Annotated in this window: 52 protein-coding genes and 3 pseudogenes (2 of these 55 running past the window's edge); 9 read left to right on the forward strand and 46 right to left on the reverse strand. The window is 72.4% G+C overall.

Going from position 1 to position 56,724, the window contains the following annotated elements; all coding sequences use genetic code 11:
* A protein-coding gene (gene tsf / locus NP777_RS14100; protein WP_256650495.1) for a translation elongation factor Ts crosses the window boundary here: on the reverse strand, positions 1-359 show its start. It extends 478 nt beyond the left edge of the window; only the first 359 of its 837 coding nucleotides appear in the window; it begins with the start codon at positions 357-359; the stop codon falls past the left edge of the window.
* Positions 360-469: 110 nt separating this feature from the next.
* Positions 470-1,393, reverse strand: coding sequence for a 30S ribosomal protein S2 (gene rpsB / locus NP777_RS14105; protein ID WP_256650496.1), 924 nt, complete (start codon positions 1,391-1,393; stop codon positions 470-472).
* A 313-nt stretch (positions 1,394-1,706) separates the two neighbouring features.
* On the opposite strand from rpsB, the pseudogene NP777_RS14110 reads away from it, so the two are divergent.
* Positions 1,707-2,264 (forward strand): annotated as a pseudogene (locus NP777_RS14110) (peptidoglycan DD-metalloendopeptidase family protein); the annotation flags it as partial.
* Positions 2,265-2,753: 489 nt separating this feature from the next.
* Here NP777_RS14110 and NP777_RS14115 read toward each other — a convergent pair.
* The 18 genes and pseudogenes from NP777_RS14115 to proS all read right to left on the reverse strand — a co-directional run bounded on the left by NP777_RS14115 (position 2,754) and on the right by proS (position 17,876).
* Positions 2,754-3,293, reverse strand: coding sequence for a TetR/AcrR family transcriptional regulator (locus tag NP777_RS14115; protein WP_256650673.1), 540 nt, complete (start codon positions 3,291-3,293; stop codon positions 2,754-2,756).
* A 93-nt stretch (positions 3,294-3,386) separates the two neighbouring features.
* Positions 3,387-4,220: an RNA polymerase sigma factor WhiG gene (gene whiG, locus NP777_RS14120; protein WP_256650497.1), complete on the reverse strand. Its 834-nt coding sequence runs from the start codon at positions 4,218-4,220 to the stop codon at positions 3,387-3,389.
* A 129-nt stretch (positions 4,221-4,349) separates the two neighbouring features.
* The gene (dprA, locus tag NP777_RS14125) at positions 4,350-5,744 is read right to left on the reverse strand and encodes a DNA-processing protein DprA (protein WP_256650498.1); all 1,395 of its coding nucleotides are present in this window, start codon (positions 5,742-5,744) and stop codon (positions 4,350-4,352) included.
* Positions 5,744-7,366 (reverse strand): YifB family Mg chelatase-like AAA ATPase, encoded by a 1,623-nt coding sequence (locus tag NP777_RS14130; protein ID WP_256650499.1) that lies wholly within the window; start codon positions 7,364-7,366, stop codon positions 5,744-5,746. The genes dprA and NP777_RS14130 overlap by 1 nt, the downstream gene beginning before the upstream one ends.
* Positions 7,366-7,725, reverse strand: a complete 360-nt coding sequence (locus NP777_RS14135) for a YraN family protein (protein WP_256650500.1) — start codon at positions 7,723-7,725, stop codon at positions 7,366-7,368. The genes NP777_RS14130 and NP777_RS14135 overlap by 1 nt, the downstream gene beginning before the upstream one ends.
* 236 nt (positions 7,726-7,961) lie before the next feature.
* The gene (locus tag NP777_RS14140) at positions 7,962-8,270 is read right to left on the reverse strand and encodes a DUF2469 domain-containing protein (RefSeq protein WP_004944840.1); all 309 of its coding nucleotides are present in this window, start codon (positions 8,268-8,270) and stop codon (positions 7,962-7,964) included.
* A gap of 39 nt (positions 8,271-8,309) precedes the next feature.
* Positions 8,310-8,840 carry an NUDIX hydrolase gene (locus NP777_RS14145; protein WP_256650501.1) on the reverse strand — a complete coding sequence of 177 codons (531 nt, stop codon included), beginning with the start codon at positions 8,838-8,840 and terminating at the stop codon, positions 8,310-8,312.
* Positions 8,833-9,603 (reverse strand): signal peptidase I, encoded by a 771-nt coding sequence (gene lepB / locus NP777_RS14150; protein WP_256650502.1) that lies wholly within the window; start codon positions 9,601-9,603, stop codon positions 8,833-8,835. Before lepB (NP777_RS14150) ends, NP777_RS14145 begins: the two co-directional genes overlap by 8 nt.
* A gap of 96 nt (positions 9,604-9,699) precedes the next feature.
* Positions 9,700-10,785, reverse strand: a complete 1,086-nt coding sequence (lepB, locus tag NP777_RS14155; protein WP_391858514.1) for a signal peptidase I — start codon at positions 10,783-10,785, stop codon at positions 9,700-9,702.
* A 286-nt stretch (positions 10,786-11,071) separates the two neighbouring features.
* Positions 11,072-11,836: pseudogene (lepB, locus tag NP777_RS48500) on the reverse strand (signal peptidase I); the annotation flags it as partial.
* Positions 11,766-12,617: a signal peptidase I gene (gene lepB, locus NP777_RS14165; protein ID WP_256650504.1), complete on the reverse strand. Its 852-nt coding sequence runs from the start codon at positions 12,615-12,617 to the stop codon at positions 11,766-11,768. The gene lepB (NP777_RS14165) and the pseudogene lepB (NP777_RS48500), both read right to left, overlap by 71 nt.
* 83 nt (positions 12,618-12,700) lie before the next feature.
* The gene (gene rplS, locus NP777_RS14170) at positions 12,701-13,051 is read right to left on the reverse strand and encodes a 50S ribosomal protein L19 (RefSeq protein WP_030834224.1); all 351 of its coding nucleotides are present in this window, start codon (positions 13,049-13,051) and stop codon (positions 12,701-12,703) included.
* Between the two features lie 132 nt (positions 13,052-13,183).
* On the reverse strand, positions 13,184-14,062 hold the full coding sequence (gene trmD / locus NP777_RS14175) for a tRNA (guanosine(37)-N1)-methyltransferase TrmD (RefSeq protein WP_256650505.1): 879 nt from the start codon (positions 14,060-14,062) through the stop codon (positions 13,184-13,186).
* On the reverse strand, positions 14,059-14,751 hold the full coding sequence (gene rimM, locus NP777_RS14180; RefSeq protein WP_256650506.1) for a ribosome maturation factor RimM: 693 nt from the start codon (positions 14,749-14,751) through the stop codon (positions 14,059-14,061). The genes trmD and rimM overlap by 4 nt, the downstream gene beginning before the upstream one ends.
* Positions 14,752-14,832: 81 nt before the next feature.
* Entirely contained in the window at positions 14,833-15,072 is a 240-nt protein-coding gene (locus NP777_RS14185; RefSeq protein ID WP_020868149.1) for an RNA-binding protein, read from the reverse strand.
* Between the two features lie 2 nt (positions 15,073-15,074).
* Complete coding sequence (gene rpsP, locus NP777_RS14190) at positions 15,075-15,518, reverse strand: 30S ribosomal protein S16 (RefSeq protein ID WP_256650507.1); 444 nt, start codon at positions 15,516-15,518, stop codon at positions 15,075-15,077.
* A gap of 155 nt (positions 15,519-15,673) precedes the next feature.
* Complete coding sequence (locus tag NP777_RS14195) at positions 15,674-16,267, reverse strand: hypothetical protein (protein WP_030834213.1); 594 nt, start codon at positions 16,265-16,267, stop codon at positions 15,674-15,676.
* 193 nt (positions 16,268-16,460) lie between these two features.
* Complete coding sequence (gene proS, locus NP777_RS14200; protein WP_256650508.1) at positions 16,461-17,876, reverse strand: proline--tRNA ligase; 1,416 nt, start codon at positions 17,874-17,876, stop codon at positions 16,461-16,463.
* Between the two features lie 346 nt (positions 17,877-18,222).
* On the opposite strand from proS, the gene NP777_RS14205 reads away from it, so the two are divergent.
* Positions 18,223-19,125 (forward strand): methyltransferase domain-containing protein, encoded by a 903-nt coding sequence (locus tag NP777_RS14205; protein ID WP_256650509.1) that lies wholly within the window; start codon positions 18,223-18,225, stop codon positions 19,123-19,125.
* A 154-nt stretch (positions 19,126-19,279) separates the two neighbouring features.
* Here the strand turns inward: NP777_RS14205 and ffh are convergent, their stop codons facing one another.
* From ffh to nsdA, 5 genes are all read right to left on the reverse strand, one after another.
* Positions 19,280-20,827, reverse strand: a complete 1,548-nt coding sequence (ffh, locus tag NP777_RS14210) for a signal recognition particle protein (protein ID WP_256650510.1) — start codon at positions 20,825-20,827, stop codon at positions 19,280-19,282.
* Between the two features lie 435 nt (positions 20,828-21,262).
* On the reverse strand, positions 21,263-23,836 hold the full coding sequence (locus NP777_RS14215) for a [protein-PII] uridylyltransferase (protein WP_256650511.1): 2,574 nt from the start codon (positions 23,834-23,836) through the stop codon (positions 21,263-21,265).
* Positions 23,837-23,876: 40 nt separating this feature from the next.
* Positions 23,877-24,215: a P-II family nitrogen regulator gene (locus NP777_RS14220; protein WP_014055184.1), complete on the reverse strand. Its 339-nt coding sequence runs from the start codon at positions 24,213-24,215 to the stop codon at positions 23,877-23,879.
* Positions 24,212-25,504 carry an ammonium transporter gene (locus NP777_RS14225; protein WP_256650512.1) on the reverse strand — a complete coding sequence of 431 codons (1,293 nt, stop codon included), beginning with the start codon at positions 25,502-25,504 and terminating at the stop codon, positions 24,212-24,214. The genes NP777_RS14220 and NP777_RS14225 overlap by 4 nt, the downstream gene beginning before the upstream one ends.
* A gap of 206 nt (positions 25,505-25,710) precedes the next feature.
* The gene (gene nsdA, locus NP777_RS14230; RefSeq protein ID WP_256650513.1) at positions 25,711-27,225 is read right to left on the reverse strand and encodes a transcriptional repressor NsdA; all 1,515 of its coding nucleotides are present in this window, start codon (positions 27,223-27,225) and stop codon (positions 25,711-25,713) included.
* A gap of 450 nt (positions 27,226-27,675) precedes the next feature.
* Here nsdA and NP777_RS14235 point away from each other — a divergent pair, with 450 nt between their 5' ends.
* Positions 27,676-28,347, forward strand: a complete 672-nt coding sequence (locus tag NP777_RS14235; RefSeq protein ID WP_256650514.1) for a bifunctional DNA primase/polymerase — start codon at positions 27,676-27,678, stop codon at positions 28,345-28,347.
* A gap of 95 nt (positions 28,348-28,442) precedes the next feature.
* Here the strand turns inward: NP777_RS14235 and ftsY are convergent, their stop codons facing one another.
* The 5 genes from ftsY to NP777_RS14260 all read right to left on the reverse strand — a co-directional run bounded on the left by ftsY (position 28,443) and on the right by NP777_RS14260 (position 33,448).
* On the reverse strand, positions 28,443-29,660 hold the full coding sequence (ftsY, locus tag NP777_RS14240) for a signal recognition particle-docking protein FtsY (protein WP_256650515.1): 1,218 nt from the start codon (positions 29,658-29,660) through the stop codon (positions 28,443-28,445).
* Between the two features lie 35 nt (positions 29,661-29,695).
* Entirely contained in the window at positions 29,696-30,322 is a 627-nt protein-coding gene (locus NP777_RS14245) for a response regulator (RefSeq protein ID WP_256650516.1), read from the reverse strand.
* Between the two features lie 104 nt (positions 30,323-30,426).
* On the reverse strand, positions 30,427-32,559 hold the full coding sequence (locus NP777_RS14250) for a sensor histidine kinase (RefSeq protein ID WP_256650517.1): 2,133 nt from the start codon (positions 32,557-32,559) through the stop codon (positions 30,427-30,429).
* A 1-nt stretch (position 32,560) separates the two neighbouring features.
* Positions 32,561-32,872, reverse strand: a complete 312-nt coding sequence (locus tag NP777_RS14255) for a hypothetical protein (protein WP_256650518.1) — start codon at positions 32,870-32,872, stop codon at positions 32,561-32,563.
* A 129-nt stretch (positions 32,873-33,001) separates the two neighbouring features.
* A complete protein-coding gene (locus NP777_RS14260) occupies positions 33,002-33,448 on the reverse strand; it encodes a hypothetical protein (protein ID WP_256650519.1) in 447 nt (148 codons plus the stop codon).
* Positions 33,449-33,652: 204 nt separating this feature from the next.
* Between NP777_RS14260 and NP777_RS14265 the strand changes: the two genes are divergently transcribed.
* Entirely contained in the window at positions 33,653-34,639 is a 987-nt protein-coding gene (locus NP777_RS14265) for an LLM class flavin-dependent oxidoreductase (protein ID WP_256650520.1), read from the forward strand.
* Between the two features lie 42 nt (positions 34,640-34,681).
* Here NP777_RS14265 and NP777_RS14270 read toward each other — a convergent pair whose 3' ends face one another.
* From NP777_RS14270 to NP777_RS14285, 4 genes are all read right to left on the reverse strand, one after another.
* The gene (locus tag NP777_RS14270) at positions 34,682-36,100 is read right to left on the reverse strand and encodes a sugar porter family MFS transporter (RefSeq protein WP_256650521.1); all 1,419 of its coding nucleotides are present in this window, start codon (positions 36,098-36,100) and stop codon (positions 34,682-34,684) included.
* Between the two features lie 216 nt (positions 36,101-36,316).
* On the reverse strand, positions 36,317-40,711 hold the full coding sequence (locus NP777_RS14275) for an AAA family ATPase (protein WP_256650522.1): 4,395 nt from the start codon (positions 40,709-40,711) through the stop codon (positions 36,317-36,319).
* 239 nt (positions 40,712-40,950) lie between these two features.
* Positions 40,951-41,157, reverse strand: coding sequence for a hypothetical protein (locus NP777_RS14280; RefSeq protein ID WP_055547295.1), 207 nt, complete (start codon positions 41,155-41,157; stop codon positions 40,951-40,953).
* A 371-nt stretch (positions 41,158-41,528) separates the two neighbouring features.
* Positions 41,529-41,810, reverse strand: a complete 282-nt coding sequence (locus NP777_RS14285; protein WP_256650523.1) for an acylphosphatase — start codon at positions 41,808-41,810, stop codon at positions 41,529-41,531.
* A 191-nt stretch (positions 41,811-42,001) separates the two neighbouring features.
* Here NP777_RS14285 and NP777_RS14290 point away from each other — a divergent pair, with 191 nt between their 5' ends.
* Together NP777_RS14290 and NP777_RS14295 are read left to right on the forward strand one after the other, a co-directional pair.
* The gene (locus tag NP777_RS14290; protein ID WP_391858508.1) at positions 42,002-42,934 is read left to right on the forward strand and encodes a CAP domain-containing protein; all 933 of its coding nucleotides are present in this window, start codon (positions 42,002-42,004) and stop codon (positions 42,932-42,934) included.
* Positions 42,935-43,096: 162 nt separating this feature from the next.
* Complete coding sequence (locus tag NP777_RS14295) at positions 43,097-43,564, forward strand: winged helix-turn-helix transcriptional regulator (RefSeq protein ID WP_256650525.1); 468 nt, start codon at positions 43,097-43,099, stop codon at positions 43,562-43,564.
* Here the strand turns inward: NP777_RS14295 and mutM are convergent.
* From mutM to NP777_RS14340, 9 genes are all read right to left on the reverse strand, one after another.
* Positions 43,486-44,412, reverse strand: coding sequence for a bifunctional DNA-formamidopyrimidine glycosylase/DNA-(apurinic or apyrimidinic site) lyase (gene mutM, locus NP777_RS14300; protein ID WP_256650526.1), 927 nt, complete (start codon positions 44,410-44,412; stop codon positions 43,486-43,488). The two genes, NP777_RS14295 and mutM, sit on opposite strands and share 79 nt — an antisense overlap.
* A gap of 121 nt (positions 44,413-44,533) precedes the next feature.
* Complete coding sequence (rnc, locus tag NP777_RS14305) at positions 44,534-45,370, reverse strand: ribonuclease III (protein ID WP_256650527.1); 837 nt, start codon at positions 45,368-45,370, stop codon at positions 44,534-44,536.
* 19 nt (positions 45,371-45,389) lie between these two features.
* Positions 45,390-45,563 (reverse strand): 50S ribosomal protein L32, encoded by a 174-nt coding sequence (gene rpmF, locus NP777_RS14310; protein WP_037948573.1) that lies wholly within the window; start codon positions 45,561-45,563, stop codon positions 45,390-45,392.
* A 2-nt stretch (positions 45,564-45,565) separates the two neighbouring features.
* Positions 45,566-46,156 (reverse strand): YceD family protein, encoded by a 591-nt coding sequence (locus NP777_RS14315; RefSeq protein ID WP_256650528.1) that lies wholly within the window; start codon positions 46,154-46,156, stop codon positions 45,566-45,568.
* Between the two features lie 201 nt (positions 46,157-46,357).
* Positions 46,358-47,434: a cell division initiation protein gene (locus NP777_RS14320; RefSeq protein WP_256650529.1), complete on the reverse strand. Its 1,077-nt coding sequence runs from the start codon at positions 47,432-47,434 to the stop codon at positions 46,358-46,360.
* A gap of 106 nt (positions 47,435-47,540) precedes the next feature.
* Positions 47,541-48,050 carry a pantetheine-phosphate adenylyltransferase gene (gene coaD / locus NP777_RS14325; RefSeq protein WP_198277455.1) on the reverse strand — a complete coding sequence of 170 codons (510 nt, stop codon included), beginning with the start codon at positions 48,048-48,050 and terminating at the stop codon, positions 47,541-47,543.
* Positions 48,047-48,634: a 16S rRNA (guanine(966)-N(2))-methyltransferase RsmD gene (gene rsmD, locus NP777_RS14330; protein WP_256650530.1), complete on the reverse strand. Its 588-nt coding sequence runs from the start codon at positions 48,632-48,634 to the stop codon at positions 48,047-48,049. Before rsmD ends, coaD begins: the two co-directional genes overlap by 4 nt.
* Positions 48,635-48,783: 149 nt before the next feature.
* The gene (gene recG / locus NP777_RS14335; protein ID WP_256650674.1) at positions 48,784-50,931 is read right to left on the reverse strand and encodes an ATP-dependent DNA helicase RecG; all 2,148 of its coding nucleotides are present in this window, start codon (positions 50,929-50,931) and stop codon (positions 48,784-48,786) included.
* Positions 50,932-51,073: 142 nt separating this feature from the next.
* A complete protein-coding gene (locus NP777_RS14340; protein ID WP_256650675.1) occupies positions 51,074-52,945 on the reverse strand; it encodes a DAK2 domain-containing protein in 1,872 nt (623 codons plus the stop codon).
* A gap of 215 nt (positions 52,946-53,160) precedes the next feature.
* On the opposite strand from NP777_RS14340, the pseudogene rpmB reads away from it, so the two are divergent.
* Positions 53,161-53,271: pseudogene (rpmB, locus tag NP777_RS48805) on the forward strand (50S ribosomal protein L28); the annotation flags it as partial.
* Between the two features lie 164 nt (positions 53,272-53,435).
* Here rpmB and thiD read toward each other — a convergent pair.
* Together thiD and NP777_RS14355 are read right to left on the reverse strand one after the other, a co-directional pair.
* A complete protein-coding gene (gene thiD, locus NP777_RS14350) occupies positions 53,436-54,275 on the reverse strand; it encodes a bifunctional hydroxymethylpyrimidine kinase/phosphomethylpyrimidine kinase (RefSeq protein ID WP_256650531.1) in 840 nt (279 codons plus the stop codon).
* Positions 54,276-54,366: 91 nt separating this feature from the next.
* Entirely contained in the window at positions 54,367-55,335 is a 969-nt protein-coding gene (locus NP777_RS14355) for a thiamine-phosphate kinase (RefSeq protein ID WP_256650532.1), read from the reverse strand.
* Positions 55,336-55,471: 136 nt separating this feature from the next.
* On the opposite strand from NP777_RS14355, the gene NP777_RS14360 reads away from it, so the two are divergent.
* Positions 55,472-55,705 (forward strand): Lrp/AsnC family transcriptional regulator, encoded by a 234-nt coding sequence (locus tag NP777_RS14360; protein WP_037948554.1) that lies wholly within the window; start codon positions 55,472-55,474, stop codon positions 55,703-55,705.
* Between the two features lie 20 nt (positions 55,706-55,725).
* Positions 55,726-56,223 (forward strand): DUF3515 domain-containing protein, encoded by a 498-nt coding sequence (locus NP777_RS14365; protein ID WP_256650533.1) that lies wholly within the window; start codon positions 55,726-55,728, stop codon positions 56,221-56,223.
* Between the two features lie 62 nt (positions 56,224-56,285).
* Here the strand turns inward: NP777_RS14365 and NP777_RS14370 are convergent, their stop codons facing one another.
* Positions 56,286-56,724, reverse strand: the end of a protein-coding gene (locus NP777_RS14370; protein ID WP_256650534.1) for a D-alanine--D-alanine ligase family protein. 734 nt of this gene lie beyond the right edge of the window; 439 of the gene's 1,173 nt are visible here — the last part of the coding sequence; its start codon lies beyond the right edge, outside the window; its stop codon occupies positions 56,286-56,288.

Below are 56,724 nucleotides of genomic sequence, written 5' to 3' on the forward strand. Positions count from 1 at the left end.
GCCTCGATCTCGGAGGCCAGCAGGGCCTCCAGGTCGGCCGGGGAGGTCTTGGCGACGTGGGCGGCGATGGCGTCGGCGAGGGCCACGAACTTGTCGCCCTTGGCCACGAAGTCGGTCTCGCACTTCAGCTCGACCAGCACGCCGGAGGACTTGTCGTCCGCGATGAGGGAGACGACGGCACCGTTCTCGGCGCTGCGGCCCTCACGCTTGGCCACGCCCTTCTGGCCCTTGACGCGCAGGATCTCGACGGCCTTGTCGACGAGGCCCTCGGCCTCGTCCAGCGCCTTCTTGCAGTCCATCATGCCGGCGCCGGTCAGCTCACGGAGCTTCTTGACGTCAGCGGCGGTGAAGTTCGCCATGATCTGTGAATCTCTTCTCGAAAGTCGAAAGCTCTACGGGTGAACGGCGGGGGCGGCGCCACTGGCACCGTCCCCCGCCGTCATACACCGTCTGAGTGACGTCTGAGTGGTCAGCCCTGCTCGGCGTCCGCGGCGGGGGCCTCGGCGGGCTTGGCGTCCTCAGCGGGCTTGGCAGCGTCCTCGGCGGGCTTGTCCGCGTCCTCGGCGGGCTTGTCCGCGGCGGCCTCGGCCGGCTTGGCCTCGGCCTCGTCGGCCTTCTTCTCGCCCTCGAGCAGGTCGCGCTCCCACTCGGCGAGCGGCTCACCCGCGGCCTTGTCGGCCTTCTCGTCACCGGTGGCGACACCGGAACGGGCGATGAGGCCCTCGGCGACGGCGTCGGCGATCACCCGGGTGAGCAGGGTGACGGAGCGGATCGCGTCGTCGTTGCCCGGGATCTTGTAGTCGACCTCGTCCGGGTCGCAGTTGGTGTCGAGGATCGCGACGACCGGGATCCGGAGCTTGCGCGCCTCACCGACGGCGATGTGCTCCTTCTTGGTGTCCACGATCCAGACGGCGCTCGGCACCTTCTGCATCTCGCGGATACCGCCGAGGGTCTTCTCCAGCTTGGCCTTCTCGCGGGAGAGGACCAGGAGCTCCTTCTTGGTGAGGCCGGAGGCGGCCACATCCTCGAAGTCGATCTGCTCGAGCTCCTTCAGGCGCTGCAGGCGCTTGTAGACGGTCGAGAAGTTGGTGAGCATGCCGCCCAGCCAGCGCTGGTTGACGTACGGCATGCCGACGCGGGTCGCCTGCTCGGCGATGGCCTCCTGCGCCTGCTTCTTGGTGCCGACGAACATGATGGAGCCGCCGTGGGCGACGGTCTCCTTGACGAACTCGTAGGCGCGGTCGATGTACGACAGCGACTGGAGCAGGTCGATGATGTAGATGCCGTTGCGCTCGGTGAAGATGAAGCGCTTCATCTTCGGGTTCCAGCGGCGGGTCTGGTGCCCGAAGTGGACGCCGCTCTCCAGCAGCTCCCGCATCGTGACGACGGCCATGGCCGTACTCCTTGAGGTACTCGGTTCCACGGCGGCCGGGCGGCCACCGCTCCTGACGTCCCGGCGCGCCTGCCACGGACGGGGCCCTTGCGGGGGTCGTCCGAGGACCGAGGGGCGCGGCCACCGAGCTGACCGATGCGCGATCGGAGCACCAGTGGCGGGGCGTGCGAAGTCGATCCGGTGACCCGGATCGCCATAAGAAGTGTACGGGACCGGTACGGTGCCGGGTGACGGCGTTATCCACAACCCGTGAGTAGTCCCCCGATTCCGTCCATGATCCACCCGTTTCGGGCCGCCCGGCCATCGTGGGGGCATGCGAAGGCTTGTGGTGGGGTGGGTTCTTGCCCTGGTGACTCTTGCGCTGTCGGTGCTGCCGGTGCCGACGGCCTCCCTTCTGGCGCCACCTCTTTCGGCGGCACGGGCCGCGGCGGCGGATCCGCGCGCGGCGTCTGCTCCGCCCCCGCGCGCGGCGCCGGATCCCGGGCCGGGGACGCGGCCGGGCGGGGGACGGTCGGGACCGGGCGAGGGACGATCGAGGTCGGGCCGGGAGCGGTCATGGCCGGTCGACGGTGCGCCGGGCACGGTGCGGCCTGCCGTGCTGAGGGGCTGGCGGCCGCCTCCGACGCCCTGGGCTGCGGGGCATCGCGGGGTCGACCTGGCGGCGGTCCCGGGCACGCGGGTCCGGGCGGCGGGCCCGGGGCGGGTCAGCTTCGTGGGGCCGGTCGCGGGCCGTGGTGTGCTGGTGATCGCGGTGTCCGGGACCGGCTCCCCTCCCCTGCGCACCACCTACGAACCGGTGCGCGCCACGGTGACCAAGGGGGAGCGGGTGGCCGCCGGGCAAGTGGTCGGCGTGGTGGCGCCGGGCCCCTTCCACTGTCGGCCGGGCTGTCTGCACTGGGGGCTGCGGCGCGCGGACCGCTATCTCGATCCGCTGTCGCTGCTGCCGCCGTCGATGCTGCGGGGCGGCCCGTCCCGGCTGCTCCCGGTGTTCGGCGTGCGCGACGCGCCCACGGTCTCCGCGCTCGCGTCCCCCGCCGGGGACACCCGGCTGCCGACGGCCGCGGCACTGGTGGCGGCATCCCTCTGGGCCCGGATCCGGCTGGGCCGCCCCGGGTCGGTCCGGGCCACCCCGGGTCGGTCCGGGCCACCCCGGGTAGGTCCGGGCCACCCCGGGTCGGTCCGGGCCACCCCGGGTCGGTCCCAGCCACCCAGGTCGGTCCGGGTCGCCCGGGTGGGTCCGGGTCGCCCGGGTCGGTCCCAGCCACCCGGGTCGGTCCGGGTCGCGTCGGGTCGCATCGGGTCGCCCAGTCGTCCGGGCCGCGCTCGCGCACGCCTGCGGGGCAGTGGAGGGGCCGGGCGGTCAGCCCCGGACGCCGCGCAGGGCCATGGCGACGGCCGCCTCGGTGATCCGCTCGGGATCCTCGGCCGCGCCGAGTTCGATGCGCCGGACCGCGGCGTCCACGACGCCCTGGAGCAGCACGGCCGAGAGCCGGGGCTGCTCATGCCCGAGGGCCGCGAGGGCCTCGACCACCATCGCGATCAGCCCGCCGTGGGCGGCCCGGATCTTCTCCCGCGCGCCCGCGTCCAGCTCACCGGCGGAGATCGCCACCACCGCGCGGTGCCGGCGGTCGCCGACGAGCGCGAGCTGCCGGCGGACATACGCCTCGATCTTCGCCTCGGGCCCGTCGGCCCGGTCCATGGCGGCCTCGACCTCGGCGGCCCAGACCGGGAAGTCCACGGCGCACAGCTCCTCGACCACGGCGGCACGGGAGCGGAAGTACTCATAGACGGAGGACCGTGCGAGTCCCGTGCGCTCGGCGAGGGCGGGGAAGGTCAGCGCCTCCGTGCCGCCCTCGGACAGCAGGGTGCGGGCGGCCTCCAGCAGGGCCGCGCGCTGCATCGTCCGGTGCTCGGCCACTGAGGCCGCTCGAATCCTGGGCACCCGACCACTCTACGGAAGAGGCCGCCCGGAGGGCGATGCCGGAGGGACGATTCAGCGCCCGACATCGGCGAGTTTCGCCCGCAGCTGGAGGACCGACTTGGTGTGGATCTGGCTGACCCGGCTCTCGGTGACGCCGAGCACCTGGCCGATCTCGGCGAGCGTGAGCCCCTCGTAGTAGTAGAGCGTGACCACGGTCTTCTCCCGCTCCGGCAGGGTGTTGATCGCCCGGGCGAGCAGCCGCCGCAGCTCCCGGTCCTCGGCCACCTCGACGGGGTTGTCAGCGGCGGTGTCCTCGAGGGTGTCCATGAGGCTGAGCCGGTCGCCGCCCTCGCCGCCGACGTGCAGCAGCTCCTCCAGGGCGACCACATTGGCGAGCGACAACTGGCTGAAGACGCCGTGCAGTTCCTCGAGGCTGATGCTCATCTCGCTGGCCACCTCGGCCTCCGAGGGGGTACGGCGCAGCTGGGCCTCCAGCGTGGCGTACGCCCGCTCCACGGCACGGGCCTTCTGGCGGACCGACCGCGGGATCCAGTCCAGCGCCCGCAACTCGTCGATCATCGCGCCACGGATCCGGGTGATGGCGTAGGTCTCGAACTTGATGGCGCGCTCGGGGTCGAACTTCTCGATGGCGTCGATGAGTCCGAAGACCCCGGACGAGACGAAGTCCGCCTGCTCGACATTGGAGGGCAGGCCGACGCTGACCCGGCCGGCCACGTATTTCACCAGCGGTGAGTAGTGCAGGATCAGCTGCTCCCGCAGCCGGCCGTCGCCCGTGGTCTTGTACGACCGCCACAGCTCGTCGAGCGATGAGGGCGCGGCAGGGCGCACCGCGCCGCGGGCCGCGGGCGGCGCCGCGCTGTCAGACCCGGAGATGTGCTGGGGCATTCGTCGCCTTGAGCCGTTCTGCCATGACATGGGTGAGGACGTACGCTTCCGCCGGAAACCTTGTGAGCGTAGCGTGACTAAGGCGTCGCGGTATGCGAAGGACGTCGGCTCGGCGGTGTGCGGATACGGTCATCGCCTCAACCCTTTCACCCGATTGCCCCGATTCGGGGGATCGCCTCGCCGTGCGCCGTCGCTCCTGCGCGCGGGCGGGACCAACTCCCATCGATCGCCATGACGTTCGACAAAGCCCAGGGCGAGCAGTTCATGGAGCCGGCCCAGGGCCTCGTCACAGCCGGTCCCGGATTCCCGGGCCACATCCCGCAGGTGGTTGCCGCCCCGTGCCGACAACGCTTCCAGCACCCGTGCCGTCACGGGATCGAGCAGGTCCCGCTCGACCAGCGGTCCCCGCCGCTCCGGGGCGAGGTCTCCGATGCCGCCGATGAGCTCGGCCACTTCGGCGGCGTCGGTGACCAGGACGGCCTCGCCGCGCAGCAGTTCATGCACCCCTGCCGAGAGCCCGCTGGTAACCGGTCCGGGCACCCCCATGGTGGACCGCCCGAGCTGTTGTGCCCGGCGCGCGGTGACCAGCGATCCGCTGCGGTACTGGGCCTCGACCACGACCGTGCCGCGGGTGAGGGCGGCGATGACCCGGTTGCGGAGCACGAATCTGGGGCGTGTCGGATGCGCTCCGGGTGGCAACTCGGCCAGCACCAGGCCCTGTTCCGCGATGCGCTCGATCAACTCGGCGTGCGCTCGCGGATAGGGGACGTCCACACCGGAGGCGAGCACCGCGATGGTGGCCCCGCCCGCGGCGAGCGCCCCTCGGTGAGCCGCGCCGTCCACTCCGTGGGCCGCCCCGGAGACGACCGCCCAGCCCCGCTCGGCGAGCCCCGTGCCGAGGGAGGCCGCGGCATGCGCGCCGTAGTCGCTGCAGGCCCGCGCACCGACCACGGCGACCGAGCGCAGCGCCCACATCCGCAAGTCGGCCCGGCCGCGCACCCATAACCCGACCGGGCGAGCGTCACCGAGATCGTCGAGCTGACCGGGCCAGTCCAGATCCCCGGGGCAGATGAACCGTCCACCGCACCGGGCGATCAACGCGAGGTCGGCGACCGGGTCCACCGCGGACGCCCGGAGGGCACATCCGGCCAGCCGCTCCCCGGTGGCTCCCGGCGGGGGCTTGCCCTTCCCGGTGAGCGCCCGCCACAGCGCCACCGGCCCCATACGGCGCAGCCAGCGTCCCACGGTCTCGTCCCCGGGCTCCACGAGCCGGGTGAGCGCCGCCCGCGCCAGCCGCTCCTCGTCCGGAACGCCCCGCCTGACCGTGATGGTGTCCTCCACACGCCTCTCGGCGAGCTCCTGCCCCACGTTGGGGACACCTCGCCCCTCGAGCTCCGGCCCTTCGTCCGGGACGCCCCGCCCCGCCGGGAGCCCCTGCCTCTCGTCCCAGCCGCCCTGCCCCTGCCCAGCCTCCGAGAACAGGGCGGGGACGGTGCCGCGGCCGCCCGCCGAAGGAGTCGTCATCAGCACTCCCCCGCCGGGACCGGCACCCCGCGGCTGATCCCGGTGCGCAGCTGCAGCGCCTGGGCGATGTCCGGTGCCATGGGCCGGTCGTGCCCGGCCAGGTCGGCGACGGTCCAGGCGACCCTCAGCACCCGGTCCAGCCCCCGGGCGGTGAGCAGCCCGCGCTCCATATCGCGCTCGGCCTCGCGCAGCGCCCCGGGACCCGGCTGCCAGCGGGTGCGCAGCTCATGGCCCGGCACCTCGCTGTTCAGCCGCCAGGGGGTGCCCTGGAGGCGGGCGGCGGACCGCTCCCGGGCCTCCCGGACCCTGGCCGCGACCGACGCGCTGCTCTCCGCCCCGGCATACCCCCCGGTGAGCTCGGTCCGGCTCACCGCCTCGACGCGCACCCGCAGGTCCACCCGGTCCAGCAGCGGTCCGGACAGCCGTGCCTGATAGCGGCGGACCGTGGCGGGCGAGCACTCACAGACGTCACCCATCAGACCGTGGCGCCCACAGGGGCAGGGGTTCGCCGCCAGCATCAGCAGGAAGCGCGCCGGCATCCGCATCATCCCGGCGGACCGGGCGACCACCACATGCCCCGACTCCAGGGGCTGCCGCAGGGCGTCCAGCGCCTTCCCGCTGAACTCGGGAGCCTCGTCCAGGAAGAGCAGTCCACGGTGGGCGAGCGAGACCGCGCCAGGTCTGGGCAGTCCGTTGCCCCCACCGACGAGCGCGGCCATGGTCGCCGAGTGGTGCGGGGCGCAGTACGGCGGGGTCTCCACCAGCGGCTGCCCCGGAGGGAGGACCCCGGCGACCGAGTGGACCGCCGTGACCTCCAGGGCCTCCTGCTGGGTGAGGGGCGGCAGCAGCCCGGGCAGCCGCTCGGCCAGCATGGTCTTCCCGGCGCCCGGGGGCCCGTTCAGGAAGAGGTGGTGCCCGCCCGCGGCCGCGACCTCCAGGGCGGTGCGCGCGGCCCGCTGCCCGGCGACCTCGGCCAGATCGGGCCGCCCCGCCCCGGCCCCGGGCACCGCGGCGACGCCGGTGCCCATACCGGCGCCGGGCACGGTGAGCCCCGCCAGCATCGGATCGGGGCGGCCCAGCTCCTGGGGTTCCTCCTCCTCGGGCACCGGCTCGTCCGTCAGCACCGCGATCAACTGGCGCAGGCTCCGCACGCCCAGCACCGAGACGCCCGGCACCAGGGCCGCCTCCGCCGCCGTCTGCTCGGGGACCACGACCTGGCGGTAGCCCGCCTCGGAGGCGGCGAGCACGGCGGGCAGCACGCCGCGGACCGGCCGCACCCGGCCGTCAAGACCCAGCTCCCCGATCATCATCAGATCGGCGATCTCCCGCGGGTCCACGCGCTCGGCCGCGCCGAGCACCGCGCAGGCCACGGCGAGGTCGAAGCCGCTGCCGCCCTTGGGGACGGATGCCGGGCTGAGCCCGACCGTGAGCTTCCTCTGCGGCCATTCACCGCCGGAATTGACCACGGCCGCACGGACCCGGTCCCGGCTCTCCACCAGGCTCTTGTCGGGCAGCCCGACAAGGGTGAAGGCGGCCACTCCCGGCTCCAGATCGGCCTGGACCTCCACCACCACGCCCTCGACCCCGACCAGCGCCACCGAGCAGGTGCGGGCGAACCCCATCAGGCCACCCCTCGCACATGCTCGACCACGGGCGCGCCCCGTCGGGGCAGCACCACCCCCACCACATCGATCCGCACCCCGCCCGGCGGCGGCCCGCCGCGCCGCTCGAGCCAGCGCTCCGCCAGCCACCGCAGCCGCTCGGTCTTGTCCGGTCGGACGGCCGCCATCGGATGCTCGTAACCACCCTCGCGGCGCGTCTTCACCTCGCACACCACCAGCGCCCCGGCGTCGAGCGCGACGATGTCGATCTCGCCGTCCCGGCATCGCCAATTGCGCTCCAGGACGGTCATCCCGGCTTCCGTCAATGTGCGGACCGCCACATCCTCGCCGTAGCGGCCCAGCGCTCCTCGGGCGTTCATTCGGCACCACCTCCGGCACCGACTGTGACGCCCCCGCGTCCCGCTCAGGGATCTTGGAGCATTCCTGTGGACAGCCGCCCGGCTGTGGAAAACCCAGCCACCCGGAAGGCTGAGTCAGCCGCCCGGAAGCTGGAGAGTTCAGCTGCCGGAAGCTTGCGTCAGCCGCCCGGACCGTGGCGTCAGCCGCCGGAAGCCTGAGTCAGCCGCAGCCTGAGTCAGCCGCCCGGACGGTGGGGTCAACCGCTCGGAAGATCGAGGTCGCTCTTGTTCAGCTCCTCGATATTCACGTCCTTGAACGTGAGAACCCGTACCTGCTTCACGAAACGGGCCGGGCGATACATGTCCCAGACCCAGGCGTCGGCCATCGACACCTCGAAGAAGACCTCACCCTGGACCGAGTGCACCTGCATCTCGTAGTCGTTGGTGAGGTAGAAGCGGCGTTCGGTCTCGATCACATATTTGAACAGACCGACGACATCGCGGTACTCCCGGTAGAGCTTCAGCTCCATCTCGGTCTCGTACTTCTCGAGGTCCTCGGCGCTCATGGCATGTTCCCCTTCAGCCGTGCGTCCCCCCATTGTGCGTCAGACGCGCTCAGTCTCCAGGATCACCGGTGCACTCGGAGGTCCCTCGACGAGCAGCGTACGCAACAGCTCCGCCAGCCGTGTCGGGTATACCGGCTCGGTGGCCGTGGCCAGCTCGTCCGCCGTCCACCAGCGCAGACCGGCCACGCTCCGCCGCTCCAGCTCCGTCAGCCCGCCGCCGGCCCGTGCCGGGGTCTGTTGGGTACGACACAGGTAGTACCACTCGTCCTGGTCCCAGCGCCGCCCGGCGAACGGAAAGGAGCAGATCCGCCGCCACAGCAGCGGGCCGAGCCGCACATCGGTGATCCCGGTCTCCTCCGCGAGCTCCCGGAGCGCCGCCTCCTCGCGGCTCTCCTCGCCCTCCAGGCCGCCTCCCGGGGTGAACCACCAGGTGGACGACGGATCGTCCGGTTCGAAGCCGTGCAGCAGCAGGATCCGGTCCTGCGGGTCCAGCAGCACGACCCGGGCGACCTTCCGCAGCCGCCGCTCCTCCGTGCCGCCCCGCTCGGCTCCGCCAGGCCCCTCAGCCACTCGCGGCCACCTTCCCCTTCGCTGCCTGATCCCGCCGTGCGCCGCCGCCCGCCCTGCGCCGGGCGATCGGCCCATGGGCCGCGCCCGCCAGGATCAGCACGGCACCCACGATGACCGCGATCAGGATCGGTCCCAGCGGCCCCGGCTGCGAGATCCCGCCCGGCAGCGCCTTGAAGGCGTCCGGCCGCCCCACGGTCCCCCAGGACCCCAGCGGCCAGGCGGTGGCGTCCACCCGGGCGTCCACCGCGCCCCGCTCCACGGCGCCGCCCGCCTCGTCGGTGAGGTGCACCCGCGAGTCCAGGGAGTCGCTGCGATGGTCGCCCAGCAGGAACAGCCGGTTCTTGGGCACGGTGGTGGAGAAGACCGAGGAGGATGCCTGCTCGCCCGAGCGCAGATACGGTTCCTCGAGGACCTTGCCGTTCACCCGCAGCCGGCCCTGCTTGTCACAGCACTCGACCCGGTCGCCGCCGACCCCGATGACCCGCTTCACCATGGGCAGGTCGCCCCACACCTGGTCGCGGAAGACCACCACGTCGCCGCGGCGCACATCGCCGCCGTCGACCCGCTCCGCCAGCACTCGGGCGCCCTTGCCGATCGTCGGCGTCATGGAGTCGGTGGGAACCGTGTACGGCTTGTAGAGCATCGCGCCCCAGACGAAGCCGCCGAGGAACAGCACACACCCGACGGCCACCGCCAGCCCGGACAGCACACTGCCGGGCGTGCGCCGCGGCTTGCCGCCCCCCGCCCCTTGGGCTCCGCTCATTCCAGTGCTCCCGCCGTACGCAACAGACGTAGAAGATCAGGTTCCGTGTGCCCCGGGGCACACGGAACCGCACCTTACCCGGCGGTACGGGCTCCGTCAGCAGTCGGCGGTCAACCGCTCCGGCCGGCTCTCGGCCTCCGTACGGACCTTGGCGATCAGTCGGCGGCGGCGCCACAGCACGATCGGCAGCGCGCCCGCGAACCCCAGGGCCGAGGGGGCCATGGCGGCAGCCGCACCCAGACCCGGCTGGTCGAAGGTGTCCGGCACCGACAGGGTGGACCAGCGGTTGATCGGCCAGGCGATGACGATCGCGCGGCCGACGACATCGTCCACCGAGACCGTGCCGTTGTTCAGGTTCTGGTGGTAGCGGGAGTCCAGCGAGTCCTGGCGGTGGTCGCCCATCACCCAGATCCGGCCCTCGGGCACCTTGATCGGGCCGAACGGCTTCTCGTCACAGGGGGTGTTCCCGGGGAAGATGTACGGCTCGTCCAGGGGCTTGCCGTTGACCATGACCTTGCCGCCGCGCTTGCAGGAGACGGTGTCCCCGCCGACCGCGATGACCCGCTTGATCAGGTCCTTCTCCTCCGCCGACGGCATCAGCCCGATGAAGCTGAGCGCCTTCTGGATGCCGTCGGCGACCGGGCCGGAGCTCTTGGTCTGCGACTCGCCGAGCCAGCCGCCCGGGTCGTGGAAGACGACCACCTCGCCGCGCTCCGGCTCGGAGCCGAACCACGGGGTGAGCTTGTCCACCAGCACCCGGTCGCCCCGCTGCAGGGTGTTCTGCATCGAGTCGGACGGGATCGAGAACGCCTGCACCAGGAAGGTCTTGATCAGCAGCGCCAGGGCCAGGGCGATGATGACCAGGATCGGCAGCTCCTTCCAGAAGGAGCGCACCTTCTTGGGCTTGCCGAGCTTCCCGGGCCCGCCGGGCTTCCCGGGGCCCGGCTTCGACGCCCCGTCCCCGTCCCCGGGCGGATCAGCCGCGCCGGGACCGTCCTGGGGATCGGAGGGTTCCGGCCCGCCATCGGCTCCGTGTGGGTCCGACGCCCTGGGCGCGGCAGCCGTCCCGTTCGTGGGTGCACCGGCTTCGGGCGCCGCGTCCGCCCCGTCCGTGGGCTGCTGCGCCCCCGTCCCGGGCTGCCTCTCGGGCTCTTCGTGACCGGATCGTGCGCCGACCGCCAAATCCCCCACATCCACTCCTCACGCCTGACTGCCGCCTGCCCCATGAACGGCGCAGGATCACCACTCCCATAACGAGCGGGAGTTCCGCAGGGGTCGGGAGCTGGACCATTCCTTGCTGATCCACGGGGGACAGCCTATGTGCCGACCCCTCGGCCTGGGTCGCCCCACTCGGCGCGTCCTTCACCGAGGCGTAGGTACCCGGCTCCTCGAGCCGCCGCATGTGCCCGAACGGCCACGCGATCACGACAGCGCGGCCGACCACCATGTTGTCCGGCACCGTGCCCTGGTACGGCTCATCCAGATGGACCCGGGAGTCCGCCGAGTTGGACCGGTGATCACCCATCACGAACATCCGCCCCTGGGGGACCGTCACCTTGAACTGCTTCTGCGACGGCGGGTTCCCCGGGTGCAGATACGGTTCGTTCAGCGGCGTCCCGTTGACGGTGACCTTACCGTTCGTGTCACAGCACTCCACCGTGTCGCCGCCCACCGCGACCACCCGCTTGATCAGGTCCTGCTCGTCGGAGGACGGCAGCAGCCCGATGAAGGTCAGGAACTCCTTGCCCTGCTTGATGACCGGCGGGTCGTCCTTGGGCGGCTTCCGCTCGTCGTCCAGCCACCCGCCGGGGTCCTTGAACACCACCACATCGCCGCGCTCCGGCTTGGAGCCGAACCACGGGGTGAACTTGTCCACCAGCACCCGGTCGCCGATCCGGATCGTCTGCTCCATCGAGCCGGACGGAATGACGAACGCCTGCACCAGGAAGGTCTTCAGGACAAGCGCGATCACCAGCGCCACGCCCACCAGGATCGGTATCTCCTTGACGGCCGAACGGCGCCGCCTGCGCTTGATACGGCGCTGGATCTTGCGCCGCTCGGCGCGCCCGCCCACCCGGCGCTCGCCCGGCGGACGGGGCGTGCCCACGTCGACGCCGTCGGGCGGAGCGGCCGGGCGCGCCCCGGCGCGAGGACGCCCACGCTTACCCATGGGCACCACCGGAGGCAGCGGACGGTATGCGGCCTGGCGCCGCGGGCACGTCCGTGAAGGCATCCGTCCGGGGCACGCCCGACCAGCGGCCGAGCGGCCAGCCGATCCATTGGGCGCGCCCGATCACCTTGTCGACGGGGACCGTGCCCCCGCCCGGGGCGCCCAGATGGTCGCGCGAGTCCCGGGAGGCGTCGCGGTGGTCGCCCATCACCCACAGCCGTCCTTCGGGCACGACGATGTCGAAGCGCACCCGCGAGGGACTGTCCCCGGGGTGCAGATAGTGCTCGTCCACCGGCTGACCGTTCACCTCGATCCTCCCCCGCTTGTCGCAGCAGGTGACCCGGTCACCACCGATGCCCACCACGCGCTTGACGTAGTCGGACTCGGCCGGTTCGGCCAGCCCGACCGTCGCGGCCGCCTTGCGCAGCAGACCCGTCACCGGATTCCTGGACGGCTCCTCCTCGCCGAAGGAACCGGCTCCGTCGAACACGACAACGTCGCCGCGGCGCGGATCGTCCCCGAAACGGTAGGCGAGCTTGTTCACAAGCACCCGGTCCCCGGGGCGGAGGGTGCCCTCCATGGAACCGCTGGGGATCAGAAACGGCTGCAGCACGAAGCCGCTCACCAGCAGCACGAGCGCGGCGCAGCCGGTCGCGAGCAGCGCCGCCCGCCGTCGGCGCCCGCCGCCGGTCAGCCAGGCCCGAATGGGCCCGTGCGGCAGCCGCCCGGTGGACGGGGGCTCCCCGGCCCGCGCGGAGGCATACGAAGAGCGCGACCGCCCCTCGTGCTCCTTCTCGGAGCCCGGGGAGCTGTCGCGCTCCGCGAGCTGTCCTTCGGTGTTCATCGGGCCAGAGCCTATCCGGCCCGGCCGGATGATCCGGCGGTAGCTCAGTAGTCGCGCAAAATCGCCGCGATCCAGCCGCGAGCTCAGTTCTCGCGCTTCTCCTTGATCTTGGCGGCCTTGCCGCGGAGGTCGCGCAGGTAGTACAGCTTCGCCCGGCGCACATCACCGCGGGTGACGACCTCGATCTTCTCGACGATCGGGGTGTGCACCGGGAAGGTGCGCTCCACGCCGACGCTGAAGCTCACCTTGCGGACGGTGAAGGTCTCGCGGACACCGGAGCCCTGGCGGCGGATGACGACGCCCTTGAACTGCTGGACACGGGAGCGGTTGCCCTCGATGACGCGGACGTGGACGTTGACCGTGTCGCCGGGGCGGAAGGTCGGGATGTCGCTGCGCAGCGACGCGGAGTCGACGGTGTCGAGCAGGTGAGACATGATCGTCTGCTTTCCTCGCCGATGCCACAGGTCATCAGCGGAATATCGAATGATGATTCGGAGTGCCGCCCTCATCGGGTGGGCGTCGGTCCCCCTGTGGCAGGGGCGCACACCCGGACGTACGGCAGCGGCCTATTCTTCCACGGCCCGGTCCGGCCGCCCAAATCGGGCCCCACCGGTCGTCCCGCCGGTCGCCTTACCGTTCGTCCCGCTGGTCTCCCCGCCGGTCCCGGGCAGCTCCTCCCAGCCCAGCTCGGCCAGGAGCGCGCGGTCGTGCTTGTCGAGCGTCGCCGGGTCGCAGCGCTCGATCAGATCGGGGCGGTTCTCGCTGGTGCGGCGGAACGCCTCGTCCCGGCGCCAGCGGGCGACCCTGCCGTGATGGCCGCTGATCAGCACCTCCGGGATGGCGCGGCCGCGCCACTCGGGGGGCTTGGTGTAGACGGGCCCCTCCAGGAGGTCGGCCATCGTGCCGGGGGCGAAGGAGTCGTCGCGGTGCGACTCGGCGTTGCCCAGCACACCCGGCAGCAGCCGGGCCACCGCCTCGGTGATCACCAGCACCGCGGCCTCGCCCCCGGCCAGGACGTAGTCGCCGATCGAGACCTCGTGGACCTCCAGCCGCTCGCCGTACTCCTCGATCACCCGGCGGTCGATGCCCTCGTAGCGGGCGGGCGCGAAGACCAGCCAGGGGCGCTCGGCGAGTTCGACGGCTAGGGACTGGGTGAACGGACGGCCGCTCGGGGTCGGCACGACCAGGGTGGGCTTGACCAGCCCCTCGGCCTCACCCGACGCCATGATCGAGTCAAGCGCCTCGCCCCAGGGCTCGGGCTTCATCACCATGCCGGGGCCGCCGCCGTACGGGGTGTCGTCGACCGTGTTGTGCCGGTCGTGCGTCCAGGCGCGCAGATCGTGGACGCGCACGTCGAGCTGTCCGCGGGCGCGGGCCTTGCCGACCAGCGAGACGTTCAGCGGCTCCAGGTACTCGGGGAAGATCGTGACGACGTCGAGCCTCATGACGACTCGCCCTCACGGCCGCCCGCGGTGTCGCCCTTACGGTCGTCGCCCGTGGTCTCACCGCTGTCCGCGGCAGCGCCCTTACGGCCACCGGCGGCCACGCCCTGACGGCCCCCCGCGGTCTCGTCCTTACGGTTGCCCGCAGCGTCCTTGTCGCGGCTGCCCGCGATCTCCGCCTCGGTCTCGTCGAGCAGACCCGGCGGCGGGTCGATCACGGCGCGCTGCTCCTCCAGATCGATCTCCGGCACGACCTCGGAGACGAACGGGATCAGCACCTCACCCCCGTCGGGGCGCTTCACCACCAGCAGATCCTGGTACGGCAGATGGGAGATCTCGGAGATCCGCCCGACCTCCGTGCCGTCCACGGTGACCACATCGAGGTCGATCAGCTGATGGTCGTAGAACTCCTCGGGATCCTCGGGGAGTTCCTCCGGGTCGACCTCCGCGATCAGCAGGGTGTTGCGCAGTGCCTCCGCGTCGGTGCGGTCGCGCACCCCCTCGAAGCGCAGCAGCAGCCGGCCGCTGTGCACCCGGCCGGACTCGATGGTCAGCGGCCCGGCCGAGGCGGGCTCGGTGGCCAGCACGGCGCCCGAGCCGAGCCGCAGCTCCGGCTCGTCCGTCCGCACCTCGACGGTGACCTCGCCCTTGATGCCATGGGCACGGCCGATCCGCGCGACAACCAACTGCACGATGCGATGTCCCTTCACACACACGGGCCGGGGACGGCCCAAAGCCCTCCCCGGCCCGTGCCGGTGCTCTTCTTGATCGCCTCAGCGGACCTGATCGACGTCGACGAGGTCGACGCGGATCCCACGGCCGCCGATGGCGCCCACGACGGTGCGCAGGGCGCGTGCGGTGCGGCCATTGCGGCCGATCACCTTGCCGAGGTCATCGGGGTGCACCCGGACCTCGAGCACCCGCCCGCGACGCAGGTTGCGCGAGGCCACCTGCACCTCGTCGGGGTTGTCGACGATGCCCTTCACCAGGTGCTCGAGGGCCTCCTCGAGCATCCTCAGGCCTCGGTCGACGCGGTGGACTCAGCGGACTCGGCCGCCTCGTCCGACTTCTTGTCGGCCTTCTTCGCCTTCGGGGTGATCGCCTCACCCTTCGGCTCGTCACCGGCGTCCTTGGCGGCCGCCTCGAACAGCGCACGCTTGTCGGCCTTCGGCTCGGCGACCTTCATCGGGGCCGGGGCGGGCAGACCCTTGAACCTCTGCCAGTCACCGGTGACCTTCAGAATGGCCATCACCGGCTCGGTCGGCTGCGCGCCGACCTTCAGCCAGTGCTGCACACGCTCCGAGTCCACCTCGATGCGCGACGGGTTCTGCACCGGGTGGTACAGACCGATCTCCTCGATCGCCCGGCCGTCACGGCGGGTGCGGGAGTCGGCGACGACGATGCGGTAGTGAGGCGACCGGATCTTGCCCAGACGCTTCAGCTTGATCTTGACTGCCACGGGAGTGGTGTCTCCTGGTCTTGACGTGGTTGAGCACTGCGACGTGCCGCGTGGGGTTGCGGTACCCGAGTGCCCGATGGACGCGTCAGCCGGAGGAGAGAGGGGTCCTGGTCGGCTGTCGAGTACAGCAGACCATTCTGCCACACCGTGACAGGTCAGCCGACCGCGGCCACCGGCTCCGGAATGCGGAACGGCTTCCCGCATCCACCGCACATGATCGGCGCCTGGGCCAGCACCGACGGGACGACGCGGACATTGCGCCCGCAGTCGCACACCGCCTTCACCCGGACCCCGCCACCGGACGAGCCGTGGCGCGCGGCGGGCCCGCGGAAGGTGCGGGAGGTCTCGGCGGTGGTCGCCACCGTGTGCGCCTTGAGTGCGCGCTGGAGGCGGTCGATCGTCGTCCGGTACCGCTTTCTCGCCTCGGGGCTGAGGGTGACCAGCGAGAAGCCGCTACTGGGATGCGGCTCCTCGGGATGGTCAAGACCCAGCTCCTCGGCGATCGCCAGGAACCGGCGGTTGTGGTAGCGGCCGGCGCGTGAGGTGTCACGGACACCGCGGGCAGCGGCGATCCCATGCACTGCCTCATGCAGCAGCCGTTCGAAGGAGAGCTCGGCGCCACATGCGGACGACGATTCTCCGATCAGCGATTCGGGCGCGGCGAGATCCGGCAGCTCGGGGTGGTGCCGTTGAATATCGGCCCACGCCTGCGCCAGCTCTGCGGCGAGAACAGGTGGTGTCGTGCTCACGTCGTGCTAACGAGCGGGACCGGTCCGGTGTTCCGATTCCGGGGCATCCCAAATAATTTGCACGTACCAGTCAGTTCACGGTGATGTACGACGACGAGGGGCGGGTGCGTAAATGTGTGGATGAGCCACGCACCGCGCACCAAGCCGGTACGTACCGGTTCAGTAGGCACTCGCGACGTCGGCTCTCGCGACGTCAGTACGCTCTCGCGACGAACGCGACGTTACCGGGAGCGTCGTCGGCGTCCGGAACCGCCCCGTCCTCGGTGACCAGACACCGCACGGATACGGACCGCTCGGCGAGCGCCGCCTCGCCCTCCGGTCCCAGGTCCGCCCACCGGATGCGGGCCCAGCCGCCCGCCGCCGCGGCCTCGGCGGCCTCCTCCATGGTCGTCACGTCCGTGGTGCGCGCCTTACGGCGCTCACGGGCCTGCCGCAGCAACAGCGCCTGGTCCTCCTCCAGGACCTTGGGCAGCAACTCCGGCAGCAGCTCGGCGCGCACCGGCTCCTTGCCGCCGGGGATCCGCCTGGCCACCATCGCGGTGCCGCCCTCCAGGTCGCGCGGGCCGACCTCGACCCGGACCGGCACGCCCTTGAGCTCCCAGTCGACCGCGCGCCGGCCGAAGGGGGTGTCCGTACGGTCGTCGACATGGACCCGCACGCCCGCCGCGGCGAGCTGCTCGCCGATCTCGCGGACCTTGGCGAGCACCGCGTCATCGCCCTTGATCGCCAGCACCACGACCTGGATGGGGGCCAGCCTCGGCGGGATCCGCAGCCCGTTGTCGTCGCCGTGCATCATCACCAGCGCGCCGACCATCCGGGTCGTGCTGCCCCAGGAGGTCTGCCAGACCAGCTCCTGCTCGCCGTCCCTGGACAGATAGCTGGTGTGGAACGCACGGGCGAAGTTCTGGCCCAGCTCATGGCTGGTGCCCAGCTGGAGCGCCTTGCCGTCGCCCATCATCCCTTCGAGGGTGAGGGTGTTGAGGGCGCCGGCGAACCGCTCGCGGGCGGTCTTGCGGCCCAGGACCACGTCCATCGCCAGGACGTCCTCCATGAACCGGGCGTAGACCTCGCGATGGATCCGGGCGGCGAAGTCCCGGGCGTCCTCGTACGACGCGTGCGCGGTGTGGCCCTCCTGCCACAGGAACTCGGTCGTCCGCAGGAACAGCCGCGGCCGCAGCTCCCAACGCACCACATTGGCCCACTGGTTGATCAGCAGCGGCAGATCGCGGTAGCTCTGCACCCACTTGGAGAAGTACTCGTTGACGATGGTCTCGGAGGTGGGCCGGACGACGACCGGCTCCTCGAGCTCCTTACCGCCGCCATGGGTGACGACCGCGAGCTCCGGCGCGAACCCCTCGACGTGATCGGCCTCCCTGGCCAGATACGACTGCGGGATGAAGAGCGGGAAGTACGCGTTCTGGACGCCGACCGCCTTGATGCGGGCGTCCATGTCCTGCTGCATCCGCTCCCAGAGCCCGTACCCGTACGGTCGGATCACCATGGTGCCGCGCACCGGGCCGTTGTCGGCCAGTTCGGCCTTGTTGATCACGTCCTGGTACCAGCGGGGGAAGTCCTCCGCCTGGGGGGTGAGCACGGGAGCCTTAGCCATGGCGCCGATCGTACGACCCGGGCGTACCGAACCGTGAATCGGACCAAAACGAGCCGATCGGTGCCCGCCATCACCCGCGCCACGCCCGCGCCACGCTCGCGGCCGCCCGGCGGCCCGGCGGAGGTCAGGGGGCGGTTCGGGGAGCGAGGCCAACGCACAGGTGTGCGGGGGCGCACAAAGGGGGCACGCAAGCACGGCCGTGAAACCTCTGGACGCGGGGACGGATGCGGAGTTCCCTGGCATTTGGGGGTGGGACGTCACAACGCACCACGGGGGAAACGCACAACGGGGGATGTGACACCGAATCTGACGACGGCACAGCTCTTCGCTGATTGGGGCCCTTTCGATGACATCTGCGCTCGTACGGCGGCACCGCCCGCGCCCCTCCTCGTCGTGGACGACGGACGCGCACGCTCGCACCCGCGACTGGACCGAGATCCAGGAGCGGATGCTGGTCCCGCTGTACGAGGCCGTGTACGAGCGGCTGGACGTCGGCGCCGGAACGCGTCTGCTGGGCCTGGGCTGCGGCTCCGGGCTCGCCCTCCTCATGGCGGCCGCGCGCGGCGCCGCGGTCTGCGGGGTGGACACGGACGAGCGGCGCCTGGACCTGGCGCGGGAGCGGCTGACCGCCGCGGGCGCGGCGGGCGACCGGGCACGGCCCGCCCGGCTGGGGCTCGGCGGCCCGGAGAGCCCCTGTGTGCGGGAGGCCGCGGCGGACGCGTCCTTCACGGTGGTGACCGCCTTCGAGCCGCTGTCGGCCCTGGGCGCGGGAAGCCCCGGTGCGACGGTGTCCGCCGCGGCGGACGCGCTCGCGGCGGCCGCGGCCGGTACCGGGCCTGGCGGGGCCGTGGTGCTCGCCGGATGGGGCCCGCCGGAGCGCTGCGCCACCTCCGGGGTGCTGTGGGTGGGCGCGCGGCTCGCCGATCCGATGTGCGCCCCCGGCCACCGCCGGGAGGTGCCCCCTCCCGCGCGCTGGCAGCTGTGCGGCCGGGACGACCTGGAGGAGCTGGCCGCGCGGGCGGGCCTGCGGCCCGACGGCTCGGGGCGGGTGGCCTGCCCGTTCGGGTACGCCGACATGGACAGCGCGGTGCGCGGGCTCCTGTCGACGGGGCTGTTCGACGCGGCGGAGCGGGCCACGGATCCGACCCAGGTCCGCAAGGAGATCATCGAGGCGCTGCATCCGCATCAGCGGGCGGACGGCACGGTGTGGATGCCGAACGTCTTCCGCTATCTGATCTGCCGCGTCTGATATCTGGTCTGCCGCGTCCGGACGGGGCCGTCTGCCGCGTCCGAACGGCGTCGTCTGCCGCGTCTTGGACGGGGTCGTCGCGTAAGGCCCCTGACGATGTGCGCAGGGGCCTTACGGTTCGTTCGTACGGGGGCGGCCCGGGAGCCGGGGCGGCTCAGCCCATGAACTTCTTGAACTCGTCGGGGAGTTCGAAGTCCTGGCCGCCCTGGTCGCCGTTGGGCAGCCCGAACGCGCCGCCCTGCTCGCGGCGCGCCGCGGCGGCCTGCTCCTCGGCCTTGCGCTTCATGGGGTTGCCCGAGCGCTGCTTGCCCTTGGCCTTCTTCTGCTGCTTGCCCTTGCGCTTGTTGCCGCCGCCCATGCCCGGCATGCCCGGCATCCCGGGCATCCCCGGCATGCCGCCCTGGGCCATCTTCGACATCATCTTGCGCGCGTCGAAGAACCGCTCCACCAGGTTCTTGACCGCGCTCACCTCGACGCCGGAACCGCGGGCGATACGGGCGCGGCGCGAGCCGTTGATGATCGTGGGGTCCTGGCGCTCGCCGGGGGTCATCGACTTGATGATGGCCGCGGTGCGGTCCACATCCCGCTCGTCCAGGTTGTTGATCTGGTCCTTCATCTGGCCCATGCCCGGCAGCATGCCGAGCAGCTTGGAGATGGAGCCCATCTTGCGGACCTGCTCCATCTGCGCCAGGAAGTCGTCGAGCGTGAACTCCTTGGGGCCCTTCGCCAGCTTGGCCGCCATCTTCTCGGCCTCTTGCTGGCTGAAGGTCTGCTCGGCCTTCTCGATCAGGCTGAGCATGTCGCCCATGCCGAGGATGCGGGACGCCATGCGGTCCGGGTGGAACGCGTCGAAGTCGTCCAGCTTCTCGCCATTGGAGGCGAACATGATCTGGCGGCCGGTGACATGCGCGATGGACAGCGCGGCACCGCCGCGCGCGTCGCCGTCCAGCTTGGACAGCACGACACCGTCGAAGCCGACGCCGTCGCGGAACGCCTCCGCGGTGTTCACCGCGTCCTGGCCGATCATCGCGTCGACGACGAAGAGGACCTCGTCCGGGCGGACCGCGTCGCGGATGTCGGCCGCCTGCCGCATCAGCTCCTCGTCGATGCCGAGGCGGCCCGCGGTGTCGACGATCACGACGTCGTGCTGCTTGGTCCGGGCGAACTCGATCGAGTCCTGCGCCACCTTCACCGGGTCGCCGACGCCGTTGCCCGGCTCGGGGGCGAAGACGGCGACACCGGCCCGCTCCGCGACCACCGAGAGCTGGTTGACGGCGTTGGGGCGCTGGAGGTCACAGGCGACGAGCAGCGGGGCGTGGCCCTGACCCTTCAGCCAGCGGCCGAGCTTTCCGGCGAGTGTGGTCTTACCGGCGCCCTGCAGACCCGCGAGCATGATCACGGTCGGCGGCTGCTTGGCGAAGCGGAGGCGCCGGGCGTCGCCGCCGAGGATGCCGACGAGCTCCTCGTTGACGATCTTGATGACCTGCTGGGCGGGGTTGAGCGCCTGGGAGACCTCCGCGCCGAGGCTGCGCTCCTTGACCTGCTTGATGAACGCCCGGACGACGGGCAGCGCCACGTCGGCTTCGAGCAGGGCGATCCGGATCTCGCGTGCCGTGGCGTCGATGTCCGCCTCGCTGAGGCGTCCCTTGCCCCGGAGGTTCTTGAAAGTCGCTGCGAGGCGATCGGAGAGGGTATCGAACACGGTGGTCGCGAATCCTTCGGTCGGATGTCGGGTCGGTGGTCGGCCTCCAAGGGTATCCGCCCGTCGCGCGAACGGTCTGCCCCCTGGTTTGCGGCGCGACCTCCGTTCCGGGGGCTCCGCCCCCGTGCCCCCGCCGGGGCTCCGCCCCGGACCCCGCTCCTCAAACGCCGGAGAGGCTGGGAAGTGGGCCGATCCACCCCCTCGGACGACACCAGCCCGAGCCAGGCTCAGCCCCTCTCGAACCCGCTCCTCCAGCCCCGGAGAGGCTGGGAAGTGAGCCAATCCACCCCCTCGGACGACGACGGCCGGAGCGGCGCTCAGCCCCTCCCGAACCCCACTCCCCCAACCCCGGACAGGCTGGGAGGTGAGCCCCGCTCCCCAAGCTCGGGGCGGGCTGAATCGTGCCCCGAGCACCGGGGGAGCTGAATCGTGGCCTCAAGCCCCATGCGGGCTGGTCAGTGCCCGCTCGACTTCCTGGGCCACCTCCGCCGCGTGCGTGGGTTTCAGCGGGGCGCCGGCGCCATCTGTGACATAGAACGCGTCCACCGCGTTGGCGCCGAGGGTGGAGACATGGGCGCTGCGGACCGCGACGCCGGTGTCCTCCAGGGCACGGCCGATGCGGTGCAGCAGGCCGGGGACGTCCTGGGCGCGGACCTCGATCACGGTGGCGAGCTGGGAGCTGCCGGGGGCGACCGTGACCCGGGGTGGCGGGGCGTGCACCCCGCGGCGGCGTGGGTACTTGCGGTAGGCGGCCTCGCGCTCGGCGAGGCGGGCGACGATGTCGAGCGAGCCGTCCAGGGCGCGGAGCAGGTCGTTCCGGAGCCGGGCGGCCTGTGGCAGCGAACCGTATTCGGCCGCCACCCGCCAGCTCAGCAGCAGCACTCCGCCCACCGCGCCCGCCGCGTCCAGCTCGGACGGCAGCTCGACGGCGCGCAGATCCGCCGCGCGCACCGTAAGGCGGTGCAGGGCCAGGACGCCGGCCGCCGTGGCGAGGACGCCGGGCTGGTCGGGAACGGCGATGAGGAGTTCCACGCCGATCGGCTCGGGGCCGGTGGGCCCCTCCTCGGGCGGCGCTTCGGTGACGTCCGTAAGGAGGCCCGTTTCGCCCGGCGGCAGTGATTCGGAGCGTGCGTGCAGGGCCAGTACCGGGCCGCCGGTGCGCCATGCCTCGACCGCGAGGCGCTCCTGCTCGGCCGTGGTCTGCTGTGGCGTGGACCAGTCGTCCGCGGGTTCGCCGGCGAGCACCGCGGAGACCCGTTTGACCAGGTCGGCGACGAGAGAGCCGCGCCAGGCGCTCCAGGCCGCGGGGCCGGTGGCGAGGGCGTCGGCCTCGGTGAGGGCGTGCAGCAGTTCCAGCGTGGCGGCGCTGCCGACGGCCTCGGCGACCGAGCGCACCGTGGCCGGGTCGTCCAGGTCGCGGCGGGTGGCGGTCTCGACGAGCAGCAGATGGTGGCGTACGAGGGTGGCGAGGACGGCGACGTCCGCGCGGTCGAAGCCGATGCGGGCGGCGACATCGCGGGCGATGGTCTCCCCGGCCACCGAGTGGTCACCGGGCCAGCCCTTGCCGATGTCGTGCAGCAGCGCGGCGACCAGCAGCAGATCGGGGCGGCCGACCCGGCGGCTGAGGGCGCTGGCCCGGACCGCGGTCTCGACCAGGTGCCGGTCCACGGTCCAGCGGTGGACGGGGTTGCGCTGCGGGCGGCAGCGCACCCGCTCCCAGTCCGGCAGCAGCCGGGTGATCAGCCCCTCGGCCTCGAGGGCCTCCCACACCCCGACGGTGGACTCGCCCGCGCCCAGCAGCGTGATCAGCTGCTCCCTGGCCTCGGGCGGCCACGGCACGGGCAGCGGCCGGGCGGCGGCGGACAGCCGCCTTACGGCGTGCAGGGACAGCGGTAGTCCGGCCTGGGCGGCGGCCGCGGCGGCCCGCAGGGGGAGCACGGGGTCGCGGTCGGGGCGCGCGGCGCGGGCCAGCACCACCTCGCCGTCCTGCTCCACCACACCCTCGGCGAGCGGGCTGCGCTCCCCGGCGTCCGCGGCGCTTCCGGCGCCCCCGCGTCCGCCGCGGCCGCCCAGGAGGGCGCGCAGCCGGGGCCGGGCGGCCGAGCGGGCGCGCAGCACCCGTTCGACCTCGCGCCAGGTGACATCGGACGCGTAGGAGATGGTCCGGGCGGATTCGTAGATCTGGCGCAGCAGGGCGTCGGCGTCCAGCAGCCCGAGGGCGCCCGCGACCTGGTCCTGCTCCTGGAGCGCGAGGCGGTCGGTGGCGCGGCCGGTGGACAGATGGAGCGCGTCACGGGCGTCCAGCAGCCGCCGCCGCGCGTCGTCGAGGCCCTCGCGGGGGGCGTCGGCGAGCCAGGAGGCGGCGATGGCGCGCAGCGCGGTGGCGTCGCGGAGCCCGCCGCGGGCCTCCTTCAGATCGGGTTCGAGCAGGAACTGCAGCTCTCCATGGCGCTCGGCGCGCTCCTGGCACAGCGCGTGGAGCTCGGGCAGCCGCCGCGGGGCCTGGGCCCGCCAGTCGGCGAGGACGGTGGTGCGCAGATCGGCGGTGAGCGCGGCGTCGCCCGCGATGTGGCGGGCGTCGAGCAGGCCGAGCTGGACCTTCAGATCCTCGGCGGCGGTCCCGCGGGCCTCGGCGGAGGTGCGCACGGAGTGGTCGAGGGCGAGGCCCATGTCCCAGACGGGGTACCAGATGTGGTCGGCTAGCGCGGCCAGGGCCGAATGGTCGGCGGAGCCGTCGTGCAGCAGCAGCACGTCGAGGTCGCTGCGCGGGGAGAGTTCGCCGCGTCCGTAGCCGCCGACGGCCACCAGGGCGACACCCTGGCCGATCCCGGCGGTCTCCGCCCCGCCGGTGAGCAGGGCGGCCAGCCACTGGTCGGTGAGGTCGGCCAGGGCGGCGCGGCGCGGCGGCCCGGACCGCGACTCCTCCTGGAGGAGTCGCAGCCGCGCCGCCGCGTAGCCGCCGGGCCCCGAGTCGATGGTGTGGGTCGTGGTCTCGAGGCTGTCCGTCAACTCGGCTCCCTGTCCGCGTGCCACTGGTGGTCCGGAGGGGTCAGAGGGCGTCCGGGCCGCGCTCCCCGGTGCGGACGCGGACCGCGGTCTCGACGGGGACGCTCCAGACCTTGCCGTCCCCGATCTTTCCGGTGCGGGCCGCCTTGACCACGACGTCCACGAGGTCATCGGCGTCCTCGTCCTCGACCAGCACCTCTATGCGCACCTTGGGCACCAGGTCGACGGTGTACTCCGCGCCCCGGTAGACCTCGGTGTGGCCGCGCTGACGGCCGTAGCCGCTGGCCTCGGTGACGGTCAGACCCTGGACGCCGAACGCCTGCAGCGCCTCTTTGATCTCGTCGAGCCGGTGCGGCTTCACTACTGCGGTGATGAGCTTCACGCGTCCACCTTCTTGTTGTGCGGCTTCTGCGGCGCGGACGCGCCGGCCTGGCCCGCGGCGGGCACGGTACTACGGGGGGATCCGCCGACCGCGCTGAAGTCGTAGGCGGTCTCGGCGTGGAACGCCTGGTCGATGCCGCCCAGCTCGTCGTCCTCACTGGCCCGGAAGCCGATGGTGACGTCGATGAGCTTGGCCAGGATCCAGGAGACGACGAAGGAGTAGACCAGCACCGTGAAGGCGCCGAGGGCCTGCTTGCCCAGCTGGGTCATGCCGCCGACGCCGTCGGTGGCGAGGACGCCGACCAGGAGGGTGCCGATGAGGCCGCCGACCAGGTGCACTCCGACCACGTCGAGCGAGTCGTCGTAGCCCAGCTTGTACTTGAGGCTGACGGCCCAGGAGCAGACGACCCCGGCCACCAGGCCGATCACGATGGCGCCCCAGGCGTTGACCGCCGCGCCCGAGGGGGTGATGGCGACCAGGCCCGCGACCGCGCCGGACGCGGCGCCCAGGGTGGTGAACGCGCCGTGCCGGATGCGCTCGTACGCGAGCCAGCCGAGCATCGCGACGCCGGTGGCGACCTGGGTGTTGAAGGCCATGTTGGCGGCGGTTCCGTTGGCGGCGAGGGCGGAGCCGGCGTTGAAGCCGAACCAGCCGAACCACAGCAGCCCGGAGCCGAGCATCACCAGCGGCAGGTTGTGCGGGCGCATCGGGTCCTTCTTGAAGCCGATGCGCTTGCCGAGCACCAGGGCCACGGCGAGGCCCGCGGCGCCCGCGTTGATGTGGACCGCCGTGCCGCCCGCGAAGTCGATGACCTCCCTCTTGAACAGCCAGCCGTCGGCCTGCCAGACCCAGTGCGCGACCGGGAAGTAGACGACCGTGGACCACAGGGTGATGAAGAGCGTCCAGGCGCCGAACTTGACGCGGTCGGCGACGGCTCCGCTGATCAGCGCGGGGGTGATCACCGCGAACATCAGCTGGAAGAGCGCGAAGGCCAGGACCGGGATCGCGTCCGGCTTCTCGCCCCACAGCGAGGTCGGCTGGATGCCCTTGAAGCCGATGTGGTCGAGATTGCCCAGCAGCCCGCCGCCGATGTCATCGCCGAAGGTGAGCGAGTAGCCGAACAGCACCCACAGCAGCGAGACGACGCCGAGCGAGATGAAGGACATCATCAGCATGTTCAGGGCGCTCTTCACCCGCACCATGCCGCCGTAGAAGAAGGCCAGGCCGGGGGTCATCAGCATCACGAGCGCGGCGCTGATCAAGACGAACGCTGTATTTGCGCCATTCAATGTGGACGTCTCCTCGAAGCGACGGCCCGTGCGGGCAGGACATCGGTGGGCCGGTATTCGCCTCGAGGTTGGCCCAGCGCCGTTTCAGCCGATGCCGCCCGATGTTTCACCGCAGTGACGAAGGACGCGGGAGTGTTACGCGGCGGTGAACCGCGGTGGACGGGCCGGAGCCCTCCGTTACGGTGTCGCGATCACCGCCGGACCGCTCAGACGGCCTGGCCGGGACCCGTCGTCTCGGGGTTGTCGGGCATCAGGGTGGCCAGCCGCTCACTGAGATCGGCGATCTCCGGCACGTCGCCGAACTGGCGCACCGCCGTGTCCACGGTCTTGCGCAGCCGGTTGTTGACCCGCTCCGAGCGCACCCGCTTGGCGAGCGGCAGCGCTTCGTGCGCGACCGCCGCGGCCTGCTCGGGCTGGGTCTGGAGGAGGTGGACGGTGGCCATGCCGATCAGGTTGAGCGCATACGAACGCTGGGGGCCGGACTCGTTCTCGGTCTCCTGGCCGAAGAGCCGCACGGCCTTGCGCATCACCGGGTCGGCCATCCTGGCGTAGGTGGGGCTGCGGCCGGCCACATAGGCGAGATCGCGGTAGGAGTGGGCGTTCTCCGCGTTGAGCTCGGCCTCGGAGAAGAAGCGGATCCAGTCCGGGTCGCCGTCGCCCCCGGCGCATTCGGCGAAGGTGTCCTCGGCCATCTTCACGGCGCGGTGGCACTTGCTGGGCTGGCCCATATTGGCGTAGGCGCGGGCCTCCATCGCATACAGCATGGCCTGGGTGCGCGGGGTGGCGTTCTCCCTGCTGCCGTACTGCGCGAGGTGGATCAGCTCCAGCGCGTCGTCGGGCCGCCCGACGTGGATCATCTGGCGGCTCATGCTGGAGAGGACGTACGAGCCGAGGGGGCGGTCGCCGGATTCCTTGGCGGCGTGGAGGGCGAGCACGAAGTACTTCTGCGCGGTGGGCTGGAGCCCGATGTCATAGCTCATCCACCCGGCCAGCTGGGCGAGCTCGCCCGCGACCTTGAACAGCCGCCGGGAGACCGTGTCCGGATGCGGCTCCTGGAGCAGGTCGGTGACCTCGTGCAGTTGGCCGACCACCGCCTTGCGGCGCAGCCCGCCCCCGCACTGGGCGTCCCAGGCGCGGAACATCACGATGGTGGACTCCAGCAGCTCCAGCTCGGGCTCGGAGAGCCGGGAGACTCGGCGTACGCGCCCGCCGTCGGCCGCGCGGGCGCCGCCGGGCTGTCCGCCCGTCGAGGGCACCAGCCAGCGCTGCATGGGCTCGATGAGGGCAGGGCCCGCGGACAGCGAGAGCGAGGTGCCGAGGAAGCCGCGGCGGGCCAGCATCAGGTCGCTGCGGGAGAACTCGCCGATCAGCGCGACCGTTTCGGGCCCGTCCCAGGGAAGGTCCACTCCGGATACGGACGGTGACCGGTGGACGGCGCGCAGCCCGAGGTCCTCGATGCCGACCACACAGCCGAAGCGCTCGGAGAACAACTCGGAGAGGATCTGCGGAATCGGCTCGCGGGGCTGCTCGCCGTCCAGCCAGCGGCGCACCCGCGAGGTGTCCGTGCTGATGTGGTGGGCGCCTAACTGCCGCGCTCTGCGGTTGACTTGGCGCGCCAGCTCCCCCTTCGACCAGCCGCTGCGCACGAACCACGACCCCAATTGCGCATTGGGGCGCTTCCCAGCACCGCCGCCGCCGTCGCCCACCCGGAACGCCCCCATCCCACGAATCTTCCCGGACCGCCACCAGAATGCCTTCTGTCACGGTCAGTTGTCCCCGGGATGCGGCGCATCAACCGTCCGGACGGGGAACCGCCTCATGCCAGTGGCATGTACCGATCCGTACTCCGCCCGTCGTCAGCTCGCATTCGAGCGAGCGCCGCTTCCAGGGAGTGTGCACTGAAAGTAATCCTACGATCACGCCTCCGGCGAGGCGATTTCCGAAAACGCCACCATTCGCCACCCCTTCGAATGAACCCGGTTGCGCTTTCCCACGATTCACTTGACACCGAGGCGACGGGAACAGGTGAAGGGGTGCATGTGGGGGCGCACGGGTCGCGTCTCACCACCTCCGTCACATCGGAGCGCACACCGCCGCACCTCATCGGCGACGGAGCGTCATCGCGACGCTCCGACTCGTAACCATCGAGAGCGGGACCCGTTGGAGGGGGCATGGGCTTCACGATCGGCGGCATCCGGGACATGCGGTCCGGCTCACGGCGCCGCGGCCGTACGTCCGAGTCCACGACGGTGGCGGAGTACACCGGTCTGTGGGGCTGGGACGTGGTTCCGGGCGCGCGGGCGGCACGGGGCTCGGGGGGTGGCAGAAACGAATGTTCATGCGGTGACCGGGACTGTCCCTCCCCCGGGGCGCATCCCCTCGCCTTCGCCCCCGGCGTCCCGGCGGGCGCCACCCTGGACGCCGCCGCGGCCGCGTGGGAGCGGGTCCCCGGGGCCGCCGTACTGCTGCCCGTGGGCCGCTCGTTCGACGTCCTGGAGGTCTCGGAGTACGTGGGCGGACACGCGCTGGTCCGGCTGGAGCGGATGGGGCTGCCGCTCGGCCCGGTGGCCGCCAACCCGCACGGGCGGGCCCAGTTCTTCGTCGCCCCCGGCGCCGCCGCCGAACTTCCCGAGCTGCTGTACCGCATGGGGTGGGACGACGCCGACCTCGATCTGCGCTGCCTGGGGCCGGGCGACCACATCACCGCCCCGCCCTCGGACCTCGGCGGCCTCGGACCGGTCCGCTGGCTGCGCCCGCCGACCCTCGACACCGCGGGCCGCCCGCCGCACGCCCGGCTGGTGCTGGGGACTCTGGCCTATGTGAGTCATCGGGCCGGGGGCTGACCCCGCGGCGCGCCCAGGACGCGAAACGCCGGACGGGCCGGGAGTTCGACCCCGGCCCGTCCGGCGCGATACGGGTGATCCCCCCTCCACCGGCCTCAGCCGCCGATCAGCGCGTCGACGAACGCCTCCGGCTCGAACGGCGCGAGATCGTCCGCGCCCTCGCCCAGGCCCACCAGCTTGACCGGGACGTTCAGCTCACGCTGGACCGCCACCACGATGCCGCCCTTGGCGGTGCCGTCCAGCTTGGTCAGCACGATGCCGGTGATGTCCACCACCTCGGCGAACACCCGCGCCTGCACCAGGCCGTTCTGCCCGGTCGTGGCGTCCAGGACCAGCAGCACCTCGTCCACCGCGCCGTGCTTCTCCACGACCCGCTTGACCTTGCCCAGCTCGTCCATCAGACCGGTCTTGGTGTGCAGCCGCCCGGCGGTGTCGATAAGGACGACATCCGCGCTCTCGGCGATGCCCTCCTTCACCGCGTCGAAGGCGACCGACGCCGGATCGCCGGCCTCCGGCCCCCGTACCGTACGGGCACCGACCCGCTCGCCCCAGGTCTGCAGCTGATCGGCGGCGGCCGCGCGGAAGGTGTCGGCCGCGCCGAGCACCACCGACTTGCCGTCGGCGACGAGCACCCGGGCCAGCTTGCCGGTCGTGGTCGTCTTACCGGTGCCATTGACGCCGACGACCATGACGACGCCCGGCTTCTCCTCACCGTTCGCGCCGATACCGCTCTCGGTGTGCACGGAACGGTCGGCCTCGGTGCCGATGAGGTGCAGCAGCTCCTCGCGCAGCAGACCGCGCAGCTCGTCGGGCGTACGGGTGCCGAGCACCTTGACGCGCTCCCGCAGCCGCTCGACCAGTTCCTGGGTCGGCGCCACACCGACGTCCGCGGTCAGCAGCGTGTCCTCGACCTCCTCCCAGGTCTCGTCGTCGAGGTGCTCCCGGGACAGCAGCGTCAGCAGCCCCTTGCCCAGGGTGTTCTGGGAGCGGGACAGCCGGGCGCGCAGCCGGACCAGCCGGCCGGCGGTCGGCTCCGGGACCTCGATCGGCGGGACCTCGGGCGCGGGTGCCTCCGCGGTCGCGGCCGGGGACGCTCCCCCCGGAAGGTCCACCTCCTCGATGGTTCTGCGTGGTTCCTCACGCGGGGTTTCGGCCTCCTCGCCGACGTGCGGTTCGGCGGGCGGCGCGGTGACGGTGGGGCTGCTCGGCGGGGGCGGGGGCAGCCGCTTCTTCTTGCGGCCGCTGATCACGAGCCCGCTGATCGCGGCGACCGCGACCACAGCGATGACTACGGCAAGGATGAGGTATTCCATAACGCCCCCCAGTATCAGCCACGAGGGGGAGCGAGTCATTCGCCTCCCAGCCCGGCCCGCCGGGCGCGCACGATCGCCTGGGCACGGTCGCGCACCTGGAGCTTGGCGAAGATCGATCCGACGTGATTGCGCACCGTCTTGTCGGTCACCACCAGCCGCTGGGCGATCTGGCGATAGCCGAGCCCGGCCGCGAGCAGATCCAGCACCTCCAGCTCCCGGGCGGTCAGCGTCGGGAACGCCTCCTTCGCGGACGCCGAGCCCGACGCGCCGACCAGCGCCCCGAGCCGCTCGGCCATCCGCGGGCTGAAGACCGCGCCGCCGCGCGCCACGGTGTGCAGGGCGCGCAGGATCTCGTCCCGCCCCGCGCCCTTGAGGAGATAGCCGCGGGCCCCGGCGCGCAAGGCGGCCAGCAGACTGTCGTCGTCCTCCGACATCGTCATGACCAGCACCCGGATCTCGGGGTGATCGCACAGGATCCGCCGGGTCGCCTCCAGCCCGGACCGGCCAGGCAGCGCGAGATCCATCATCACCAGATCCGGACCGGTGCGCACGGCCTCGGCCATCGCCCCGTCCGCGCAGGCCGCCTGGCCGACGACGGTGAACGCGTCATCGAGATTGACGGCGGCGGCCAAGCCCTCCCGGAAGAGGGGGTGATCGTCCACCAGCAACACCCTCCACTGCGACACGCTTCGCTCGCCTTTCTTCTTCGAGGCCCGGTTCTCCCCCGGCTACCGCTGGGAGGTGCCCCCGCCGGGGCGCGAAGGCCTTACGGCGCCCGGCTCATCGATCGGCTCGTCTTGAGGAGGGCCCGGCAGGCCTCGTGGCCCGTGGGCTTCCGGCGCTCCTCCGGGTTGCCGTGTTCGCCCGGTCCGGCGAGGGGCAGCACCGCGTGGACCACCGTGCCGGTCGCCGATCCGGTCACCGAGCAGGAGCCACCGATCTCCTCGGCCCGTTCGGTGACCGAGGCGAGGCCCACCCCGGGCACCGCGGTCTCGCGCAGGCCGCTGCCGTCGTCGGTGACCTTGACCTCGAGGGTGTCCGGGCCCGCGGTCAGCTCGACGCTCACCTGGCGCGCCCGCGCGTGCCGTACGGCGTTGGTCAGCGACTCCGCCGCGATCCGGTACGCGGCCGTCTCCACGCCCGGCGACAGCGCGGGCAGTGCGGCGGGGCGGCTGGCCACGCCGACCCGCAGGCCGTCGACGCCCAGCCGGTGCGCCAGGTCGCGGACCGCACCGGCGAGTCCGCGGTCGGCCAGCGCGGCCGGGGCGAGGCCCGCGGTGATCCGCCGGACCTCGACCAGGGCCTCGGCGAGCGTCTCGGCGGCCTCGCACAGTTGCGGGGTGGCGGGGTGGCCGGGCGGGCAGGAGGTCTGCGCGATGTCCAGGCGCAGCCTTACGGCGGCCAGTTGGGGGCCGAGTCCGTCGTGGATCTCCCGGCGCAGCCGACGTCGCTCCTGTTCGCGGGCGAGCACCAGGCGCTCACGGGCGGCCTGGGCCTCCTCGGCCAGGCGCAGCGCGGCGAGCGCGGGGGCGGCCTGGTCGGCGAGGAGGGAGAGCAGTCCGCTGTCGCGTTCGGCCGGGGTGCCGGAGCCGTCCCGGGAGACCTCCAACCGGCCGACGGTACGGCCGTGGTGGCGCAGCAGGAACGTCTGGACCGCGCCGGTCAGCGGGGCCCCCGCGGCGGCCAGCCGCCGGGGCCCGGCGCGGGTGTCGACGCTGACGGCGGCGCCCGAGACGCCGAGGTCCTCCACGGCGCTACGGCAGATCTGCTGGGGCACCTCGCCGGGGTGCGGGGCCTGTTGCAGCCGTACGGCGAGGGCGCTCACGGCTTCGTGCGGGCGGGCCCGGGGCCCGTAGAAGGCGCGCTCGACGCAGAGGGTGAGCTTGCGGGCGCTGGGCCGCAGCCCCCAGCCCAGCACCAGGGCGCATCCGGCGGTGATGGTCGTGGCCCCGCTGCGTACGGAGGGGAGTCCGGCCTGGACGGCGACGACCGCGCAGACCACTACGGCGGCCAGCGAGGTGAGCACGAAGGCACGGGCGAGGCGATGGCTGGTGGAGCGGTCCAGCCGCCATATGCCGGTGCGGGCGACGCCGAGGCAGATCGCGGCGGCCCATACGGCGCTGCCGACCGTACGGGCCACGATGGTGGGCACGCCCTCGCCCCACTGGGACAGCAGGAGCGAGACGCAGGCGGGGTAGGCGGCGGCCAGCAGCGCCCAGTCGCGTCGCTCGGCGCCGCGCGAGAGGGCGGCGCGGCAGCACAGGGCGGCGGTCACGGCCGCGGCGACGCCGCACAGCACCCAGGGTTCGGCCTCGGTGTAGGCGTCGAGGTGGTCGAAGGCCCACTGGCCGCTCGCGGTGGAGAACGCCGGGTTGGCCACGGCGCCCACCCGGGGCTCGCTGATCAGCCACAGCCCCGCGTACCCCAGCCAGTAGCCGGACGCGCCCAGGCTGATCACCCACCACTGCCAACGACGACGCCCGCCCCGGGGGAACAGCCACAGCGGCAGCAGCAGTACGGTCAGCGGGCGGCAGGCCATCTTGGCGGCGGCGAGCAGCAGGGACAGCACGGCACCCGTGGTGCCCAGGTCGGCCAGGCCCAGCAGTCCGGCGGCGGCCGAGGGCAGCAGCCACAGGCCGCCGGCCACCAGCAGGACGCCGCCGTAGCGCCGGGCCGAGCGCTCGGCGAGCAGCAGCACGCCGACCCCCAGCACCGGGACGCCCACGGCGACCCTGGTCAGCACGGTGGCGCCCCGGGGGTGGGGGTAGGCGAGCGCGAGCCACTCGTCGTTCACCCGCAGCAGCCCGGCCACCCATCCGGCCAGGACCACCACGATCAGTGCCGAGACCCCGCCCGCGGCGCGCACGGCGCGGTCCTTCGGCAGTGCGGCCTGTCGCATCTCAACCGGCGGCCGACCCGGCGGTCAGGGCACGCGCCGCACCGGAGCCGCCGCCTCTGACCCACAGCGTGACGTAGTTGTCGTTGCGGCCGGGGCGGCACTTGTACTCGCCCCACTTGTGCCGTTCGGCACCGGTCCTGCCCGCGCGCTTGCAGGCCGCGGTGGTGTCGAAGTGCCCCGCCTCCCGCCAGTCGGTGTCGGCGGACGTGGCGGCGAGGGAGGAGGCGGTGGCGGGGGAGGCGGCCGCGGTCCACACGACGGCCCCGGCGCTCAGGCCGAGGGCGATCGCCGTGCGGATTCGGGTAGGGCGCATGGTCGTTCTCCTTGTGTCTCGCCCCGAGCACTACCCGCCACCGCGGCCGTGAAGTGCGCGGATGCCCCGGCCCACCCGAACCGGTGACCTCCTAGCACCCCCGTTTCCATAGGTGGCGGGATCGGGCGCTCACCCCACGAGCAGCAGTACGGCCACGGCGATCGTCTCCGCCTCTCCGTAAGGCAGTCCGATGCGCGTCAGGGCGAGCATGATGGGCTGCGCCGCCCAGACCTCCAGCGTGTCGAGGAAGTTCGCGAGCCGGTGGGCGTAGCGGCGCACCATGGCGGTCTCGCGGGGGCTGAGCCGGCTGAGCAGCTTGGCCAGCAGCGCGCCCCCGTGGCGGAGTGCGGTCACCAGCAGCCGCTGCCGGATGAGCCGCGCGGCCTCGGGGTCGGGGCGGGTGGCGGCGTTGCCACAGTCGCCGTCGCAGTCGCCGTCGCAGTCGCAGTCGCCGGAGAAGAGCGTGGCCTTGGCGGATTCCAGGGGTCCGGGGTCGCCGGCGGTCTGCCGGACCCGGGTGATGAGATCGTCGATGTCGGCCGCGGTGATGAGCGATTCCCCCGTGCTGATCGTCACGCGCCCCTCCTCAGTTGGTGTGTGCGGGCTGCGGCCCATGGGGCGGGCCGGCCCTCACCATCGGCCGCCCCGCGTCCCAGGCACATGAGTCATCCGCCCCGGCCGTGCCCGTGTGGTGGGCCGAACGGGCCATGGAGATGGCTATTTGACGGCCCGTCAGCTACGGTCCGGCTGCCGCGTCCCATGACGAAGGAGGACATCCGCATGCCCGTCACGGTCGTACGCCTCAACCTCGTCGATCCCGACGCGACCCCGCGCGGCCTGTCCGAGCGGTACCGCGCCGCGCTGGAGATGGCGGCCTTCGCCGATGAACGGGGCGTCTCCACCCTCCAGACCGAGGAGCACCACGGGTCCCCCGACAACTGGCTGCCCGCCCCGCTGGCCTTCGCGGGCACGCTGCTGGGCGCCACCCGCCGGATCACCGTCACCGTCTCGGCGCTGATCGCGCCGCTGTACGACCCGCTGCGGCTCGCCGAGGACCTCGCCGTGCTGGATCTGGCCAGTGGCGGGCGGCTGATCACGGTGGCGGGGATCGGCTACCGGCCGGAGGAGTACGCGGCCCTGGGCACGGACTGGAAGCGGCGCGGCGCGCTCCAGGACGAGGCGCTGGAGACGCTGCTCGCGGCCTGGACGGGCGAGCCCTTCGAGCACCGGGGCCGCACCGTCCGGATCACCCCGCGCCCGTACACCCGGCCGCATCCGCCGCTGCTGATCGGCGGCAGCTCCCAGGCGGCGGCGCGTCGCGCGGCCCGCCTGGGCCTGCCGTTCTTCCCCAGCGCGCATCTGCCGGAGCTGGAGGCGTACTACCACGCGCGGCGGGCGGAGTACGGCACCGAGGGCTGGTGCCTGATGCCCCCGGCGGCCACCCCGCTGCTGCATCTGTCCGAGGACCCGGACCGGGCCTGGGAGGAGTACGGCGATCATCTGCTGTACGAGGCGCGCAGGTACGCGTCCTGGCAGCGGGGCACCGTGCGCTCGGCGGTGCGTTCACGGGCCGATGACGTGGCGGCGCTGCGCCGTGAGGGCGTCTACCGCGTCGTCACCCCGGAGGAGTGCGTGGCGCTGGCGGAGGAGGGCGGCGAGATGGCGAGCCTGGTGCTCCATCCGCTGTGCGGCGGGATGCCGGTCGAGGAGGGCTGGCGGTCCCTGCGGCTGTTCGCGGAACGAGTGCTGCCCCGCCTCAAGGGCTGAGGCGGGGCAGTTCTCCTGTGCGAGGAGTGGGCGGCGGGGGGGTTAGCCCATCTCCTCCAACGCCTTGCCCTTGGTCTCCGGCACCCACTTGAGGATGAACGGGATCGAGAGCAGGGCGAAGGCCGTGTACATGATGTACGTACCCGACAGGTTCCAGTCCGACAGGCTCGGGAAGCTGGCGGTGATGGCCCAGTTGGCGATCCACTGGGCGGAGGCGGCGACGCCGAGGGCGGCGGCGCGGATCTTGTTCGGGAACATCTCACCGAGCAGGACCCAGACCACCACACCCCACGAGAGGGCGAAGAAGAGCACGAAGGCGTGGGCCGCGATCAGCGCCAGGACACCCTCCGCGTGCGGCAGCTTGCCGTCCACCAGATGCGCCGAGAAGGCCCAGGCCACCAGGGCCAGGGAGATGGCCATGCCCACGGAGCCGATGAGCGCGAGCGGCTTGCGGCCGATCCGGTCGACGAAGATCATCGCGATCACGGTGCCGAGGATGTTGATGATCGACGTGGTGAAGGAGTAGAAGAACGAGCTGCTCGGGTCGACGCCGACGGACTGCCACAGCGTCGAGGAGTAGTAGAACGCCACGTTGATGCCGACGAGCTGCTGGAAGACCGAGAGCCCGATGCCGATCCAGACGATGGGCAGCAGACCGAACCGGCCGCCGAGGAGGTCCTTGAAGGTCGACCTCTCCTCACTGCGCATGGCCTGGTCGATCTCGGCGACCCGCACATCGAGGTCCACGGTCTTGCCCTCGACCTCCTCCAGGACCTTCTTGGCCTGGGCGGTGCGGCCGGCGGAGATCAGGAAGCGGGGCGACTCGGGGATGGCGAAGGACAGCAGTCCGTAGAGGACAGCGGGGATGATCATGACGCCGAGCATCCACTGCCATGCCTCCAGGCCCGCGATCTTCCCGCGCTGGTCGCCGTCGGCGAGGTTGAGGATGCCCCAGTTGACGAGCTGGGAGATGGCGATGCCGACGACGATCGCGGCCTGCTGGAACGAGGCGAGCCGGCCACGGTAGGCGGGCGGGGCGACCTCGGCGATGTAGGCCGGGCCGATCACCGAGGCCATGCCGATGCCGACGCCGCCGAGCACCCGCCAGAAGGCCAGGTCCCACAGCGAGAAGGGCAGTGCCGAGCCGACCGCGCTGATCGTGAAGAGGGCGGCGGCGATCTGCATGACGCGGATCCGGCCGATCCGGTCGGCTATCCGGCCCGCGGTGGCGGCACCGATGGCCGAACCGATCAGGGCGATGGCCACGACCTGGGCGAGGGCCGCGGAGCCGATGTCGTACTTGCCGCGGATGGCTTCGACCGCTCCGTTGATCACCGAGCTGTCGTAGCCGAAGAGAAAGCCGCCCATCGCGGCGGCTGCGGTGATGAAGATGACGTGGCCGAGGTGATCCGGCTGGGCCTTGCGGCCCTCGGCTCCCTGTGCCTGCACGGTGGTGGACAACGTGAACTCCTGACGCCCGCCCGGCAACGGCGCCGGACGTGGGGGGACGGCTGGCCCTTCCAGCGGTCGCGGCTGAGATGTCGACCACCACTTGAAGGTAAAAGCAACGTTGCAGAGACTATTCCTTCAAGTTTCGAAGTCAATAGGGTGTGACGAAGAAATCACTCCAGCAAGCCGACACGCGGGCATAAGTCTTGACTTCAAGTATTGAAACGTTCACCGCAGGCGCTGGCTGATGACCTTCGAGACGCCGTCACCCTGCATGGAGACGCCGTACAGCGCGTCGGCGACCTCCATCGTCCGCTTCTGGTGGGTGATCACGATCAGCTGGGATGCCTCCTGGAGCTCCTGCATGATCCGGATCAGCCGCTGCAGATTGGTGTCGTCGAGCGCCGCCTCGACCTCGTCCATCACATAGAACGGGCTCGGCCGCGCCTTGAAGATCGACACCAGCAGGGCCACGGCGGTCAGCGAGCGCTCACCGCCCGACAGCAGCGACAGCCGCTTGACCTTCTTGCCCGGCGGCCGGGCCTCCACATCCACGCCCGTGGTCAGCATGTTCTCCGGGTCGGTCAGCACCAGCCGCCCTTCCCCGCCCGGGAACAGCCGCGAGAAGACGCCCTCGAACTCGCGCGCGGTGTCCCGGTACGCCTCCGTGAAGACCTGCTCGACCCGCTCGTCGACCTCCTTGACCACCTGGAGGAGATCGGCCCGGGTCTTCTTGAGGTCCTCCAGCTGCTCGCTCAGGAACTGATGCCGCTCCTCCAGCGCCGCGAACTCCTCCAGCGCCAGCGGGTTGACCTTGCCGAGCTGCTGGTACGCGCGCTCCGCGGCCTTCAGCCGCTTCTCCTGCTGCGCTCTGACGTACCGCACCGGCTGGTTGCGCGGATGCTCCCCCGCGGCGGAGCCGCTATCGGATGCAGTCTCCGGCAGCACCTCCCCTTCCGCAGGAAGCGACGGCGGGACGAGCTGGTCGGGGCCGTATTCGGCGATCAGCCCGGCCGGTTCGACGCCCAGCTCCTCCAGCGCCTTGGTCTCCAGCTGCTCGATCCGCATCCGCTTCTCGGCGCCCAGCACCTCGCCCCGGTGCACCGAGTCGGTCAGCTTGTCCAGCTCGCTCTTGAGGTCACGCCCCTGGCCGCGGGCGGCGTCCAGCTCCCGCTCGCGCTCGGCCTTGGCGCGCTCCGCGGCGTCCCGCTCCCGCTCGGCCCGTACCAGCGACACCTCGACATGCGCCAGCAGCTGGCGGGCGCCGGAGGCCACCGCGGAGGCCACCTCGGCCTCGTGGCGCAGCCGGGCGCGCCGCTGCTCGGCGCGTGCCCGGGCCTCGCGCTCGGCGCGTGCGCCCCGGTCGAGCGCGTCGGCCCGCCCCGCGAGCCCCTTGACGCGCTCCTCATGCGTACGGACCTGGAGCCGCGCCTCCATCTCGGTCTGCCGGGCGTTGGCGCCGTCGGCCGCCAGCCGGTCGCGTACGGAGGTGTCGGGCTCCTCCTCGCCCGGCTCCTCCTCCGCCACGGCCAGCCGCTCGGCGAGCTCCTCGGCCTCCTCGGTCGCCCGCTCCAGCGCCTCCTCGGCCCTGGCGACGGCCGCGGTGCTCCGCTCGGCCTCCCCGGCGGCCCCGCGCGCCTGTCCGGCCAGCCGGCCCAGCGACTGCGCGACCCGCGACTTCTCCCGGTCCGCCGCGCTCCGGCGGCCCGCGAGTTCCTCGACGAGCGCCAGGCACTCGGCCCGCCGCTCCTGCGCCGCGCGCTGCGCCCGGGCCAGCTCCTCGCACCGTACGGCGAGCCGCTCGAGCTCGGCCGCGGCCTCGTCGACGGACGCCTGCACCTCCAGCAGCGTGGGCGCCCCGGCGGAACCGCCCTGCGCGAAGTGCGCCCCGAGCAGATCGCCCTCGGCGGTCACGGCCGTCAACTCCGGCCGCCGCGCGAGGAGTTCCTCCGCCTCCTCCAGGCTCTCGACCACGACCATGCCGTCGAGCAACCGCCTTACGGCGGGCAACAGCGCCGCGGGCCCGGCCACCAGATCCGCCACCCGCGGCAACGCTTCGACGGCCGCGGCCTTCCCGCCCGGCTCGTCCCCGGGCACTGCCCTCGATACGGCCGCCTCTCCCCCGGCGGGCTGCGGCACCCGCGCGGAAACGGCCGCCGCGGACGCCCCACCGGCGGCGGCGACCGTGGCCCCGGACTCGGCCGCCGTGGCACCGGACTCGGTCGCGACCGTGGTACCGGACTCGGTCACCACCGTGGCCCCGGACTCGGTCACGACCGTGGTCCCGGTCTCGACGGCGGCCGGGGAACCGTCGTCCGCCGTAAGGGGCTCGCGCCCCTCGCTCGCGGCTTCCGCGTCGTCCCGGCGCGCGGAGTCGGCACCCGGCACCCGCGTGCCGGGCACGGCGGCGGCACCATGAGCCGCGCCCGGAGACGCCCCCGCGGCATCGGCGACGGCCTGCGGCGCGCCCGGACCGCCGGGCTCCGACGCGTCACCCGGCCAAGAGCCCTCATCGGATCCCGAGGACTCGGCCAACGGACCGTCCGGGGACCGCGTGCCGGGCACGGCGGCGGCGCCGTCAGCCGTCCCGGTGGAGCCCCCGGTGTAGCCCTCCGGCGTGGGCGTGGCAGCCGGGGAACCAGCCCCGGCCATGGGCGTTTCGGCATCCGCGCCCGCCGCCCCGCCCGGCTCGAACCGGGGGACGAGAGCGCCGGGCGCCGCTGGGGTGGCCACCGATCGCGGCCCGGCCCCCTGGCCCGGCTCGCTCGGCGCAGCCCCCTCGGCGCGCGTGCCCGGCACAAGGGCGCCGCCGCCCGGCGCGGGTTCGCCGGAGCTGCCCGGCTCCGGCGCGGCGGACGACGGCCCCACGAGGTTGGCCGACGAGGGCTCCCCGCCCTCGGCGTCCGGCGTCGTCAGCAGGAGGGCGGCGCGTCCGGCGTCGTCGGCGCGGAGGAGGCGGATCGCCTCGGCGGCCGCATGGGGGCCACTGACGGCGATCGCGTCGGCGGCGGCGCCCAGGGCCGTGGCGACCGGGACCTCGAAGCCCGGGGTCACGGTGAGGAGTTCGGCGGCGGGGCCCAGGAGTCCGCCGAGACGGTCGGCGGCGGCCATAAGGGCGCCCGTGCCGTCCTTACGGCGCAGGCCGAGGGCGAGGGCGTCATGCCGGGCGGAGGTCGCGGCGCGCTCGCGTTCGGCGGCCGTCGCCGCCTCGCGGGCCGCGCTCAGCGCCGCCTCCGCCTCGGCCAGCTCGTGCTTCGCGGCCTCGTGGCGCTCCGCCAACTCCACGTCGTCCGCGTCGAGTCCGTCGACCTCCGCCTTGAGCTGCTCGTACTCCTCCTGCGCGGCGACCGCCCGGGTCTGTGCCTCGTCACGGGACGCGGCCAGCCGCTCGATCTCGGCGTGGGCCGAACCGGCCCGGCCGCGGGCGGCGTTCACCTGGCCCTGGAGCCGGGCGAGCCCTTCGCGGCGGTCGGCGATGGCACGGGCCACGTCCTTGAGCCGGCGCTCCTCCTCGGCCAGGCTCCGCTCGAGCTCGGCCCGGTGCGCCACGGTGTCGTCCAGCGCCCGGCTCGCCGCCTCCAGGGCGGCCTCCAGTTCGGCCTCCTGCTCCCGGATGCGGGCCGCCTCGCGCTCCATGTCCTCGGGGTCGCGGCCGCGCCGCTCCTCCCCGGGGGCGGAGGTGGCGCTCTTGACCCGGGCTTCGGCCAGGCTGATCGTGCCGCGCACCCGCTCGGCGAGCTGCGAGAGCTCGTACCAGGTCTGCTGGGCGTCCCGGAGCCGGGGCGCGAGCCGCCGCACCTGCTCCTCCAGCGCCGCCTCGCGCTGCTGGGCGGTCCGCAGCTCGGCCTCCGCGGTCTCCTTACGGCGCTTGAGCTCGGCCTCGTCGGCGACCTCGGCACGCAGCGCCTCGCGCAGGGTCACCAGGTCGTCGGCGAGCAGCCGCAGCCGGGCGTCGCGCAGATCGGCCTGGATGACCGCGGCCCGCCGGGCCACCGCGGCCTGCCGGCCAAGCGGCTTGAGCTGGCGGCGCAGCTCGTCGGTGAGGTCCTGGACGCGGGCGAGGTTGGCCTGCATCGCGTCCAGCTTCCGCAGCGCCTTCTCCTTGCGCTTGCGGTGCTTGAGGACGCCCGCGGCCTCCTCGATAAAGGCGCGGCGGCCGGTCGGGTCGGCGTGCAGCACCCCGTCGAGCTGGCCCTGCCCGACGATGACGTGCATCTCACGGCCGATGCCGGAGTCGGAGAGCAGCTCCTGGATGTCCAGCAGCCGGCAGGTGTCCCCGTTGAGCTGGTACTCGCTGCCGCCGTTGCGGAACATGATCCGCGTGATGGTGACTTCGGCGTAGTCGATGGGCAGCGCGCCATCCGCGTTGTCGATGGTGAGCGAGACCTCGGCGCGGCCGAGTGGGGGACGGCCGGTGGTCCCGGCGAAGATGACGTCCTCCATCTTGCCGCCGCGCAGGGACTTGGCACCCTGTTCGCCCATGACCCAGGAAAGGGCGTCCACGACATTGGACTTGCCCGAGCCATTGGGGCCGACGACGCAGGTGATGCCCGGCTCGAACCGGAGCGTCGTGGCGGAGGCGAAGGATTTGAACCCTCGCAGGGTCAGGCTCTTGAGATGCACGCCTTTGGACTCTACCCGCCGCACTTCCTCCGGCACCGTCCCATGACGGTGGCGCGGCGCACCCGTCCCGGCTTTTTCTCCGTTTCAGCAATGATCGGTTTCACCGCTGGGAGAGAGGGGCACATCAGTCGGTAAGGGTGGCTCGGAGGCACACTGGGGACACGACGAAGGGACGCCGAAGCGTCCCTTGAGGATTCTCAAGCGGCTGACGATGCAGCCCGACCGGCCCTGGGGCTGGGTCAGGCGAGCGCAGGCTCCGCCTGGGATACGTCGATGCTTTCGAGCAGCGAGTCGCCGTGACGAGCGGCGGCGGACAGCGCGTCGTTCTCGGCCTGAATCCGCACGAGTTCGGATTCGAGGTCCTGGACGCGCTGCTGAAGCCGTCGCATCTCGGCGAGGACTCGGGGGTCGGAACCGCCGACGTAACCGAGAAGCGCCTTTGCCATGATGGATGGTCCTCCACACTGAGTGACCGACCGAAGCGGTGTGGGTCGTGAGGGATTTGCACCCGCGATGCCTGCCGAATTACTACCGTGCTACGCGGCAAACAGTTAAGGTGCGCGGGGCTTCCAGCGTCTCACCAATTGGTTTGAGGGTCAACACGATCACACGCCGACGGGCCCGCAGGGGGCGAGAGCACACTCGCGGCGAACACCGCCGCTCCTCTCCAGATGACCCCATCGCGGTCGGGGATCTTTCGTGACTCCGCAGCCTTCCATGGAGCGGCCCCGTTGGCAACCATCAGCCGATTTCTGCTCACCGTGCGCAGGGAAGGCGTGGTCAGAGGGGGCCGCGGAGGGTGCCTCCAATGAGTTGATCAACGGATCTCGAAGGCGTCGTAGCCACCCCGCGGTGTGTCCCAGATCTCGGTGATTCCCTCGACTTTCCCGGGCGTGTCGCCGTCCCGGAGCCATTCGAGCAATTGTTCGCATTCCGCACGCGGACCCTCCGCGACCACCTGCACCCGCCCGTCGGCGAGGTTGGAGGCAAAGCCGACGAGTTCCCCGATGCGCAGCGCGTTGGCCCGGGTGTACCAGCGGAAGCCGACGCCCTGTACGCGGCCGCGTACCCACACGGTGAGGCGGACTCTTTCGTTCATATGCGCACGCTAACCCCCCGCCCGAGCAGCCGCTAAACCATCGAATTGCCCAGTGGGCAGGCGCGTTGGGGCCCAAATGGCGTACAGTCCCGGCTCAACAGGACTCACCCACACGAGTGATACATGACTCGCGCACACGAGTGACACATTTCGAGCGACTTTTGATGCCGAGCACACAAGGAAGGCAGGAGATGGGCCGCCATCGACGATCTGCCCCCGGTACCCCGGCGGAGGTGGCCGCCGCAGGCCGCCACCGGGGACCGCACCGGAGCCCCCTCGCTCCGGTCCGGACCGGACTGTTGGGCGTGTCCGCCGCTGTCGCGGTCGGTGCCGTGGCGATGGCCTCCGGACTCGGTCCGAACGGCTACGAACTCGGCGGGGGCAATGACTCCGCCGGACAGGTCCAGGCGGGCGGTCCCTCGGACTCCGGCCTGGAGACACAGGGCTCGCAGTCCGCGGCCCCCACCGATCGCACCACGGTGCCGCCCAGCCGTGGTGACGACCGCCCTCACGCACCCTCCACAACTCCCTCCAAGCCCTCTGAGACGCCCTCCACCACCCCGCCGGAGCAGCCGGGGTCCTCCGCGCCCTCCGGGAACGACCGGCCCGGTGGAAACGGCCAGGGCAAGGGAAGCGACAACAGCAACGGCAAGGGCGGCGCGAACGGCGGCGGGCACGGCAAGCCGTCCCAGAAGCCCTCGACGGAGCCGACCGCGCCCGAGCCCCCGGCGGCGTCGGCCGGCCCCGAGACCGCCTCGGAGGCCGAAGTCCTCACCCTCGTCAACAAAGAGCGCGAGAAGGTCGGCTGTGCCCCCGTGACGGCCGACTCCAAACTCGCCCAGCTGGCCGAGGACTTCAGCGAGGACATGTCCCTGCGCCAGTTCTTCGACCACATCAACCCCGACGGCGACAGCCCGTGGGAGCGCGCCGAGAGCGCGGGCATCCTGGACCTGGGCGGGGAGAACATCGCCCGCGGCCAGTCGGACGCGCAGTCCGTGATGGACTCGTGGATGAGCAGCTCCGGCCATCGCGCCAACATCCTCAACTGCTCGTTCAAGCGACTGGGCGTCGGCGCGCACTTCGGCGACGGCGGCCCGTGGTGGACCCAGGACTTCGGCTACTGAGCCACTGAGCGGGAGCCTCCGAGCGGGCCCCGCATCCGGCTACCTGTGAAAGCCCGGGGGGTACGAAAGCGCCCCGGGCTTTCACTTGCCCGCACGAGCAGCACACTCACCAGCCGAAAGCGCGACCCTGGAGTCAGCGCTGAGTGCGCGTATGGTGTGGGTATGGACAGTGAACGCACTGGCGGGGCGTCCACCACGGTGGACGCGGAGAACCTGGCCTTCGACGTGTTCGCCCGCGCCTGCCCCTCACGCGGCACGCTGGAGCACGTCACCGGCAAATGGGGCGGCCTCATCCTGGGCGCGCTCCACGACGGCACCTTCCGCTTCAACGAGCTGCGGCGGCGGGTCGACGGCGTCAGCGAGAAGATGCTGTCCCAGACGCTGCACGCCCTGGAGCGCGACGGTCTGGTGCACCGCGAGGCGCAGCCGACCAACCCGCCCCGGGTGGACTACCGGCTGACCCCGCTGGGCAGCGCGGTCGCCGAGCGGCTGCTGGCCCTCATCCATCTGGTCGAGGACCGGATGCCCGAGGTGCTGACGGCCCAGGAGCGCTACGACACCACGCGCGTCGGGAGCGGCGAGGCGGCGGCCGCGCGGGACGCCGCGGTGGCCGGGCGCGGCGGGCGCTGACAGCGCGGGCAGAAGTAGCTCGAGCGGTTCATCCAGGGGCGGCGGCGCATCGCGGTGCCGCAGCGGCGGCACGGCTCGTCCTCCCGGCCGTAGGCGTCCAGGGAGCGCTCGAAGTACCCCGACTCGCCGTTCACGTTCACATAGAGGCTGTCGAAGCTGGTGCCGCCGACGGCAAGCGCGGCGGTCATCACCTCGCGCACATGGTCCAGGAGTTCGGCGGCGCGCGGCCGGGTCAGGGTGGCCGTGGGCCGGTCGTAGTGCAGCCGGGCACGCCACAGCGCCTCGTCGGCGTAGATGTTGCCGACCCCGCTGATCAGCGACTGGTCCAGCAGTGCGCGCTTGATCGTGGTGCGGCGGCGGCGCAGCGCGAGGTGGAAGGCGGCCTCGTCGAAGGCGGGGTCCAGCGGGTCGCGGGCGATGTGCGCGATGACGCCCGGCAGCCCCTCCAGGTCGCCGGGGACGGTGTCGTGCAGCGAGAGCCCGCCGAAGGTGCGCTGGTCGACGAAGCGCAGCTCGGTGCCCGCGTCGTCGGCGAAGCGGACCCGGACCCGCAGATGCTTCTCGTCGGGGGCCTCGGCCGGCTGGACCAGCAGCTGCCCGCTCATCCCGAGATGGGCCAGGACGGACTCGGCGGGGACGCCGTCGTCGAACGGCAGCCACAGGTACTTGCCGCGGCGGCGGACGGTTCCGGCGCGGCGGCCCCGGAGCCGGGCCGCGAAGTCCTCCGCGCCGCCGAGATGACGGCGAACCGCGCGGGGGTGCAGCACCTGGACCTCGGCGACCGTACGGCCGCTGACCCAGCGCTCCAGTCCGCGGCGGACCACCTCGACCTCGGGCAGCTCGGGCAACGGGGCCTCCTCAAGCCTTCGAGCCCTCACCGCCCCCGGGCGGAACGGCCCGGGCGGGCCGTCCGCCCGGGGGCGGTGAGAGGCGTTACGGATGTGATGGACGGTACGGGTGGAAGGCCGATCAGCGTGCCGGGGAGGCCGTGTCGGCGGCGGCTCCGCCGTCCGCCGCCGTGCCCGCGGTTCCGGCGTCGGCCGCCTCGGCCTTCGCCTGGGCCTCGTCGGCAGCCGCGCGGATGGCGCGCCAGGCGGCCTCGGCCGCCTGCTGCTCGGCTTCCTTCTTGCTGCGGCCGGTGCCGGTGCCGTACGCGACACCACCGACGCGGGCGGCAGCCGTGAAGGTCTTCTCGTGGTCGGGACCGGTCTCGGAGACCAGGTACTCGGGGACCCCGAGGCCCTCGGTGGCGGTCAGTTCCTGGAGGCTGGTCTTCCAGTCCAGGCCGGCGCCGAGGTTCGAGGACTTCTCGATCAGCGGGTCGAAGAGCCGGTGGACCAGCTCCGCGGCGGCGTCGAGCCCCCGGTCGAGATAGACAGCGCCGATCACCGCTTCAAGGGTGTCGGCGAGGATGGAAGCCTTGTCCCTGCCACCGGTGCCCTCTTCGCCCCGGCCGAGCCGGATGAAGGCGCCGAGGTCGAGGCCGCGGCCCACCTCCGCGAGCGCACGCGAGTTGACCACCGCGGCCCGCAACTTGGCCAGCTGGCCTTCGGGCAGGTCGGGGTGGATGCGGTACAGCGTGTCGGTGACCACCAGGCCGAGCACCGAATCCCCGAGGAATTCCAGCCGCTCGTTGGTGGGCAGCCCGCCGTTCTCGTACGCGAAGGAGCGATGGGTCAGCGCACGCACCAGAAGGGCGGACTCGAGCTGGTACCCGAGCCGCCCTTCCAGGATCGTGTGAGACGAGGCCGTGTCCGCCTGGGCCGCTTCACCGCGCTTGCGCGGGGGCGTGGTGGCGTCTGACATAGAGCCTGTCACCCGCCGATCAGACCTCGAGGACCTGGCGGCGGTTGTAGGTGCCGCAGCTCGGGCACGCGATGTGCTGCTGCTTCGGCTCGTGGCAGCGCTCGCACGCCACCAGGTTGGGGACCGCAGCCTTCCACTGCGACCGGCGGTGGCGCGTGTTGCTGCGCGACATCTTCCGCTTCGGAACAGCCACGGCTACTTCTCCTGTGAGTCATCCCCGCGCTCGCGGGGTGCGTTGTCCTTCTCGCCGTCCCTCATGGCCTCGGCGAGTCCCTGCAGTGCCGCCCAACGGATGTCGGCGGACTCGTGGTGGTGGTCGGGGTCGTCCGCGAGCGGGGCACCGCAATCGGCGCACAGCCCCGGGCAGTCCTCCCGGCACACCGGCTGCAGCGGCAGTGCGAGCACCACCGCGTCGCGCAGCACGGGCTCGAGGTCGAACAGGTCGGCCTCGAGGAAGAGCATGTCCTCCTCCTCGGCGTCGTCGCCGGTATCCGCTTCGCGGCTCCGGTCGTCGGCGTCGGGGTAGGAGTACATCTCCTGGAAGTCCACTTCGAGCTCTCGCTCCAGCGGCTCCAGACACCTTACGCACTCCCCCGTGAGCGGCGCACGGGCGGTGCCTGTGACAAGCACCCCTTCCATGACCGACTCCAGGCGGAGGTCCAGCTCGATCGTCACGCCCTCCCGCACCCCGATGACCTCGATGCCGAGGCCCTTGGGCGCCACCACCGAGCGGGAGAGCCTTTTGAGCGCACCGGGACGACGGCCCAGCTCGCGCGTGTCGAACACGAGAGGGGCACGGTGGTCGAGGCGGGCGTTCAGGGCTTCCTGCTTTCTACGCTGCGGCGGGCCACCCGAACATCCGCTACGAAACGGGCAGCCGAGATCGCGGACGTACGCGCGACCGAAGAGCCAGGATACTGGACGGGCCGCCGTAGACCCAATCCGCCCGGTGGGGAAGGGGTTCTCGCGGCCCGGTGGGGAGCGGGACTAGCGGCCCTGCTCGTACTGGCGGAGCTGATCGAGGTCGATCATGCTCGTGTCGAACAGGCTGGTCTCGTCGAGTGCGGCGCCCGGCTGCTGCTGATGGTGCTGGGGCGGCTGCTGGGGCTGCTGGGGCACGTAGGCCGCGTTCGGATCGTAGCCCTGGGCCTGGGCCTGCTGCTGCCAGGCGGCGTAGGTGTCCTGCTGGTAGCCGCCCTGCGCGGCGTACGGGTCCTGCTGGACGTACGCCTGCTGGTAGCCGTACGCGTCCTGCTGCTGGTAGCCCGCGGTGGCGGCGTAGTACGCGGCGTCGGCGGCCGCCTGGTCGGGCGGGGCGACGGGCTGGACGAGGTCGGCCTGGGACTGGGCCAGGTCCGCCAGATAGTCGTCGTCCGTGGTCCGCAGGGCCATGCCGGCCTCGTCCTGGGCCGCCATATGGGCCCCGAGCTCATCGGCCGGCCGGGCCCCGAGCAGCTTCTGGCGGCCCCGGCCGACCGCCTCCAGGGTCTTGGCGAGGACCGCCGAGACGGCCCCCAGCTTGGTGTCCACGTACTCGTCCGCGCGGTGCCGCAGGGTGGCCGGGTCGGCGCTGCGCTCCGGGCCCTCTTCGGGCTGCCCGAGGCCGTCCTCGGCGCCGGGGGCGCGGCCGAGCAGCTTCTCCCGGCCGCGGTCGACCGAGCCGATGGTCTTGGTGAGCACGACCTCGAAGTTGGCCAGCTTGCTGTCCACGTAGTCGTCGGCCTCGAGGCGGATCTCCTCGGCCTCCCGGCGGGCCTCGGCGAGGATCCGGTCGGCCTCCTCCTGGGACTTCCGCACCAGCTCGGTGTCCGAGATCAGCGAGGCGCGCTGGGTGTGCGCGGACTCGATGATCCGCCCTGCCTCCCGGTGGGCGTCCTCGACCATCTGGTCGCGGCCGCCGATCAGCTCCTGGGCGTGGGCCAGGGAGTCCGGGAGTGCCGCGCGCACCTCTTCGAGCATGGCGAGCAGCTCGGCGCGGTTGATCACGCACGAGGCCGACATGGGCATGGACCGGGCGCCGCCGACGGTATCGACGATCTCGTCGAGCTTCTTCTGCACGTCCACTGTGGGTGCTCGCAGACTGTCTGGATGCGGATGGATACGGAGACGAACGGGACGACTGTACGGCCAGCGGGCGCCTCCCGGACAGCCGCTGACGCCCCGTCAGCCGCTACTTCCGGCCGAGCCGCTCGGCGAGCGCCTCCAGGACCAGCGGGGGCACCAGGTGGGAGACGTCGCCGCCCCAGGCCGCGACCTCCTTGACCAGGCTGGAGGAGAGGAAGCTGTAGGTGGGGTTGGTGGGCACGAACAGCGTCTCCACGCCGGAGAGGCCGTTGTTCATCTGGGCCATCTGCAACTCGTAGTCGAAGTCGCTGACGGCCCGCAGCCCCTTGACGATCGCGGGGATGTCCCGCTGCTTGCAGAAGTCCACCAGGAGGCCGTGGAACGCCTCCACCTTGACGTTGCCGTACTCCTCGGTGGTCTGGCGGAGGAGATCGATCCGCTCGTCCACCGTGAACAGGCCCTGCTTCGACTTGTTGATCATCACGGCTACGTGCACGACGTCATAGAGCTTGGAGGCACGGGCGATGATGTCGAGGTGTCCATTGGTGACGGGGTCGAACGACCCCGGACAGACTGCGCGGCGCAACGGAAGTTCCTCGCTCTCGGGTCCGGTCATGACGCGTTCTCGCACGTCGAGGCGGCGCGACCGTACCAAAGCGTGCCCTCGCCGTAGCGACGGGCCCGGAGCCCCTCGAATCCGGCAGGCCACACGAACTCCCCACCTCGTGTGCTGCGCTCAACGGTGGCCAGCGCACCGGGCGCGAGCCAGCCCTTCCCCAGGAGTGTGAGGAGTATCTCCTGGAGTTGGGCGTCGGTGACCGCGTAGGGCGGATCCAGGAAAACGACGTCGTACGGGCCGGTGTCGGGGGCCTGTCCGGCGATGGTCTGTTCGGCCTTGCCGGTGCGCAGCTCGGCGCCGGGCAGACCGAGGGTGCGGACGTTCTGACGGATCGTGCGGGCCGCCCGCGGGTCGGACTCGACCAGCAGCGTGTGGGCCGCGCCGCGGGACAGCGCCTCCAGGCCGACCGCGCCTGAGCCGCCGTACAGATCCAGGACGCGAACCCCGTCCAGCGAGCCGAGCAGCGACTCCCAGGTGGAGAACAGGCCCTCGCGCGCCCGGTCCGAGGTGGGTCGGGTGCCGTTTCCCGGCGGCACGGCCAGGCGGCGGCCGCCGGCCGCTCCGGCGATCACGCGGGTCATGAGTGGGGGCCGTCCTTCGCGGTGGTCGGGGCAGCGGCGCCCGGTGCCCGTCCGGGCGGGGCCGCCGCACCTCCACGATATGGCGTACGGGGGCCCGCGGTGGCCGGGCGCTCCCGCGACCCCGGCCGTTGTCGAGGAACTCCGCGGGCTCAGCCCTTGTCGAGGAACTCCGCGCGCTCCTTGTCCAGCAGGGCGTCCAGCGCGGTGCGCAGCTGCGGGTATCCGGCCAGCTCCGGGTCGGCGGCGACGATCGCGGCCGCCTCCTCCCGGGCCGCCGCGATGACCTCCTCGTCGTCGATGACGGCGAGCACCCGCAGCGAGGAGCGGACCCCGGACTGGGCCTGGCCGAGCACATCGCCCTCCCGGCGCTGCTCCAGGTCGATCCGGGACAGCTCGAAGCCGTCGAGCGTGGCCGCGACCGCGCCCAGCCGGGCGCGGGCGGGGCTGCCCTCGGGCATCTCGGTCACCAGCAGACACAGCCCGGCGGCGGAGCCCCGGCCGACGCGGCCGCGCAGCTGGTGCAGCTGGGAGACGCCGAACCGGTCGGCGTCCATGATCACCATGGCGGTGGCGTTGGGGACGTTCACACCGACCTCGATGACGGTCGTGGCGACCAGGACGTCCACCTCGCCCGCGGCGAAGCGGCGCATCACGTCGTCCTTGGCCTCGGGCTGCATCCGCCCGTGCAGCACTTCCACCCGCAGACCGCTCAGCGGGCCCTTGACCAGCTGCTCGGCGACGTCGACGACGGCCAGCGGCGGGCGCTTCTCGGCCTCGTCCTCGGGGCTCTTCTCCTTCGCCGCCCTGGGCTCGTCCTCCTCGTCCCCGATCCGCGGGCAGACCACATAGCCCTGGTGGCCGGCGGCCACCTCCTCGCGCACCCGCTCCCAGGCGCGGGTCAGGAAGTGCGGCTTGTCCTTGGCCGGCACCACATGGGAGGCGATCGGGGAACGGCCTGAAGGGAGCTGGTCCAGGACGGAGGTCTCCAGGTCGCCGAAGACGGTCATGGCGACGGTGCGCGGGATCGGGGTGGCCGTCATCACCAGCAGATGCGGGGGCTGCTTGCCCTTGGAGCGCAGGGCGTCGCGCTGCTCGACCCCGAAGCGGTGCTGCTCGTCCACGACCACCAGCCCCAGATCGTGGAACTGGACCTTGTCCTCGATCAGGGCATGGGTGCCGATCACGATCCCGGCCTCGCCGGTGACCAGGTCCAGCAGCGCCTGACGGCGGGCCGCGGCGCCCATGGAACCGGTGAGCAGCACCACCTTGGTGCCCTGCTCCGCGCCCCCGAGCATTCCCCCCTCGGCCAGCTCGCCCATCATCTCGGTGATCGACCGGTGGTGCTGCTGGGCGAGCACCTCGGTGGGCGCGAGCATCGCCGCCTGTCCCCCGGCGTCCACGACGCCGAGCATCGCGCGCAGCGCGACCATGGTCTTGCCCGAGCCGACCTCGCCCTGGAGCAGCCGGTGCATGGGGTGGTCGGTGGCGAGGTCGGCGAAGATCTCCTCGCTGACCCGGCGCTGGCCCTCGGTGAGGGTGAACGGCAGCCGGGCGTCGAAGGCGGTCAGCAGCCCGTCCGGGGCGGGCTTGCGGGGCACCGCGGGCAGTTGGGCGTCGGCCTGCCGCCGCCGGGCCAGCGCCACCTGCAGCACGAACGCCTCGTCCCATTTCAGCCGGTCCCGGGCCGTCGCGATATCGGCCTTGGTGCCCGGCCGGTGGATCTTGCGCAGCGCCTCGGGGAGCGTGGTCAGCCCCCGGCCCTCGCGCAGGCTCTCGGGCAGCGGGTCGATCAGCCCGGCCAGCGCGGACTCCTCATGGCCGGCCGGGCCGAGCACCGTGTCGACGGCCTGCTGGATCTGCCAGGACTCCATCTGCTTGCACGCCGGGTACAACGGCAGCAGCTGATTGGCGAACGCCTCCACGGCCTCCGCGCCGCTCCCCGCGCCCAGCGTCTTGAACTCCGGGTGGGCCAGCTGCCGCTTGCGGTTGAAGACCGAGACCTTCCCGGCGAACATCGCGCGGGTGCCGGGCTGGAGCTCCGTACGCGGCTTGTGGACGCCCTTGCCGAAGAAGACCAGCTGGAGACGGCCGCTGCCGTCGGTGATGGTGACCTCCAGCCGCCGGCCCCGGCCGCCGTTGAACGTGTGCACCCGGGCGTCGGCGACCTGCGCCACCACGGTCACATGCTCGTCCAGGGGCAGGTCGGACAGCCGGGTCAGCTCACCGCGCTCCGCGTACCGCCGCGGGTAGTGGTGCAGCAGGTCGCCGACGGTATGCAGGTCGAGATGGTCGGCCATCACCTTCGCGGTGTTGCCGCCCAGGACCTTCTTCAGGGGTTCATCCAGCACGGGCACCCGTCCATTGCACACCACGGGGGTGACAATCGGGGATGACGAGCGGGGTGATTCCGGGGGGTGGTCCAGGGATCAGCCGCCGGGCTCATTCGATGCCTATGATCAGCGGCGCGGTGGGCTGACCGCCGTGGTAGACGACCGTGTCGACGGCGAAGTGCCCCTCCCGCACATGGCGCTCCAGCCGTTCGGCGACCTCGTCCGGAAGGCCCGCGCCGAGCACCAGCGTGACCATCTCGCCGCCCGACGCCAGCATCCGGTCCAGCACCGTCTCGGCGGTCCCGGCCAGCTCCGAGCCGATCACCGCCACATCGCCGTCGATCATGCCCAGGACGTCCCCGGCCTGGCACACCCCGGCCATGGTCCAGGACTGGCGCTCGGCGACGGCCAGTTCCGCGTAGCGGGTGGCGCCCGCGGCCGAGGTCATGGCGACCACGTCCTCGTCGAAGCTGCGGCCGGGTTCGTGGACGGCGAGCGCGGCGATGCCCTGGACGGCGGAGCGGGTGGGGATCACCGCGACCCGTACGCCCTCGGCGCGGGCCTGGGCCGCGGCCGCGGCCGCCGTGTGGTGCAGCTCGGTGCCGTTCGGCAGCAGCACGACCTCCCGGGCGTGGGCCCGGCGGACCGCGTCCACCAGCTCACCGCTGGCGGGCGGCTCCCCGGGGCGGGTGGCGACCGCGGTCGCGCCCGCCTCGGCGCACAGCGCGGCCAGCCCGTCGCCGGGGACGACGGCGACCACGGCACGGGGCGCGGGCTCGCCGCGCGGACCGCCCGTGGGGCCCTGGGCGCCGGACTGATCCGGCAGGACGATGGCCGGGCTCGGGCGGTCCGGACCGCCCGAGCCCGCCTTACGGACGGCGGCGCCACCGAAGTGTGTGATCCGGATGCGGTACGGGCGCCCGGCCTGGATGCCCGCCTCCACGGCCGCTCCCGCGTCGTCCACATGGACATGGACGTTCCACAGGCCGTCGCCGCCGACGACCACCAGGGAGTCGCCGAGGGCGTCCAGCCGCTCCCTCAGAGCGGTCACGGCCGTGTCGTCGGCCTCCAGGAGGTAGATCACCTCGAAGGCGGACCCGCCGTCCGGAGCGCCGTCGGTGGAGCAGCCCGCCAGGTCCTGCCCGCCCGTCCCGGCGGGCGCCAGGGCGTCACGGCCGGGGCGGGTAGGCGCGAGCGCCGCGGGGGCCTCGCCCGTCAGGGCCTGGGCGAGCCCGCCCAGGACCGTCACCAGGCCGTAGCCACCCGCGTCGACCACCCCCGCGCGGGCGAGGACGTCGAGCTGGCCGGGGGTGGCCTGGAGTGCCGTACGGGCGCCCTCGTACGCGGCGCGGGCCACCGTGGCGGTGTCGCCGGTGGCGCGCTCCGCGCTCTCCGCGGCGGCCACGGCGACCGTAAGGACGGTGCCTTCGACGGGGTGCGCGACGGCCAGGTAGGCGAGGTCGACCGCGCGCCGCAGCGCCCGCCGCAGCCCGTCCGCCTCGTCCGCGCCCGGGGACTCTCCTGCCACCGGAACCTCTCGTGCCGCCGGGCCCTCTCCCGTACCCAGGGCTTCGCCCCCGTCCAAGCCCCCGTCCGGCGTGCCGTCGGCCAGGACGTCCGCCATACCGCGCAGCAGCTGCGCCAGGATCGTGCCGGAGTTGCCCCGCGCGCCGATCAGCGCGCCATGGGCCATGGCGCGCACCACGTCGGCGAGGCCGGGGCGGGACGCGGCGGCCGAGGTCGCGTGGCCGTCGAAGGCGGCGTCGACGGCCCGGGCGGCGGACTCGACGGTCAGATACAGATTGGTGCCGGTGTCCCCGTCCGCGACCGGATAGACGTTGATCGCGTCGATGTCCGCACGGGCCCGGCCCAGCGCGTCGAGGGCGAGCCCGCACCAGGTCCGTACCGCATCGGCGTCGAGCGTGTGCGGCACGAAAGATCCTCCTCGGAGGCTGCTGGGGCGGGGTGGGCATCGCGTCATCGCAGGGTAGCCGCCGCCCTCGGCGGGTGCCGGGGCAGCCATGATAGTTTCGTTGCACGGGAGTGGCCGTTGTATGCTGCTCCGGTTGCCCGATGCGAATCGGGCCATTCCCCCAGGCGCCGCCGATCCTCCACGATCCAGGCAACGTCCGGGGCATCCGTTCAGTGTCCTGTCTCCTCGCGGGAAGCGAGGGCGACCCGTCTTTGGAGTAACCCGTGGCTGCCAACTGCGACGTCTGCGGCAAGGGGCCGGGCTTCGGCAACAACATCTCGCACTCGCACCGCCGCACCCGCCGTCGTTGGAACCCCAACATCCAGACGGTGCGCGCTGTGGTCGGTCGCACCCCGAAGCGGCTCAACGTCTGCACCTCGTGCATCAAGGCCGGCAAGGTTTCGCGCTAGTCGTCTAGTCGCTCGGCCTCCCCGCGCAAGCGGGATCCGGTACGCCCAGGCCGGTCCACCTTTGGCGTGGACCGGCCTTTCGCGTGCTCTCAGCCGTTCCGCTCCGACAGCCACCCGTGGTCGACCGGGCCGATGCCCGCGCCCAGGGGGAAGCCCGCCACGATGGCGCCCGTCACGTAGTCCTTGGCCGCCGTGACGGCCTCGGGGACCTCGTAGCCGCCCGCCAGATACGTGGCGATGGCCGCGGCGAGGGTGCACCCCGTGCCGTGCGTATGGCGGTTTTCCTGGCGCGGCGCCCGCAGCCAGTGCTCCTCGGTGCCGTCGGTGAGCAGATCCACCGCGTCGCCGGCGGGCAGATGGCCACCCTTGATCAGCGCCCACCGCGGGCCGTGCCCCAGCACCGCCCCGGCCGCCCGTCGCTGGCCCTCCTCCGACTCCACGCGGACGCCGGTGAGCTGGGCCACCTCGTCCAGGTTGGGCGTGGCGACGGTCGCGGTCGGCAGCAGCTTCGTACGGACCGCGTCGAGCGCCTCGGCGGCCAGCAGCGGGTCACCGTGCTTGGAGACGCCGACCGGATCGACGACCACCGGCGCGGTGAGGTCCGCGAGCAGCGCGGCGACGGTCTCGACCAGTTCGGTGGTCGCCAGCATGCCGGTCTTGACCGCCTGGACGCCGATGTCGTCGGCCACGCTGCGGAACTGGGCCCGTACGGCCTCGGCGGGCAGCTCCCAGGCGCCCTGGACGCCCAGGGAATTCTGCGCCGTCACCGCGGTGATCACGCTCATGCCGTGGGCGCCCAGGGCCAGCATGGTCTTCAGGTCGGCCTGGATGCCCGCACCGCCGCCGGAATCCGATCCGGCGACGGTGAGGACGCGTACGGGCGCCGAGCCGTCATGGGCTGGGCGGGGGACGCGGGGAGGTGGAGCCATGGCACCGAATCTACTCGGCGCCCACGCCGCCCCCGAACGTCCCCCAGGGCGCCCTTACGGTCGCTCGGCGCCCTTACGGTCACACATCACGTCACTCGGCGCTCTTACCGTCGCCGAAGTGGTCCCAGCCACCATGCGCCCAGGGAGCTCCGTCCACCGTCACCTGGGGCAGCGCCGAGGGGTTGAGCACCTCGCCGATCACCTTCCAGCGGGCCGGCAGCTTGGCGTCGGGCGGGAAGGTGGCCACGATCGCGTGGTCCTCTCCCCCGCTGAGCACCCACTGCAGCGGATCGACGCCCACCGCCTGCCCGATGTCCGACATCTGCGTGGGGACGTCGATGTCCGCCGAGCGCAGATCGATGCGGACCTTGCTGGCCTCCGCGATATGCCCGAGGTCGGCCACCAGCCCGTCGCTCACATCGGTCATCGCGGTCGCCCCCAGCCCCGCGGCGGCGGGACCGGCGTGGTACGGCGGCTCCGGCCGCCGGTGCGCCTCGACGAACGCCCGCGGCGAGCGGAAGCCCCGCGAGAGCACCGCGTGCCCGGCCGCCGACCAGCCCAGCCACCCGGTGACGGCGACGACGTCGCCGGGCTGGGCACCGGATCGGGTGACCGGCTCATGGTTGCGCAGATCGCCCAGTGCGGTGATGGCGACGGTGATGGTGTCCCCGCGCACGACATCACCGCCCACCACGGCCGCGCCCGCGACCTGGCATTCGTCGCGGATGCCGTCCATCAGCTCGGCCGGCCAGGTCACCGGCAGATCGGCGGGGACCACCAGGCCGAGCAGCAGCGCGGTCGGCACGGCGCCCATGGCCGCGATGTCGGCCAGGTTCTGGGCCGCGGCCTTACGGCCGACGTCATAGGCGGTGGACCAGTCCCGGCGGAAGTGCCTGCCCTCCAGCAGGACGTCCGTACTGGCCACGACCCTCCGGTCGGGCGCGGCCACGACCGCCGCATCGTCACCGGGCCCCAACCTCACCGCCGGGGTGGTGGTGAGCCGGGAGGTGAGCTCTCTGATGAGCCCGAACTCCCCCAACTCGCCCACGGTGCCCTTCATCCCATCGCCCCTTCGTGCTCGTGACCGCTTTCCGCCGCGCCGCGCTCCCCGCGCGGGTCTCCCCGCGCCGCATGGCGACGCGGTACCGTGGCGTCCCTTCTTTCCACATGATCCTCGTAGCCGCCCTGGAGGTTCCGTGGTACAGGCGTACATCCTGATCCAGACCGAGGTCGGCAGGGCCTCGACCGTGGCCGACGTCATCGCCAAGCTCCCCGGGGTGATACAGGCGGAGGACGTGACGGGCCCCTACGACGTGATCGTGCGGGCCCAGGCCGACACGGTCGATGAGCTCGGCCGCATGGTGGTCGCGAAAGTCCAGCAAGTGGAGGGGATCACCCGTACCCTGACCTGCCCGGTCGTCCATCTCTAGCTCCCCCGTATGATCGGCCGGTGAATTCCGCACACCGTAGTCTCGCCCGACGGCTCGTCCCGCTGTCCGCCACGGTGGCCCTGGTCCTGGTGTCGGCAGCGGGTTGCTCCTTCACCGGGGATTCCGACGACACCAAGGCGCCCGCGGTTCCCACGCCGGCCCCACAGGCGGCCGCGATATGCCGGGCGCTGCACAAGGAACTGCCCGATGCCGTGAACGGGCTGAAGCGGGGCACCGCCGAGCCCGCCTCGGACTACACAGCCGTGTGGGGAGACCCCGCCGTGCAGCTGCGCTGCGGGGTCCCCCGGCCGGAGGCGATGGGCTCCAAGACCACGTCGGCCGAGGTGAACGGCGTCGACTGGCTCCCGGAGAAGCGACCGGACGGCTACCGCTTCACCACCGTACTGCGCCGGGCCTATGTCGAGGTGACCGTGCCCAAGAAGTACTCCCCCGAGATCAACCCCCTGCTCGACCTCGCCCGCGCCGTCAAGAAGACGGTCCCGAAGGGCGTGGCCTAGCGCGGTCCCGTGCGACCGGCCCGGCCGTGCGACCGGCCCGTCCGGCTGGCGCGGCCGTCCGGCTAGCGCAGCCCCGTCGAGCGGCGCAGCGCGGCCTCCAGCAGCCGGTCCACCAGCTCGGGGTAGCTCACACCGCTCTCCTGCCACATGCGCGGGTACATCGAGATCGGGGTGAAGCCGGGCATGGTGTTGATCTCGTTGATCACGAACTCACCGCTGTCCAGCAGGAAGAAGTCGGCTCGCACCAGCCCCTCGCAGGACGCCGCCTCGAAGGCGGCCACCGCGAGCTCCTGGACCCGGCGGGTCTGCTCCTCGGTGAGCGGGGCGGGCACGACGCCGTCCGCCGCGTCGATGTACTTCGCCTCGAAGTCGTAGAAGGCGTGGGAGGAGACGGGCGGGATCTCGGCGGGCACGCTGGCCCGCGGCCCGTCCGCGTACTCCAGCACCCCGCACTCGATCTCGCGGCCGCGCAGCAGCGCCTCCACGATGACCTTCGGGTCG

Origin of the sequence: Streptomyces rugosispiralis (assembly GCF_024505145.1) — a bacterium.
GTDB classification, from domain to species: Bacteria; Actinomycetota; Actinomycetes; order Streptomycetales; family Streptomycetaceae; genus Streptomyces; species Streptomyces rugosispiralis.

Excerpts from the sequence above, each read along its gene's own strand:
- rpsB (WP_256650496.1), bottom strand. The coding sequence starts at position 1,393 with ATGGCCGTCGTCACGATGCGGGAGCTGCTGGAGAGCGGCGTCCACTTC.
- NP777_RS14115 (WP_256650673.1), bottom strand. The coding sequence starts at position 3,293 with ATGCAGCGCGCGGCCCTGCTGGAGGCCGCCCGCACCCTGCTGTCCGAG.
- whiG (WP_256650497.1), bottom strand. The coding sequence starts at position 4,220 with ATGCCCCAGCACATCTCCGGGTCTGACAGCGCGGCGCCGCCCGCGGCC.
- dprA (WP_256650498.1), bottom strand. The coding sequence starts at position 5,744 with ATGACGACTCCTTCGGCGGGCGGCCGCGGCACCGTCCCCGCCCTGTTC.
- NP777_RS14130 (WP_256650499.1), bottom strand. The coding sequence starts at position 7,366 with ATGGGGTTCGCCCGCACCTGCTCGGTGGCGCTGGTCGGGGTCGAGGGC.
- NP777_RS14135 (WP_256650500.1), bottom strand. The coding sequence starts at position 7,725 with ATGAACGCCCGAGGAGCGCTGGGCCGCTACGGCGAGGATGTGGCGGTC.
- NP777_RS14140 (WP_004944840.1), bottom strand. The coding sequence starts at position 8,270 with ATGAGCGCCGAGGACCTCGAGAAGTACGAGACCGAGATGGAGCTGAAG.
- lepB (WP_256650502.1), bottom strand. The coding sequence starts at position 9,603 with ATGAGCGGAGCCCAAGGGGCGGGGGGCGGCAAGCCGCGGCGCACGCCC.
- lepB (WP_256650504.1), bottom strand. The coding sequence starts at position 12,617 with ATGAACACCGAAGGACAGCTCGCGGAGCGCGACAGCTCCCCGGGCTCC.
- rplS (WP_030834224.1), bottom strand. The coding sequence starts at position 13,051 with ATGTCTCACCTGCTCGACACCGTCGACTCCGCGTCGCTGCGCAGCGAC.
- trmD (WP_256650505.1), bottom strand. The coding sequence starts at position 14,062 with ATGAGGCTCGACGTCGTCACGATCTTCCCCGAGTACCTGGAGCCGCTG.
- NP777_RS14185 (WP_020868149.1), bottom strand. The coding sequence starts at position 15,072 with ATGCTCGAGGAGGCCCTCGAGCACCTGGTGAAGGGCATCGTCGACAAC.
- proS (WP_256650508.1), bottom strand. The coding sequence starts at position 17,876 with ATGGCTAAGGCTCCCGTGCTCACCCCCCAGGCGGAGGACTTCCCCCGC.
- NP777_RS14205 (WP_256650509.1), top strand. The coding sequence starts at position 18,223 with ATGACATCTGCGCTCGTACGGCGGCACCGCCCGCGCCCCTCCTCGTCG.
- nsdA (WP_256650513.1), bottom strand. The coding sequence starts at position 27,225 with ATGGGGGCGTTCCGGGTGGGCGACGGCGGCGGCGGTGCTGGGAAGCGC.
- NP777_RS14235 (WP_256650514.1), top strand. The coding sequence starts at position 27,676 with ATGGGCTTCACGATCGGCGGCATCCGGGACATGCGGTCCGGCTCACGG.
- ftsY (WP_256650515.1), bottom strand. The coding sequence starts at position 29,660 with ATGGAATACCTCATCCTTGCCGTAGTCATCGCTGTGGTCGCGGTCGCC.
- NP777_RS14250 (WP_256650517.1), bottom strand. The coding sequence starts at position 32,559 with ATGCGACAGGCCGCACTGCCGAAGGACCGCGCCGTGCGCGCCGCGGGC.
- NP777_RS14255 (WP_256650518.1), bottom strand. The coding sequence starts at position 32,872 with ATGCGCCCTACCCGAATCCGCACGGCGATCGCCCTCGGCCTGAGCGCC.
- NP777_RS14265 (WP_256650520.1), top strand. The coding sequence starts at position 33,653 with ATGCCCGTCACGGTCGTACGCCTCAACCTCGTCGATCCCGACGCGACC.
- NP777_RS14280 (WP_055547295.1), bottom strand. The coding sequence starts at position 41,157 with ATGGCAAAGGCGCTTCTCGGTTACGTCGGCGGTTCCGACCCCCGAGTC.
- NP777_RS14285 (WP_256650523.1), bottom strand. The coding sequence starts at position 41,810 with ATGAACGAAAGAGTCCGCCTCACCGTGTGGGTACGCGGCCGCGTACAG.
- NP777_RS14290 (WP_391858508.1), top strand. The coding sequence starts at position 42,002 with ATGGGCCGCCATCGACGATCTGCCCCCGGTACCCCGGCGGAGGTGGCC.
- NP777_RS14295 (WP_256650525.1), top strand. The coding sequence starts at position 43,097 with ATGGACAGTGAACGCACTGGCGGGGCGTCCACCACGGTGGACGCGGAG.
- rnc (WP_256650527.1), bottom strand. The coding sequence starts at position 45,370 with ATGTCAGACGCCACCACGCCCCCGCGCAAGCGCGGTGAAGCGGCCCAG.
- coaD (WP_198277455.1), bottom strand. The coding sequence starts at position 48,050 with ATGACCGGACCCGAGAGCGAGGAACTTCCGTTGCGCCGCGCAGTCTGT.
- rsmD (WP_256650530.1), bottom strand. The coding sequence starts at position 48,634 with ATGACCCGCGTGATCGCCGGAGCGGCCGGCGGCCGCCGCCTGGCCGTG.
- recG (WP_256650674.1), bottom strand. The coding sequence starts at position 50,931 with ATGGCCGACCATCTCGACCTGCATACCGTCGGCGACCTGCTGCACCAC.
- NP777_RS14340 (WP_256650675.1), bottom strand. The coding sequence starts at position 52,945 with ATGACGCGATGCCCACCCCGCCCCAGCAGCCTCCGAGGAGGATCTTTC.
- thiD (WP_256650531.1), bottom strand. The coding sequence starts at position 54,275 with ATGGCTCCACCTCCCCGCGTCCCCCGCCCAGCCCATGACGGCTCGGCG.
- NP777_RS14355 (WP_256650532.1), bottom strand. The coding sequence starts at position 55,335 with ATGAAGGGCACCGTGGGCGAGTTGGGGGAGTTCGGGCTCATCAGAGAG.